The sequence below is a fragment of the Pelotalea chapellei genome, assembly GCF_018531195.1.
In the GTDB taxonomy this organism is placed as follows: Bacteria; Desulfobacterota; Desulfuromonadia; order Geobacterales; family Pseudopelobacteraceae; genus Pelotalea; species Pelotalea chapellei.
Genome location: NZ_JAHDYS010000006.1, coordinates 57672 through 115342 on the forward strand (window position 1 = coordinate 57672; position 57671 = coordinate 115342).

Sequence of the window (57671 nt, forward strand, 5' to 3'; positions counted from 1 at the left end):
TGCATCCAAAATAAGATGATAAATGCGTTCGATTTCAAGACAGCCGGCGATCGCCTGACTGGACTGACACAAACTCAGCATGTTCTTAAGCTGTTTAATTTCATTTCGCATTCTACGCTGTTCAAAAACACGAGCAACAGTATGAATAATTTCATCAGAATGTATCGTTTTCAGGATATAGCCAGAGGCACCATATTTAAGAACAGCAAGTGCTGATTCGAGGTGATCAATAGCAGTGGAGATAAGAACATTAGTACATGAATTAGATAGAGAAGGCTGGGAGAGGAATTGCGTGATTGCCACGTCCTCCATGTGAAAATCGGCTATCACCAATTCGTAGTGATTATTTTTCAAAACAGCTAGTGCATCAAGTCCACACAGTACGCAGTCTACTGCATAATTATGAGCTTTAAGTAATCCTGAAAGACTTTCTGAGTAAAAGGAGTCTTTTTCAATTATAAGAATGTGATTCATGTTGACTCATTTTGGAATAGCAAAAATGACTAAATTATCCATCTTTTTTACCGCATTTAGAAGATACCTGTCAAACAGCTTTATTATAAGTAGTAGTTGAAGATGGGTAAAATATCCCTTGAGAAACCGAAATTATAAAAGACGGTCCTCGCTTCGGAAAGGAGTAGCAACATTCCAGGTTTTTCCATCGCTTATGAATTCGATGGTCCCATCGCGATCGGTTCGGTAGGTTGCGATTCCCCTGCGATGCAGACGCTGAAGTGTTTCTAATGATGGCAGTGAAAAATTGTTGTTTAAACCTGCTGATATGATAGCCACGCTGGGGTTCACGTGGTCAAGGAATTTGTCGGAAGTAGAAAAACGACTACCATGGTGCCCCACTTTCAGCAGTGTTGATGCCACTTCGGCTGTATCTGTCAGTATCTTTGTTTCGGTAGAAAAACCGGCATCCGCAGTAAACAAAACCTTGATTTCTCCATATACAAGTTGAAACACGAGAGACTCTTCGTTTGCATCCGAATATTTCTGATCTGCAAAGCCTTGCTGAGCTGAAGGTGACAACACATTTATGACTATTTTGTCTCCTAATTGGAAAGAATCGCCCTTTACAAGCATACGTCGTGGTACCTGACGTTCGGCCAGATAATCACATAGCTTATTGTAATTAGCTCCTCTAGAAATTGTAGCAGGCTCCCAGAATTCTCCGACCGGCATCGATTTGATCAGAAATGGTAGACCGCCAGAATGGTCCGGATGATCATGGGTCATTATCAATCGATCAATGTGATTTACGCCAAGCTTTCGGAGTGCTGGTGCCAGAATTCTCTCTCCAAAATCCTGTTCAGTGTCATATAGGTAGCCGCCTCCGTCCACTAGCATAGTAGAACCCTCAGGAAAACGAATCAATATAGATTCTGCTTGTCCAACACTAAGCATGGTAACGTGCAGGCGTCCGTCAGCTAGAGCAGGTCCGGCTAGATGGATAACAACCGCTGCAACCGGCAACAATGCACATAAAATGTATTTCATTCGCGACGGGCGCAACAAAGTAAAAAGGGATAGGCAGGTAAGAAAAAAGAACATGTCCACTGTGGTGATTCCATGAAAATGAATCAAGGGCAGGCTCCCGAAGATAATTATCATGAAATTTGAGACTTCTACCATCTTTCCAGCAAATAAAAGCAGTAGATGAGCAATTGGCGTATAAATGTAGATCATGGGCAATGCACAGAAGCCAGTCAGTACAGCCCCGTATCCTAAAAGCGGTACTATCAGGAAGTTAGCCAAAATCCCATTGAGTGAGGCTTGGTTGAAAGCAAAAAGTACCGGGATGATTGTTGCAAAAGATGCAGCGCAGGAAGTCACCACAAACTGGAACAAGGTGCGCATCCAACTCCGACGAAAGTTACCAATCCTTTCCATTACAGGGGCAACAGTTATGACTATTCCCCACAGAGCAATAAATGAAAGTTGAAAAGAAATATCAAACAGGCTGGGAGGGTTCAGGGAAATCAGCACCAGAGCAGACAGGAGGAGTGTGTTAACAGCATCAACCTCTCGTTCTGCGTAAAGGGCCATGACAAAGGTAATCAGCATGATAACAGACCGGGTGGTGGCCGGAGCAGCTCCTGTTAACACCAGGTATAGCACCATGGCCGGTAGAGCCAGCAGTAAGATACATCGTCTGAGGTTAAAACTTAAAGCCAGGTATTCGATACGGCTCACCGCAACCATTGTCATTTGAACTACGAAGAAAGCAATTATTCCAATGTGGAAGCCAGAAATGGAGAGAATATGATTAACGCCAGCTCTGGTATAGGCTGAATTGAGCTGTTGAGGAATTCGCTTCTGATCCCCAATCAGTAGAGCTGTCATCACCGATGACACAGAATTGTCCGGCAGGTTCTCACGTATAGCATCACCAAAACGGTGTGCAGATAGATCAATTTTGCGCAGTAGTGAGTTTTGGACCGCTCCTCGAATGAGGACAATATCATCAGCCGAGGCAACTCTTCCTGTAGCGGCTATTCCATTTAACTCTAAATAGCGGGCATAGTCGAACTCGCCAGGCAGGCCAAGCTTATGAGGAATGTGGAGGCGTGTAGAAAGAAGGATTCGGTCCCCCCTCATCACATTTATGTCACCAGTTGTGACAAAAACCTGTAACTTTCCATCTGTTAAAGTCGTTGCTTTACCATTTCTAATTCGATCCACATGTACTACAAAGCTGCTGCCGGTAATGCTGGTAACCGGCCGCGAGCTTATGATTCCTTCGACTGCAACGGGGGTGCGGGATGAAAGCGATTGGATCAGAGAAGAGAATGGTGACGGTGTTTTCCAGGGAGTAAGGGCGTGAAGACCATATACAAAGAAAAAAAGAAAACTCAAAAGATGCAACGGAAAAGAATGTCGAATGTAACATGCAAGGAGCAGACAGCCAAAAACTGCTGCAATAGATTTTAAAGAAAGGAGCAGGCCCAACAAATCAGAAACATAAATCCCTGATGCAAATGCCACAAAAGGGATGAGCAGTGGGCGCTCATTGAACATCTAGTTATCTTCTTACCGGGTATTTTTTCCGAATCGTTTCCAGAAATCTTCTGGCCTCGTCTGCTGTTACTTGTCGATCCGTGGCCCCTTCTATTCCAGCCAGTGCACACAGTGTAGAGGGACTCTGCGCTTTAGGTGTCAGTTCAATAATATCAAGGCCCCCCATGGGAGCTAGATGAATTCGGATCATGTTGTCTCCGGCTTCAAGACGAAAAATACCCAGATTAACTATGTCCAAATACGGCTTACTGGGCACGGAAAAGGAAACATCATTAATACTCCCGCTCAGTATGTTTCCCATTGCTCTAATCCGGACAGCAAAAAAACCTGATTTAGATATTTTAATGGGAATTTCAACTAAGGCGCCCAAATAATTGGCGCGCAGCCACGCCCGTGAACTGAATGGGCCAAGAAAATCTATTGTTGATGGCGATACATTATTATTTTTTAGTGCGGCATCCACTGCGGTGATTCTTACTGCAGTTTCCTCCTTGCTATCCGGAAGTCGCTCATAAAGATCAATTAAGGCAATTCCGGTTTCAGCCATGCGTTGATTGGTCAAAGGTTCCTTGAAGCGCCATCCTCCAAAGGGTTGGATCGGTTTATGATCACCAGCTGTAAGAGTAAAGGAGTCAATAGCTCCTTCAGGAGGTATGGTTACCTCAAACGAAACCACTCCTGGTGCAAGCATCACTTTGCCAAAATCAACTTTTGTGAAAACACTGGACGAAGATCCTCCCGAAAATTTCTTATCGCCAAACTTCCATGTAAAACCCTCGCCCTTAACATTAGCTCTAATGCTGAACTCTCCTCCCAAAGGAAGCAGAGCTGTAAAGTGAACTGTTGTGGGCGCAGAGACGCCCATAAGCCATTGTTTACCTGTAAAAGACCCAAAAAGCTCATAGTTACGAGCCGTCACATTATCAGTCTGGGGGTTGTAAGCATTCTCAGCTTCAAAATGAAAATTCCTTTTGCCGCCGAGAATGATGAGATAATCCCTGTCTGAAGGTTCTTTGGGAAGTCCATCAAACCAGTTAAACTCAGAAATGATCATGCGGGCAAAATCTTTTTGGGTGAATGACATCAATGCTGTGTCTGATGTCCATCCTGGCAGAACAGTAATCAAAACGAGAACCAGTTGTATGAGAAAATTACGTGCCATCATACTGATCTTCACCTTTGAAAAGTTAGTGTTTAACGTGCTGCAAGTGGATTTATAGCATGATTAATGTTGCTTGAAAACAAAGCAATTGAATGGTAAATAGATAAGCCTAATTGTAAAGATAGCTTACTTCGGGAGTCTACATGAACGAACACATCCTGATTGTGGATGATGAAGAAATGATCAGGGAACTTCTTTCTGCTGCCCTCCAACAGGAAGGGTACCATTGCTATCTGGCGGAAAATGTAGATGCCGCATTCACCATATTGGCGGATCAGAATATTGATCTTGTGATTTCAGATATTATGATGCCTGGCAAAAGCGGCGTTGATTTGCTCAAGGATCTAAAACAAGTTAATACAGACATTGCGGTGCTGATGATTACCGGTTTATCAGATATGAACACAGCCATGGATTGCATTCACCTTGGAGCAGATGATTACATTGCCAAACCTTTCAGCATCACCCGAGTCATTCTGACCGTTAGGAACATGTTGGCCAAGCGCAGCCTGGCTATTGAAAAAAAGAATTATCAGATCAGCCTCGAATACAAAGTGATGGAACAAACCGAGCAAATCCGTCGAACAATGAACGATTTGCATGAGGCGTATGATAATACGTTGACTGCTTTGGTAAAGGCACTTGATGCTCGGGAGAAAGAAGTTGGTTCTCATTCTGAGAGGGTCATGAATTACACCTTACTCATGGCCAGCAAATTACGAATCACCGGAAGAGCACTGGAGATACTTGCAAAGGGAGCTCTGCTACATGATACGGGAAAAATAGGAATTTCCGACAACATTCTTCTGAAACCGGGAAAACTGAATGAGCATGAATGGTTGCTTATGCGCCGGCACCCCGAAATAGGATATGCCATACTTGCAGAAATTGACTTTTTGAAGGGACCTGCTGAAATTATACTTACTCACCACGAACGGTTTGATGGTACTGGTTATCCTAGAGGGCTCAAGGGCGAACAGATACCTATAGGGTCCCGCATTTTTGGTCTAGTTGATACATTGGATGCAATGACATCCGATCGTCCCTATCGGAAAGCTCTTCCTTTTGACTCTGTTACCAGTGAAATACGTAAATACCGCGGCAGCCAATTTGATCCTGAAATTTCAGACCTTTTCCTTTCAATTCCTCGCCATCAGTGGGAAGAATGCTCCGGAAAAAAGTTCTTCTAAAAAAACAGCCATCTACAAATAACTCGGGGGAAGCTACCTTGTTGGTTGCTTCCCCCGAGTCATTCATTGTAATTCGGACTTCATCTAATCTTCTTCCCATCCATCTTCAGAATCAATGCTGAAGCCATGTGTTTCCATAAAATCGCCTTCAACATCCGATTCCTGATCTTCATCGATCTCGTCTTTTAGATAATGTTTTGCAGAACCTTCTTCTTTCTCTGAAATACTTTCAAAGCGTGCTAGCAGTTCTGAATCAATACAGAAACGTCCATCCTTTTGATTACATTGATCCAAATCGCACAAATCAAAAAGCTGGATCTCGTTGCAAAGGCGTTGAGCTGGTTTCACCTGCTCGGTTTTTTCTATCTTTTCTTCCATCTTCTGGCCCTTAATTTGTTGTTTAGCTATTCAGCAGGTACCGTTCAAAAACTCTCCAGCCTTGCTAACATCTTCACGGCAACCGATATATACTGGACATCGCTGATCCAGCCCTTCGGGCTCAATATCCAGAATTGGGATTTCGCCATTGGTAGCAGCACCACCTGCTTGCTCCAATAGGAAAGCCATCGGATTCAATTCAAATAAAAGTCGTAGCTTTCCATTGGGACTGCCATCCAAGGCTGGGTACATAAACAGCCCCTTCCCTTTCATCAATATCTGGTTTATGTCCGGAACAAAACCACCTGAGTACCTGAGTTTGGATCCCTTCTCCTCCAGGTAACGGATGAATCTTTCATTACTTTCGTTATATTTCTTGCGCAAACCGCCTGGGGAATAAATGTCACCACAAGGTTTCATCTGGATCTGTTCGCGGGTCAAAGTATATTCCATCAACTGATTCATGGTGAATTCGTATACTCCTTTTCCGACAGAATATACAAGTGAGACACGTGGGCCATAAAGTATATACATGGCGCCGACCATTTTGCGGCCTGGTTGAAGCAGATCCTGTCCCTGATAGATTCCAACGATAGTCCCAACAGCAAGGTTTACATCCACCAGTGATGAGCCATCTAGTGGATCATAGGCTACGGAAAACATTCCTTGTGGATTGCTTGTAACTTGGAAAATTTCTTCCATTTCTTCAGAGGCAATATTACAGACCACGCCAGAGTGCTGCAGACGCTTGCGCATGATGCGGTCAGATAAGACGTCGAGCGCAAGTTGCTCTTCGCCATAAAGATTGGAAGTACCAGCCACACCAAGATCACCGGTACGAACTGCATTAATCACATATTTGCTGGCTTCTGCTACTTCGCAAATAAGATGAACCAGATTTCCGCTGATATTCTGGTCACGCAGGTGCTGACGCAGATCTACCTGGAATTTTGTCTTTCCCGGTTGGCTGAACATGTAACCTCCACTTTATTGAAATAAATTTGAATTAGTGAAACATACTGTAAACAATCAGTTTTTGCAAGACGAAAGCTTTTTTATTAATAATAAAACTATATATTTTTGCCTCTATAATGAAAAATATTTTTAATTTGATCCCAACTCATAGACATCTCCATCATGAAGAAGTGTAATATTTGATAGGCCAAGCAGTCTGATTTCTTCTTTTATTTCTTTGTAATACTGCGGCTTTGAATGAGTAATGTATATTTTACCAGGAAGTTGCGACATTTTAGCCAGTTCAGACTTTAATAGAGAACAGGTAAGGTGCTTGGTCAACAGAGCAAGTGACACCAAACTGTCAGGGAAAGAGACTTCAGCTATTAGTGCATTCGCACCAGATGCATTTTGCCAAAAATGATCGTTGGGACCGGTATCGCCAGTATAAGCAAATCGCACTCCGTTCTTGGAGATGAGGAAGCCAGCTGCCGGAACGCCATGATCGACAGCCAACGCTTGGACTGTATAATCTTCAATACAGTATTTTTTTGTAAGGACGAGACTTTTAAAAGCAAGCACTGGTGATTCTTTAGAAGGTATTTGTGTAAAATCAGGCCAAATGACGTTATTAAAAAGATGTTTACGAATTGATCTTATAACTGGAGCAATACCGTAAATCTGGATGGTATGTCTGAAAGGTGCGGTAATAGAATTGTCCGCAAGAGATGGAATGGCACGGATATGATCCAAGTGGGCGTGGGTAACGAGAATATGCTTAATAGCCTGTTGTTCTTGTGCGGTTAGAACTGAACCAACTGTCCCAGCATCCAGCAAAAGTTGATCATCTATTAAAAAAGCGGGAGACATGAAACCGGGAAATTCCGCACCAGCTCACCCCAGAACACGTAGCTTCATACTTCCTCTCTTATTTCAAAGTGCATTAATCACCCCTGTGTTGACAGACGGGACAAAAATGGGTTCCTCTCTGTCCTACCCTTATTCTGACAATGGTGCTTCCACAGACAAAACACTGCTCACCACCCCTGCCATATACCTTTACTGCAAAACTGCCAGCCTTGAATACTCCGTCGATATTAGCTCCTTTAGCCTCGACAGCCTCTTCCAGGACAGAATGAACAGAATCGTAAAGAGATTGGACTTCTTCCGATTCAAGATCACTGGAGTTAGTCAGAGGATGTAATCCGGCGCGAAAAAGTATTTCATCGGCATAGATATTTCCTATTCCGGCTACAAAAGATTGGTCGAGCAGGAGCGGTTTGAGTTGTCGTTTATAAAAGGCATAACGAGCTTTAAATTTCGCAGCCGTGACGGTAAGGGCATCTGGTCCAAGAGATTTTGTGACAATTGAGAGATCGTCAACCAACCATGCCCTTCCAAAAGTACGTGGATCATCAAAACGAAGTATCAGATCTTTGTCGAGAAGAAGAGATAGACGTGTATGCTGTGCTTTTATCTCTGAAGAACTCACTAGAGAAAGCCGACCGGTCATACGTAAATGAATCACCAAATAAAAAGATCGTTCCTTGCGATTATCCGCAGTATCTAGTTCAAAGAAAAGATATTTGCCATGACGGGTGACACTGTTGAAATATGCATGTCGCAGCCGATGCAAAAACTCATCTTTCGAACAACCGAAAATGACGTTATTTCCATAAATTACGCCTTCTTCGATTCTGCAACCAATAAGCGATGGAGAAGATGCAGAAAGTGCGCGGACAACGCTTTCAACTTCGGGCAATTCAGGCATTTTCTTCCTCTATTATCCTTTTAATATCGTATTTCAGATCTTTTATGACAGAACCTTGAACCTCATTTTTAGCGTCTGAGACGATGATCTCGCTGGGCATGATATTCTTATCGGGCAGTACTGATTGAATTATTATCTGTTGCTGCAGAAGTCTTAAAAGATTATTGCGCTTATGGCCAATGACATCAGATACACGAGAAGGATGGCACCTTATTTTGAGTGGTACGGATGAGTCCAGACCAGCCAGGAGTTGAACGAGGAGATCAAAATAGAGTTCTGAGTAGACAAGCTGACCGAAGGCGGGATGCCAGCAACCAGCAAGCACATTGTTCCAAGACAGACCTTCATCAGCCTGCAGGCCAATGCGAATAACCTCAACAGGTGCTTTCATGGCTGTCTGTAACATGATTTTACAGATGCTGGCGCCTTTCTCGACGCTCAAAGGAGTGTAATTACCCGTTTCATATCTCTGCGCCAGTTCGGTCCCACGCAACACTACTACTGGATATAGTCTGACAAAGGAAGCGCCAGCATTTATCACTTGTTCCAAAGAACTCAACGAAACGGATAACGAATCCCCAGGCAGTCCAGGCATAAGTTGAGCACCGGCAGTTAGACCTGCTGTGCGAATGCACTTCAGTGCAGCGACGGAAGTTGCGGCATCATGCCCCCGACCCGCCTCAGCTAGAACAATGTCATCCATTGACTGAACACCAAGTTCAATGGTGGTTATACCCTGTTCTGCCAACCAACCCACTTTTCCTGGATCAATGCCATCAGGACGAGTTGATACCCTGACAGAAGCAACAGCACCACTCTTGAGCAGCGGTTGAAGTGGATTCAGTAGTCTTTGCTGCTCATGGTGAGGTAATAAAGTGAAGGTACCACCGAAAAAAGCAACTTCAACTGGACGCCCACCAGAGGAGTGACTCCAGGTGGTTATTTTGTCTAAAATCTCAGAGGTACCTGGAAGTGAGCCGGAAGAACCTGAAATGATGCGTTGATCACAGAAGATACAGGTATGGGGGCATCCCTGGTGGCTGATATAAAAAGGCACCGTAATCTTCTTCATTACGAGCCAGCTTCCCTCAGGTGCTTGAGCGCCATGACAGCTGCTGCCTGTTGCGCACTTTTCTTGGAACGCCCCTCTCCTTCGCCCGCCACTCTGTCTCCCACCAAAACCTGAAAATGAAAATGTCGCTGGTGAGGAGGACCACTTTCTTCAACAAGATGATAGTAAGGAGGCGAAAGCCTCCGCATTGAAAGTAGTTCCTGTAATTCACTCTTTGCATCATTAATGGCAAAAAGCGACTCTGGTTTTTCCAGTATCTCGCCGTACAACCGGACAATAACTCTGCGAGCATTTTCCAATCCACCATCAAGGTAGACGGCGGCAATTAAGGCTTCTAATACATCAGCAAGTATGGAATCTTTCTCGCGCCCTGCTGTCTGCTCTTCACCACGTCCCAATAAAATGAATTGCCCCAGGCCAAAATTTCGTGCGACAGCGGCCAGTGTTGACTGGTCAGCCATTTGTGACCTGTAACGTGACAAGGTACCTTCATCACTTTGAGCAAAACGATTGAAAAGAGACTCTGCCAAAAGCATCCCCAGTACTGCATCTCCTAGAAATTCAAGACGCTGGTAGTCAGCTCCTGCCCCCCCTTTTTCATTGCCATAGGAAGGATGAATCAATGCATTGACAGCCAGATGACTTGAAACAAATTTGTAATCAAGACACTGTTCAAGATATTGGAGATCTGTTTCCATTTTCTTCCTTCACAAACGTAAAAAGTTAAAGCACAAAAGGCGGCCGAGGAGGCCGCCTTTTGTGCTTTACTCATACCATACGATCACACCTGGGATTTGAGAAACTCACGCCCAAATGGTGACATCTGCCGTAAACGCTGAATAATAGATGGAAGTTCTTTGATGACGAAATCGATTTCATCATCGGTTGTAAAACGTGAGAGTGAGAAACGTATGGAACCGTGGGCACAGGTAAAGGGGACACCCATTGCCCTCAGTACATGTGATGGCTCAAGTGATCCCGATGTGCAGGCACTGCCGGATGAGGCGCAGATGCCAAGCTCGGACAACAACAGAAGAATAGCTTCTCCCTCGACAAACTCAAATGCAATGGATGTTGTGTTAGGGAGGCGGTCGGCACCCTCTCCATTAATACGTGCGTTGGGTATGGACGCCATAAGTGCGTCTTGCAGACGGTCTCGCTGAGCTTTAACCTGGCTGTTTTCGATATCCATGTATGTGCCTGCAAGCTCACAGGCTTTTCCAAGGGCAATAATAGCTCCGGCATTTTCAGTTCCTGCACGGCGGCTTTTTTCCTGATGACCTCCTACCAGAAAAGGACGGAAAGGCGTTCCGCGTCGCAAGTACAAAACTCCGATTCCCTTTGGAGCGTGTAGTTTGTGTCCAGAAACAGAAAGCATATCAATGCAGGAACTGGCCATATCTATTTTGATTTTTCCTACAGCCTGAACTGCATCAGTATGAAAAAGTGCTCCCTTGGCCTTGGCAATGGCTGCCGCCTCTTCAACAGGGAAAATAACACCCGTCTCGTTATTTGCCCACATCAGTGAAACGATTGCCGTATCTTCATCAACTGCAGCTTTCAGTTCTTCCAGATCCAAGCGTCCAGCTGAATCAACTCCTATTTCGGTGACTCGATAGCCTTTCTGAGTCAAATTGCGGCACTGTGTCAAAACCGCCGGGTGCTCAACACGAGAGGTAATCACATGTCGGCGGTCTGGAAAAACCTCCAGGGCGGATCTGATGGCGGCATTATCACTTTCGGTACCACAGGCGGTGAAAATGATTTCATCAGTCGAAGCGCCTAATAGTGCAGCCACGCGTTGGCGTGCTTCATTAACCTTGCCCTGCACCTGTCCACCGAAAAAGTGCATGGAACTAGGATTGCCGTAAAGCTCGCAAAAATATGGCCGCATCTCCTCAAAGACAGCCTCATCCACTTTTGTAGTTGCATTATTGTCGAGGTAGATTTCTTTCATCCCGCTACCTCCTCGACAACAATATCTTCAGCTACAAACTCACGCAATTTTTGCTCAACCATGCGGGCGGTATAACCGGAAGAGGCACAACCGGCACAAGCTTTGCGGAAAGCAACCTGAACCTTTGATCCATCAATATCGAGTAACTCAAGATCACCTCCATCAGCCCATAATAATGGTCGGATATCTTTTTCCAGAACTTCCTGTATGAGTTGCATCTTTTTCAGATTAGAAAGCTTTTCCGGCCGTGTACGTGGTTGGTTGTTCTGACCAAGAACCTCTGCTATCAGCTCCTGGATTTTAGGTATACATCCTCCACATGCACCACCAGCCTTGGTGAAATGCGTCACCTGCTCGGCTGTAGTGAGTTTGTTGGTTTCAATAACTTTTTTTAAAAATGTATCAGTTATACCAAAACATTTACATACGATAGTGCCTTCATGATCAGGATAAGCCTGACCATGGTCATGTTCACTGTCATGTTCAGGGATAGGCTCACCACGGTATTTGGCAATAGCAACTTCAAGTGCCTCCTGTCCCATCACGGAACAGTGCATTTTTTCCTCAGGTAACCCCCCCAGAAATTCGGCGATCTCCTGATTGCTAATCGAGAGGGCCTCGTCAAGCGTTTTACCCTTGACCATTTCGGTAAGAGCGGAAGAGGAGGCAATGGCACTTGCACAGCCAAATGTCTGAAACTTTGCATCTACAATTTTGTCTTTGTTTTCATCCAACTTTAGATAGAGCTTAAGCGCATCACCACACGCCAGGCTACCAACTTCGCCAATTGCGTCTGCATCGGGTATATCGCCTACATTACGTGGATTGAGAAAATGATCTTTTACAGTTGGTGTATAATCCCACATGTTGTGCTTCCTCCGTATAAGTTCCCATGGCACCCTTGACACATTGGGCTGCACTTGAGCTATATAAAATGATATATGAAACGCATAATTTCCGCTTCTGGATATTATCCGAGTATAAACTTTCTACCTGCTTCCATGACTTTAGCAAGACGTTCGTTGGAAGAAGCTTCGCCATAAAGTCGTACGACAGGTTCTGTGCCGGACTTGCGAAACAGCATCCAGCTACCGTCTTCTAACAGCAATTTAGTCCCATCGATGCGTATAACCTCTTTGACTTTCGTATCAGCAACTTCAGCAGGCACTGCATTTACTTTAGCACTATAAGCAGCCTCGAGTTGAGGTGAGAGTGACAGATTATCACGGCGTGTGACGACTCGACCAACCTCATTATAAAGCTTATCTAACAACTCTCGAACCGTTTTCCCTTCACGTGCAACCATTTCAGCCACCAGAAAACAGGCAAGAATGCCATCTTTTTCGGGAACATGACCCTTAATAGTCAGGCCGGCACTCTCTTCTCCGCCAATAACAATCTTGTCTTGAGTAATCAATTCACCGATATATTTGAAGCCCACGGGTGTCTCATACACAGGAACACCATGTTTGCGAGCTACAGCATCAATCAAGTGGGAGGTAGCAACGCTACGTGCCACTCCCCCTTCAATTTTACGAGACCGGATCAAGTAATCCAACAACAAAGCTATAATATAATTTGGCTCAATGAAACTGCCGTCTGAATCAAGTATTCCGAAGCGATCCGCGTCTCCGTCAGTGGAAAGACCCAACTTGATCTCGGGATCTTGCTGTACCAGAGAAATGAAATCCGGTATATGGCTTTCAGAGGGTTCGGGTGGGTGACCACCAAAATAAGGATCAGGTCGATCATTAATCATGACAAAGGGAATGTTGCGGTGCCTCAACGGAGCATCTAAATATCCTCTGCCTGTACCATATAAGGGATTAAGAGCTATTTTTCCGAGCTTTGCAATAGCATCAAAATCAACTTTTGACTCAAGCGCTTTCAGGTATTCCTCTTTGGGATCTATATGCTCAAGAAGTCCTCGCAGACCAGCCTCTGCCACAGAAAGTTCCTTGTAGCAAATCCCGCCTTGCATCTCATTTGCACGCCTCTCTATGTCACGAGTTGTTTCAGGGAGGGCTGGTCCACCCCAGGAGGGAGAATACTTTACACCATTGTATTCAGGAGGATTGTGACTGGCAGTAAAATTAATGCCCCCCGCTGCGCCTCTCCGGAGGATTTCAAAAGAGATCACGGGAGTAGGAACATCTCGCTTACACAAGAAAGCTTTAATTCCAGCACCAGCTAATACCTGTGCAGCTTCCTGTGCGAACCGCCCCCCCATGAAGCGCGTGTCACAACCAATGACAACGCCTTTTCCCTGCTCACCATTCATAGCAATATGATCGGCAATAGCCTGAATCACAATCTTTACATTATCAAATGTGAAATCCTCACAGAGGATACCCCGCCAACCAGATGTGCCAAACGCAATGTGTGTCATTGCTTCCCCCTTAATAATAGGACATCTTTAATCGTGTTAGATTAATACACCAATGACAGTCAGTCAAGTCAAAGAGCCGCATAAATAAAGGATTTTTCTTATTGACATTATTTGCTCACAGTTGTTACATTTAAAACTCGCAACGAAACAAACACTAGGGAGGAAGAAGCATGCAGTGTCAGACCGTACTTTCAGGTACCGAGTGTACCTTTTGGGGAAAGCAGGGATGTATTTTTCCGGAAGGATCATGCCAGACGATTGTAGAAAACTGTGAAGGATGTGATCGTATTGTGACCGGGAGTATCGGTCAGGTATGTAATGCATACCCGGCACCTGAAAAGAAATGGAAAAATGGAATCTGCAACTTTGCATCTCACGTAAAAATTGAGCTCAAAGTGGAAGATACCAAAGTGAACCCCCTTAAAGCCTCTAAAAAGGCCTCTGGCGGCAGCAAGAAAAAGTAATGTACTGCATATAAATGCTTTAGTAAGGGGGGATAGTTTTTATCCCCCTTCTTTTTTTGCAGAGGAGCAGCCATGTCATTTTCAGCTCTCAACTGTCCTGCCTGTGGTGCCGAAGTTACCAGATATACCAATCCCTTTCCTACTGTTGATATAATCATAGAAATCAGGTATGGCATCATATTAATCGAACGGAAAAACCCTCCTTACGGCTGGGCTTTGCCAGGTGGGTTCGTTGATTACGGTGAAAGTGTGGAAACTGCTGCACGACGAGAAGCACTGGAGGAGACTTCCATTGTAATATCCAATTTGCGGCTTGTTGGGTGTTATTCAGACCCGGCGCGGGATGACCGTATGCACACAATTTCTACTGTCTTTGCAGCAGAAGGAAGCGGTAACCCTCTGGCGGCGGATGACGCGGCCAGCCTTCAAGTATTTTCTCTGGAAAATATGCCGAACAACCTCTGTTTCGACCATGAAAAAATTATTGTGGATTATATACGGATGAAGCAAAAAGGTCTTCTGTGAGAGGCGCAAGAAAAATGATGTCTATAAATCTATAAAAGACAATCGCGGTGCTGCTGTTATTAATTTCATTTCTTCTGCAAAATCAAAAAAAGTGCTAACCGCTTCAATATGTGCTGGTGTCAGTTCATAAGAAATATTTTTTCGCCAGTACTGCAGCAAATTATCACACCCCATCCACAAGGCATCCTGGGATGACTCAGCAATCTGGTCCAGGTGCCGAAGTGCATACTCTCGGGCTTTCCACACCCTGCGGACGAATTTTCTCAACTCCTCACTCTTCTGCTCATACGCATTTCTTGAAACCAGCCAGAGGGCGAAGACAAAAGGTGTTCCCGTCCATTGATACCACAATTCGCCAAGATCATATACATGCACATTATGAGCAGACTGAACTGCTCGCAATGCCGGATCACCTATCAACAGAACAGCAGGTGCTTCCAAAAGGGCGGCTGACAATCCTTTACTGGTGACCCTGAACATGCAGTCCAAGTTGTACCTTTTTTTAATCAGTATCTTGAGCAAGTTCACTGAGGTGGCTGATTCAGAACTAAGTAAAATTTCCTTGCCGCCTAATTCCTCAATAGGAATGGTCGCGAAAAGAAGTACACTTTGGACCGGGCCACAGCTACTTATTGAAAGTTCTGGGATGATCAGATGTTTATCAGGGTGAAAGGCAAATTCAATCGACGAGGATGGGCAGACATCAATTTCAGCAGCGGCGAGCATACGATTCAGACTTGATGGAACGCCACCCACGTATTCATACTCACCATGTACATCGAACAGTTCATGCAGAGCATGAAAGATCGGCGTGCAATTGGCATATTCTATACGTCCTATACGTAGCATCAGCGGATACGGGAGTAAAGTTTGTCCGCATCGTTTTCAACAACACGAACACCTTCACGGTCAAGAAGTTCACCGGTAACCAGCCAGTACTGGGTGATGGCATTGGCATAGGTAACAAGCGCTGCTATCTGATTATTCTTTGCAACAGCGAGATCATTTTCAACTTCCAGGACATCCTTGGTTGTAGCCAGTCCAACTTCATTTTTGCGGATAAAAGCTTTTAGTCGTTCTTCCGCATAGGCTCTGCCCCTATCAGTAACATCGATCTGCTTGTAACCGGTGGCAATGGCCCGAATTGCAACTCGAACATCTTTTACAGCTATTTCTTCAAGATTGCGCATTTGTAGTGCAGTCTGTTCTGTTTTGAGCCTGCTCTTACGATAGTCGTTTTTAGCGGCATCATTACCGAAGGGATACGAAAAATTCAGACCAATGCTCCAGGCTGGATAATCAAAACTGCCCAGCTTTTCAAGATCGCGGCTATATTTCCGATCATTGCCCACCAACGAACCGGAAGCTACCAAGGAAAGATCTGGTTTAATGTTACTGCTGAAAAAGCGTGTCTGAAGCTCATTTATATCGAGTAGACGCTTCTGAGTTTTGATATCAGGTCGATTTAAAGAGCGAGCGATAGCCTCGGCCTCATTGATCTGAAGAGGGGCACGCTGTGGCAGATCAACGACAACAATGTCACTACCACCCTCAATCTGCAACAGCAGGTGCAGGATATCTATCTGATCATTGACCGATTTTTCAGCTTCAATAACATCCCTCTCGCGTGAAGTAACACCAAATTCGGCATTCAGAATTTCCATTGCAGGCAATACCCCGGCAGTTACACGGGATTTAGTATCATTCAAAATTCTTCGAGCAAGATCCAGTGAAACTCTTCTTACTTCAAGTTGCTGCTGAAGACTATATAACCGAAAGTACTCATTGCGTACTTGAGCAATGGTGTTAATCAATTTATTATTAAACTGGTCCAATGACGCATATTTTGATAAACGAGAAATGTTAATATTAATTTCCGTAGACTCTCTGCCAAAATTCTTCAAAAGCGGCTGAGTGAATGTCAAACCTAATCCTGATTCCCAATAGTTCCTGCCAATCACAGAAGCGCCTGACTCCACATAGCTGTTGTCAAATGCAAGACTTACCACTCCCCCGGTCCACAATAATTGGCTTATAGATGTATCAACAAAAAAAGAGCGATTATTAAGGGAGGAGCCAACAAGTCCAGAAGTTATGGGAGATGTCGTATTGGTATACTTGGTTTGCAGGTTTAAAGTAGGATCGTAAATGGATCTATTTCTACGAACATCAGCTTCATACTGAGCTGGATTATATAGTTCTACACGTACGTCGAGATTGTTTTCAGCAGCCATGCGTATAGCTTCTTGTAGTGAAAGCTTCAACGGATCCGCTTCGGCTCTACCTCCAGTCATTGTAAAAGCGAGCGCCAGTAAAATATATGAAAAGAGTCTGTTCACGTTTATATATATCCTTTCAATAAAAGAGGGCGAGATAATTAAATCTCGCCCTTTATATCACAGAAGTGAAGAAACACTATTCTCTGTTCTCCACATAATCAGCGTAATCTTCAGCCGACATAAGACCCTTTAGTTCGTCAATATCATCCAGTGAAACCTCTACCAACCACCCACTATCATAGGGATCGTCGTTCAGCACCCCCGGATTATCAACTGCTTCATGGTTAACGGCGCGAACTGTACCACTGAAAGGAGCATATATTTCAGAAACGGTCTTTCTCGCCTCGACCGAGCCAAGAGAATCATCCTGTTCTACTTCATCTCCTTCTTCAGGAAGGTTCACCCCTGAAATAGCCCCAAGCTCCTCCTGAGCAAAATCAGTGATGCCAATAACGGCTGCATCATGTTCAACTCTAACCCAGATATGCTCCTTTGAATACTTTAACTCTTCTGGAAAATCCATACAGTTACTCCAAAACTATTCTTTCAAGAAAGGAAGTATCAATATTCCCCTCGATGAAGTCCTTGTTGTTCATAATTCTTTTGTGAAAGAAAATAGTAGTTTTGATACCTTCAATTATATATTCGTCCAAAGCTCTGGACATACGTTTTATGGCTTCCTCACGGGTATCTGCATGTACGATCAGCTTGGCAATCATGGAATCGTAATGAGGAACAACAGTATACTGATCATATACAAAGGAGTCAACCCGTACACCCAATCCACCTGGTGGGTGATAAGCGGTGATTTTACCGGGACAAGGAGTGAATTTAAGAGGATCTTCAGCATTAATGCGACACTCAATGGAGTGCCCCTTTATTTTGATGTCTTCCTGTTTATAGCGCAAGGGAAGTCCTGCAGCTGATCGAATTTGCTCTCGAACAATATCGACTCCAGTAACCATTTCAGTTACCGGATGTTCAACCTGAACGCGAGTGTTCATCTCCATGAAATAAAAATTATTCTGCTTATCTACCAAAAATTCAACGGTACCGACGCTGTTATAACCAACTGCAGCGGCGGCGTTGACAGCAGCAGCTCCCATTGCCGCACGGAGCTCGGGGGTACTTATAGTTGAAGGTGCTTCTTCAAGCAACTTCTGATGGCGACGCTGAATGGAACAATCACGTTCTCCCAGATGAATAACATTACCGTGCTTATCTGCCAAAATTTGAATTTCTACATGACGCGGTTGTTCACAATATTTTTCTATATAGACATCCGGATTACCAAAGCCTGCTTGGGCTTCAGCACGTGCGGTGGCAAATGCGTTAGGTAAAGTGGCTTGGGAGTGAACAATCTTCATACCTCGTCCACCACCACCGGCCGTTGCCTTGATTATCACCGGAAAACCAATTTCTTTGGCAACCCGTATGGCATCTTCAACTGAATTAACGCCCTCTTTTGTGCCTGGGAGAATGGGGACGTTTTGTTTGATAACCGCCTGACGAGCGCTGATCTTGTCACCCATGATCCGCATGCTTTCAGGACTGGGTCCAATAAAGGTAATGCCGCATCTCTCACAAACTTCGGCAAAATTGGCATTCTCTGAGAGAAAACCGTACCCTGGATGAATTGCCTGACAATCTGTCAGCTCAGCAGCACTAATGATGGCATTAATATTGAGATAACTTTGAGTGCTGGGAGCTGGCCCGATACATACACTCTCGTCTGCCAGCTTGACATGCAACGAGTTGCTATCAGCTTGCGAATAGACCGCAACCGTTTTAATACCCATTTCCTTACAGGCGCGGATAATGCGTATGGCAATTTCGCCTCGGTTGGCGATAAGTATTTTATGGAACATGGAGGTTAACCCCTTCTATTGTGACTCATGGCAAAGTTTGTGGTAACTAAAGCTTTTCAATAGCAAATAGTGGATCGCCATATTCGACTGCCTGGGCGTTATCCTTACAAATTTTTATAATTTTGCAACGGAACTCAGCTTCAATCTCATTCATAAGTTTCATTGCTTCCACGATACAAAGAACCTGCCCCTTTTCAACAACCTGACCGACCTCGACATATGGAGCGGCATCAGGAGCGGGAGAGCGATAAAAGGTACCTACAATGGGTGAGTTGATGGTTTCACCAAGCTCAACGGATACCTGAGGTACAGCGCCAGCCTGTGAAGAACTTGCAGCAGCCACAGGCGCAGCAGTCATTTGAGGCATGGCAAAGGTGGCAGGTGCGGATGGCATGGCGACGTACTCGGTCTTTGAACCACGGCGGATGACGATCTTTTCATCAGAATTGTCCATCTCAAATTCGGTGATATCTGTTTCGGTAATCATTTTGATAAGTACTTTCAAGTCTTTTACATCCATCATTATCTCCTTTTATTCAGATTGCAGGCACTAAGTGTTCAGGTATAAGTTAATTCTCTAAATAATAAACATATCCTTTGGTGCTGAGGTCAAAAGACGACAGCCATGGGAAGTGACCACTAGAGTATCTTCTATTCTGACCCCACCAAGCTCTGGTATGTAAATACCTGGTTCAACAGTAAAGACCATCCCTTCTTCAATAATAGTACGACTTCGTGGAGAAATAACCGGTTGTTCATGGATCTCAAGACCAACGCCATGTCCCAACCCATGCCCAAAATATTCTCCATATCCTTTTTCAGTGATGTAATCCCTTGCAATAGCATCAAGTTCACAACCTGATAAACCAGGTCTGACAGCTGCAATGGCTCTATCATGTGCTTCTTTAACAATATCATGAATTTCCTTGCTGCGACTATCAGGTTTACCTACGGCAACAGTAACTGTCTCATCAGAATGGTAGCCGTTTAAAGAAGCACCAAAATCAATTGTAACAAGTTCTCCTGAACCGATAAGCTTTTCACTTGCCCGACCATGGGGCATGGCACCGCGTACGCCAGAAGCAACTATGAAATCAAAAGAACGACCTTCAGCTCCCCTTCGGCGCATTTCAAATTCGAGTTCACGAGCAAAGGATACTTCACTCACGTTCGGCTTAAGGTATACAAGAGTAGCTTGAAGTGCTTCAGAGGCCAAACGAGCAACAGTCTCAAGTTTGCCGATTTCATCTACATCTTTACATGAACGAATCTGATCGAAGTCTTTACCAATCGAAACAAGCTCACAGCCTTGCAATTTGCTGGAGAGTTCCATAAAAATAGACACAGTTATATGAGCTGATTCGAAACCTATACGATGAAGCTTCTGTTCCTGGATCAGCGTTCCAATTGCATCCTGTCTTTCAGAAAATTGTCTGATTTCAGTGTCTGTCGTTTCCGCAGCAGCCTGTGTTGTATAACGGGAATCACAGAGAAGCCAGGCAGCATTCCTGGTCAAGAGCAATGCCCCTTCAGATCCACTGAAACCACAGAGATATCGTATGTTCAACAAATTTGATAGCAAAAGCGCATCAAGATTGTATTTATCGAAAAAATGTTCCAGTTTTTTGCGCCTGACTTTTAGCATAAGTGAATCCCTATGTACAAACAGTTTTTCGCCATTAAAGCGCGTTTGACGGGAACAGCAACAATGAGTCAGGTTATTTATTTTTAGTATGATTTAAAAGAGCCCGCAATCCAAGTAAGTAGCTGTCGAGACCAAAACCGGTTATCTGCCCTACAGCAACAGAGGCTACCAGACTTTTGTGACGGAACTTTTCACGCCGGTGGATATTTGAAAGATGTACTTCTATACATGGGAGTCCGACAGCAGCAATTGCATCGCGAATTGCCACACTGGTATGAGTATAAGCAGCAGGATTTATAACGATCCCGTCACACCCCGCTATGGCCTCCTGTATGGCATCGATCAAAGCCCCCTCAGTATTGGACTGAAAAAAAGAAACTGTGCAACCGAGTTCTGCAGCCAGAACAGAGATGGAATTGTTTATCTCTTCCAGCGTAAGTGTGCCATATACATCTGGCTCACGTGTTCCTAATAAATTAAGATTTGGGCCATGAAGAATGAGAAAATGCATAAACTACCCCAACTGCCGAAGCAACTCAAAAGATTTGAGTCTAAGCATGTATCTTGCTTTACCAAAATTGCCGTCTTTGGCCATAATTAATACGAGAAATAATTCGTCATTAAGAACGCGCATTATAACAATTAAAGAGCTGGTGGTGACGATAACTTCCTCCATCTGGCCAGCCTTGACCACCTCCACCGTGCGCTTGATGCCTCTTAAAACGGTTGCGTATTCCACTGAAAGAAGTTGCAAATCAAAACCGGAATCTGACTTGACTACCTCATCTATTGCAATACCGTCATAAGCCATGACATAGGCGGCCAGAGCTCCTTCCACATGGACAATCGTTCCATTCAGCGTATCCTTCAGCGACATGCTTTCACCCTCCTGACATTTTCAAGCCACCCTTCCAAGGTCACAAGTGCATTGTCAGCCAAGCCTGAAATGGGTACAGAGAATACATCTTCATGTATTTCTGTTGCAGGATGTTCCACTGAAACAGCTGTAACTGCTGAGGGTGCAGTCTCTTTAGCTTCAAGCTCTTCAATACGTGATTTAATACGTTCATCAGCCCTTGCTTCAGCAGACATGGCACGATAGATGGTCAGCGCCTTATCATGAAATCCCTGTTGTACATACAGCTCAGCCAGAGTTGCAGTTGAAAGGGGATCGTGATTAACCGTCGTTACTGATGAAGCCGGCACCTCATAATTTTCAAATTCACTCTCACCTAAAACATCGGATTCATCCATGTCGAGAATTTCTATATCTTCGATAATCTCGTCATCGTCATCCTCAAATTCATCTGCAAAGGTCACGGGTTGGGCACTTACGACCTGATTCGAAGCGTTGTTAGCACCGTATTCCAGAGTTTCAAGGTCCCGACGGCACTCATCATCAGGGTAAAAATCCAGAATAGTACGATAGACCTTTATTGCTTTATTGATCTGTCCAGTTGCCACCAAAAGTTTAGCAAATATCCTCTGGCTTTCCAATTCATCAGGAAGCGCAGCGGTGACTGCCTCAAGCGCAAGAAGACACTCATCCTCCATTCCTTTTGCATAACAGGCTAAAGCCAGCGCCCGTTGTCCTGCAACGTAGCGTGGATGCAGAGAGACCCCCTGACGGGCCGTGGTGAGTGCATTCTCGATTTGTCCAGCCGCAAGATATGCTTGTGAAAGAGGTGCAAAAACGTATGATTCCGGATCCCGTGTCAGCTGCTTCTCATACTTCTCGATGTCAGCCTGTGTCGATGACAATTCCTGCATTCTCACACCTCCAGTCCAGCCAGGGCGATCAATTGCTCCGGTAAAAACTTCTCAATAATGTGACCGCCTATACCGGAGTTACAGATAAAACTGATGGTTCCACCGGCTACCTTCTTATCAGTAGTCAATGCATTCAAAAGAAGGTGCCTTTCAACTGCTGGAGGCTCAAAAGAAAGCTTAAAGGCATTCAACAGTGCTTCAATTCTGGCAACATCATCTGAGGAACAATGGCCCAGGCTCATTGAAATATGTGCAGCCAGTGCAATGCCGATTGCAACCGCTTCACCATGAACAAGCGTTCCATAACCCGCCCCTGTCTCATATGCATGCCCCAACGTGTGCCCATAATTCAAAATAGCCCGTAATCCGGATTCCTTCTCATCCTGTTCCACGATCTGTGCCTTCAACTGACAGCAGCGAAGAATCACCTTCTGCAGAACATTTTGATCCATGGCCTGAATTGCGGAGCATTCTTTTTCAAGTATCTCAAAAAATGGGAGATCACAGATAACTCCATATTTCACTACTTCAGCCAGACCTGCACGATATTCCCTCTCCGGTAAGGTTTTCAACGTATCAGTGTCAATCAGCACCAGCTTCGGTTGATAAAAAGCACCTATCAGATTCTTGCCGCGGGGATGATCAATGGCTGTTTTGCCCCCCACGCTGCTGTCAACCTGGGCAAGCAGAGTAGTCGGCACTTGGACGAAGGGTATCCCTCGCAGGAAGGTGGCTGCCGCAAACCCGGCCAGATCACCCACTACGCCGCCCCCCAATGCTACAATAAAAGATTTTCTGTCAATGCCTGCTTCAATCAGCGCATCATACACACTGTTGAGTGTGGTGGCATTCTTGTATTCTTCGCCGTCAGGGATTTCAATTACCGTAACATTGTTACCTGCAGCTTTTAAGGAACTGGCAACGGTATCAGCATAGAAAGCAGCAACAGTAGGGTTGGTGATGACAGCAGCATTTCCAATTAACCTGATCTCGGCACATCGTTGTCCCAAGGCGGAAAGAGATCCATGGTCAATAAGAATATCGTAGCTATGATCAGCCAGATGTACATTCAGCACCCGCATGTCCGGCAACCCCTCCAAAAGGTTCTGAATCTCAGCGGCCACATCTTCCACAGATTTACAGTCCGTGTCAATTCTAATATCCGCTTCCTGATAGTAGGGTTCACGCTGTTTCATCAGCTCCAGAGCTCGATCTGAGGCATCTTCTCCGCAAAACAGCGGACGGTCTGTGGCATCTTTGAGTCGTGCCAGAATAGTTGTAAAGGAAGCGGTCAGATTGACTACAAAACCAAGTTCGCGCATGAGCCGGCGGTTGGCTGCGGAAATAACCACTCCACCTCCGCAGGCGATCACGACCCTGTCCTTCAGCAGTTCCCGCTCCAGGCACTCGCTTTCCAGGACACGAAAACCTGATTCTCCTCTTTCTGCGAATATCTCATGTATGGTTTTTCCAGCTTCTGCAACGATCTTTGCATCAAGGTCAACCAGTGAAAACCCAAGAGAAGCGGCCAGCACACGTCCGACACTGCTTTTACCGCACCCCATGAACCCGGTCAGCACGACAGGTCGCTCAAGCATTGCGGATCTGCTCACAATACCCGTTCAGATTACGTTTGATTTCTCCAACAGAGTCGCCACCAAACTTCTCAAGAAAGGCATTGGCGATTTCAATCGCTACGACTGCTTCGGCCACGACAAGGGCAGCAGGAACAGCACAGGTGTCGGAGCGTTCCACTGCAGCCTCAAAAGGTTCGTGAGTAAGCATGTCCACGGAACGAAGCGGCTTGTACAGGGTCGGAATCGGCTTCATGGCTGCACGCACCCTAATGGGTTCCCCATTGGACATACCTCCTTCAATGCCGCCGGCATGATTGGTGATACGGTAATAGGCGCTTTTTGCACCTTGATCGATACGGCCGGCATCCCTGAACAATTCGTCGTGTACCTGAGAACCGGGACGACGAGCGGACTCAAACCCCAGTCCAACCTCAACCCCCTTTATGGCTTGAATGCTCATCAAAGCCATTGTCAAACGAGCATCAAGCTTGCGATCCCACTGAACATAGCTGCCCAACCCCGGCGGCAGACCAACTACCTGAACCTCTACAACACCACCTAGAGTGTCACCGGCAGCCTTCGCTGTATCGATAGCATGTTTCATGCGCTGTTCTGCAAGATCATCGCAACAGAACATTTCGGATTGTGCAGCCAATGCCCAAAGATCTTCCAGAGGCAGGTCCGGTGGGCTGGCAAGAATACCACCGACCTCGCTGACAAAGCCTCCCACGCGAATATCAAATACCTGCAGCAGTGCTTTTGCAGCAGCACCGACTGCAACACGTACCGCCGTTTCACGAGCGCTGGAACGTTCAAGAATATTACGAACATCATGATGATCATACTTGAGGGCGCCACTTAAATCGGCATGACCGGGACGGGGTCTTGTTACGGCACTTGAGTCATCGCGATATTCTGACAATGGAGACATCTTTTCACTCCAGTTTTGCCAGTCGCGATTCCGTACCACCAGTGTCACCGGAGATGCGAGAGTTTCTCCCCAGCGAACGCCGGAAAGGATTTCAGCAGTATCTTTCTCGATAAGCATACGGCCGCCGCGCCCATACCCCTGCTGGCGGCGAGCAAGTTCATGGTTGATAGATTCTGTTGAGAGCGGAACAGATGACGGCATACCTTCAATAATGGCCGTTAGTTGCGGTCCGTGGGATTCACCCGCAGTCAGATAGCGGAGCATGAATAAGAAAACCTCCATCTGGTTAAAATGGAGGTCAAAGTAGCATCGATGCCGATTGACGGCAAGGCAAAAGACAATTAGACTGGGGGGTTTAGTGCATCAGCAGCAAGTAGCTCGTGGCTCAACGCTTGGTCTTCACCTTCTTTTTTTTCTGTTTAAGGGATTCTTTCAGACGTTTTGCAGTACGGGCAATCATCACGCGGTGACTTCCCGCAGCATTGCCATCATCCTGAGGAACCCTTTGAATATAGCTGCCATCAGGTAGCATGTCCCAAGCGGAACGCTGATCAGCGATATGAGTATCAAAAATCATCCTGAGTTCACGAGTCAGTTCAATTTGTTCTACCGGACAGAGCACCTCTACCCGTGCCTCCAGGTTGCGTTTCATGGCATCGGCCGAGGCAATGAAATACTCCTCGTCACCGCCGTTTCTGAAATAGTAAATCCGCGCATGCTCCAGAAAACGCCCTACAATGCTGATAACGCGTATATTTTCTGAAAGACCAGGAATTCCGGGACGCAGTCTGCAGGTATCCCGCACGACAAGGTCAATTTTGACCCCAGCAATAGAGGCTCGATAAAGTGCCCGAACGATATCTCCATCTTCAAGGGCATTGATTTTGAACTGAATGTGACCATTCCCTTGGGCAATCTGGATTGCGGTTTCCCGCTCAATCCGGGACAGAAGAGCTTTTTTAAGAAAACGTGGTGCTGGCGCAAGCTTGTTATAATTACGCTTGGCCATAAAGCCGGTGGTCAGATAATTGAAAAGTTCGGTTACATCCTGTCCCACAGTTTCGTCGCAGGTCAACATGCCAACATCACTGTAAATGCGGGCTGTATCGGCATGATAGTTACCGGTGCCGATATGCACGTAGCGCCGCAGACCGTTATAGTCCTGGCGCACGACCATAATCACCTTGCAATGGGTCTTGAGTCCGACAACTCCATAAGTAACATGAATGCCTGCTTCTTCCATGCGCTCTGCAAGACGAATATTTGCCGCTTCGTCAAAGCGTGCCTTAAGCTCCACCACCACAGCGACCTGTTTGCCATTCTGGGCTGCAAGCACCAGCGAATCAATGATGCGGCTTTTAACGGAGGTACGATAAAGAGTCATTTTTATACCGCGCACCTTGGGGTCTAGCGCCGATTCACGCAAGAAACGCTCCACCGAGGTCGAGAACGATTCATAAGGATGTTGCAGCAGAATTGAGCCAGCCTCGCGGATGATGTGAAACATATTGCGCTGGGTCTGCAACAGGGGATGATCGATGGGATGATGGGGAGAGTCGTGCAGACGGGGATACTCCAGTCTGACCAGTTCCCACAGGTCACGCATGGCCAACATGCCCTGGACATCAAAGACATCGCTCCCTTCATCCAATTCCAATTCTGCTGCCAGACGCCCACGATGAACCCGGTCCATTCCCTGTTCTACCTCAAGCCTGACAATGGGAGCAAACTTCCGTTCCTTGAGCTCCGACTCAATCATTGCCATCAGGTCGTCAGCTTCCTCCTCAACTTTTTCGGTATTTGCATTGCGAGTAACTCGAAAGAATTCACATTTCAGGATCTCCATGCCTGGAAAGAGCATGTCCAGATTATTCATCATTACATCTTCAACCCGAACGAAATGATCCCCCTTCCCCACTCGCAGGAAACGGGGGGTACCCAGTCCGACGGGCACCTTTACCCGTGCAAGTGATGTTTCCCTGGCCTTGGGATACCGCAGGGTAACCAGGAGGTTCAGGGACAGGTTCGAGATAAAGGGAAAAGGATGAGCAGGATCTATGGATTGGGGCGTTAACAATGGAAAGATGTTGTTATAGTAATGTTCGCGGAGCAGTTTGCGTTCCTTTGAGGTGAGCTGCTCGTACTGTTCAATGATTATATTTTTCTCTTCCAGTAGGACTCCGACAGCACGAAAAAGCTCCTCCTTGGCAACCTCCAGTTCGCGTACGACCTCGTAACATTCCGTCACCTGCTGGCGAGGTGTGCGACCGTCAAGAGAAGGCTCGCGCATCCCGGCACCTATCTGCTGTTTGAGTCCACCGATACGCTTCATGAAAAATTCATCCAGATTGGCACTGACAATGGCTATGAATTTAAGACGCTCAAGCAGCGGTGTACGTTCATCCGCGGCCTCATGAAGCACTCTCCGATTAAAGGAAAGCCAGGTAAGTTCGCGGTTAAGATACCACTGACTTTCTGAGAGGTCGAAAGCTGACTCAACAGTAGAGATGGCACCTTCTGAAACAGACGCTGCAACATTTTTTCCCGTCTTCCTGCCAGACTTTGAACGGATCTGCTTAGGCGGTTTGACAGTTCCAGGTTTGACTGTCTTTGGTTTGGCTTGCTTTTTGACAGTTTTATTTAGCGCGACCACAGCCAATTTGCCAGATTGCTCTGTAGTTGTCGTATTCGTTTCGGAAAGTGATAGAGCCGCCCACTCCACACTCGGTTGCGATACCTGTTCCTGTACTGTTTCTGATTCAGCCACGGTCAACTCCTGGATGAAAGGCATGGAAATCAGTTGAATCTTACACTTTTTTCATATTCCTGCAAACACCCTTGCTCCTGAAAACAGGTTTTGCACAGCATTGCGTGGCTGTGGTACATCTTATAGTATGAAAAAATTAAATCCACCGCAGCAGCAGGCGGTACAAAATACCGAGGGGCCTTTGTTGCTTCTTGCCGGCGCTGGCTCCGGCAAGACCCAGGTCATCACAACCCGCATCGTTCATCTGCTGAAAGACAAACGTATTCCTGCCGATAACATTCTGGCTGTTACCTTCACCAATAAAGCGGCACGCGAGATGAAAGAGCGTGTCAGCAATATGGCCGGCAAAATGGCGGGCGGTATCGTCATTTCCACTTTCCACTCACTGGGAGTGCGCATTCTGCGCCGCGACATCAGAGCCCTTGGATTTAAACCAAACTTCTCGATCTACTCCTCTTCAGACCAGGCCGGTGTCTTGCGCCAGGCCATGCGCGAAAAGGATATCGATCCCAAACAATGCAACCCTGATACGATTCTGTGGCGAATCTCCGGTGCAAAGAACCGACTGATTGGGCCACAAGAGTTCAAACCTCTTAGCGACGATCGTATAGAACTGGCAACTGCCGCCATTTATCCACGCTATCAGGAACTGCTCAAGGGTTTTAATGCCATAGATTTCGACGACATCATCATGCTGTCGGTCAAACTCCTGCAATCCAATACCGCCATTTTGAACCACTGGCAGGAACGCTTCCAGTACATCATGGTTGATGAATATCAGGACACCAATGCCTCCCAGTATCTGCTGATTTCGCTGCTGGCGAAAAAGCACGGCAACCTTTGCGTGGTTGGGGATGACGATCAGTCTATCTACGGCTGGCGCGGAGCAGAGGTTCAGAACATCCTGAATTTTGAAAACGATCATGCCAATTGTCGTGTGATCAAGCTGGAGCAGAACTACCGCTCCACCAGTGCCATCCTGGAAGCAGCCAATAGCGTAATAAAAAACAATCCAGTGCGCACTGACAAGGCGCTCTGGTCTGCTGTGGGCAAGGGACGCGAGATTGATCTGATCGTTGCAGCGAGCGAAGAGGATGAAGCGGAACAGGTGGTTGAAGGCATGTTGATGGAACAGTTCAAGGGAAATCTCTCCTGGTCCGACATGGCCGTTCTCTATCGTTCCAATGCCCAAAGCCGGGCTTTTGAAGAGCGTCTGCGTCAGGAACGAATTCCTTATGTTGTGATTGGAGGTCAGCAGTTTTATGAACGAAAGGAAGTCAAGGATGCCATCGCCTACCTGAAGGTAATCGACAACCCCAGTGATGAAGCTTCGCTGTTGCGCATCATCAACTTTCCCCGGCGAGGAATTGGCGACGGGACCTTGCTGCACCTGAACCAATGGTCCATGGAGCATGAGGTTCCGCTGTTCGAAGCTTTGGGACGTGTGCGAGAAATCGATGGCATATCGGAATCAAGCAAGAAGGCTGTGGCTGGATTTCATGAGATGATGGCCGGAGTGATAGAGGGATTTAATACGCGTTATGGAATGGGTGCCCAGGTCAACGCTCTTTTTAATCGACTGCGCATTGAAGACGAACTCTATCGCACCCTTAATGATGCAGCTCAGGCTCGCAAAAGAATCGAGAATATCGAGCAGGTGGTTAACTCTCTGGCCATATATGAAGAACAGAACCCACGCGGCACGCTATCTACCTTTCTGGAGCGTATTTCGCTGATGGATGAGGACAAACCTTCCGAAGACAGCAAGGAACATGGGCTGAACGCCGTCACGCTTATGTCGCTGCATTCCAGCAAGGGGCTCGAATTCAACCATGTCTGGCTGGTGGGCATGGAAGAAGACCTTCTGCCGCACAAACGTTCAATAGAAGAAGATCCGACCGTGGCAGAAGAGCGACGGCTCTGTTATGTGGGTATCACCAGGGCACGGCGACATCTGACCATCTCCCGCTGCCAGACCCGCAGGAAGTATGGTGCCACTGAGCAACGCACACCCAGCCGGTTTCTGGATGAGATACCGGAGCATCTGCTGATTACTATTTCAAGTGATACTGGAGACAAAGAGGATAAAGCAGTTGACCTGGCTGCTGATTTTTTCTCACGAATGCTGGGAGAGTGACGGGAAGCCAACGGCGGGAAGGACATTCACACAGGCTCTGCATCTGGTGAGCCGTAGTAACCGGCGTGATAGGAACTGCGCACATATGGTCCGCTCTCCACGTGACTGAATCCCAATGCAAGCGCAGATTCCTTCAGAGACTGAAACCGTTCAGGAGCAACGAATTCCTGGACCGGAAAGTGATTTTTACTGGGGGCCAGGTATTGGCCAATGCTGAGATACATACATCCTGCCTCACGCAGGCTTCTGAACACCTCAAGCACCTCATCTTCCCTTTCTCCCATACCCAGCATGATTCCGGATTTGGAAAAAATGCCTGAGCCTAGTACAGTTACCTGGCGCAGAATTTCCAGAGAGCGGGAGTAGTCTGCACCGCTGCGGATGTGGTACAGGCGGGGTACGGTCTCCACATTATGGGCAATGATGTCGGGATGCGCACCGACAACAGTTTCAAGGGCAGAGATGTTTCCCATGAAATCGGGAACCAACACTTCGATGCGGCATGCCGGAGCTATTCTGCGAATGGCCTCCACTGTTGCCGCATAAAGGCCGGCTCCACCATCAGATAAGTCATCGCGGGTCGGACTGGTCACAACCACATGGGAGAGATTAAGACGTTCAACAGCCTCTGCAACCCGGGTGGCTTCTCCGGGGTCAACAGCCAGAGGCGCTTTTTTATCGACATTGCAAAAACTGCATTGGCGTGTGCAGTTGTTTCCCAGGATCAAAAACGTTGCCTGCCGGCTTGCAAAACATTCCGAAATATTCGGACACAGGGCTTGCTGGCACACCGTATTCAACCTGAGCTCACCAAGCAGTTTTCGCATCTCGGTGTGATCACCAGGATGGATTTTCTTCCTCAACCACTCAGGTTTACGCTGTATTTTCATCATCTATCCCTTCCAGGTTCCATCTCTTCCGTGTGTATTTCGTGCTGTACAACCTCTCTGCTGCCGCTTGTTCCCTGGATGACAGATGATCCGGACTCAGAACAACTCCAAAGCTTGCTTCAAATGCAGCGATCAACTGAGCCTGCAACCTGTCTCTATCGATAGTAATGCCACATTCAGCAAGACAACCTGCTCCTTCAGCCAGTTCGGGGGAACGATCCCGCAGAAATGAAAGGCCAACCCTGGCCATGTTCAACAGGGGAATCGAGCCATGCTGAAATATGCAGTTTTTCAGGCGACGCTGGGCGTTTCCACCGATCTTTCTACCATTCACAACGATATCGAATGATTCTCGGCCGGCAAAACAGAAGGCAGTGCGCTCACCAAGACAGATACCTTCAGATGCTGCGTCTACGGCATAGCATGAATCAAGACCGAGCTGCCGATAAAATGCCAATAAAAACGATGTCAGCACCCGGAAGGAATCTTTTACGGATGTTGCGGGGGGAATCTGATCCGGGGCACAGACGATAGAGTAGGTTAACTCTTCGGCATGATAAATAACTCCACCACCAGTAATCCTTCGTACAATCACGGTTCCGGAAGCATTGCAACGTTCCAGTTCCAGCACCTCCCCTGCCTTTTGAAAACGTCCCAGAGACAAGGCGGGTGGAGACCAGCCGTACAACCGCAAAACCGGGGCTGATGAGACCGGATTAAAGGAGTTCAGCAGGGCCTCATCAATAGCCATGTTGCGTTCTCCGGGAAGAAGGCCATCTTCAATGAGACGCCAACCATGACATGGTGGTTTCACATGACTGATATCAGCAGGGACTGTAAACATGGTTGAATACTACCTTCTCTGTAAGGAGAGTTCAAAATTAAAATTCAAAACCCCCAGGGAGGCTTGCTCCAAGGGGGTTTCCTGTTCATGGCAGTAAACAGTGCCGTAGGGCTGTATCAAATGCCGCCGGGGTATGACAACTTACTTCCCGGGCAAGGCGGCGTTGCCCGGTGCTAGACCAGCACGCTGGGTCCGGATTGTTTCAGGTTCAAATCCAACAAAAACACGCAGGCCCAATCGGAATTCCGCCCAAAACTCTCCCCATTGTGAAGGAGTCTTATCTTCAGCGGTAGCCGGCTTGAGTTCAGCCAGGAAGACGGTCATGGCTGCCCCGACAAACAGAAGGATGCCCGCAAGCATGAATGACTTGCTTTGACCACCAGGCTGGGCATTGATCATTTCGGAGACTTTACCCATCACGAAGCCACCTACACCCCATGCTGTGAAAAGAATTCCGTAATTGATGCCGTAGTTTTTGATTCCCCAGTAGTCCTTGCTGAATGAAGGAAACAGAGCAAGGTTAGAGCCATAATTGAAGCCTATGAACGTAGCAAGCAGTACCAGCAATGCAGCACTGCCGGAACCTACAACAGGGATTGCCGCAAACATCAGCACAGCCTGAAAAGCGAGCATGATAAACAGGGTTGCACGGCGACCGATCTTGTCTGAAAGCACACCGGCAACTATCCTTCCGCCGGCATTACCGACAGCCATGATTGCCACAGCAAGAAAAGCCATGTCGCCCATACTTTTCTTGGCCAAACCAGCCACACTCCCGATTACCATCAGGCCAGCACCAGCACCGATGAAATAGGCAACCCACAGAACATAAAACTTGTAGTTGCGCAGCATTTCGCTGGCCGAAGCATTAACTGTCGGCTTGGCAGCGTTAAGCTTTGCTACCGGTCCGGGATCAGATGGTTCAGCAGGAACGTATCCGGCCGGAGGATTGACAACCAGGAACGAAAGCCCGCACACAACAATCGTAAAGCCTGCTGCCAGGAAAAGCATTGATTTCTGGATGCCGAAGTTTGCCAGCAGGAACGAGGAGAGCGGAGCGATGTAGACAGGGGCCAGACCGAAGCCACCTACAACGATTCCTGCGATAAGACCGGTCTTGGCAGGTGAAAACCATTTCAGTGAAGGGGGTGTAGCAGCCGAGTAGCCGAATCCGAAACCGGCACCGGCAAGAATTCCAAATCCGATAACCCAGGCAGCATAGCTGTTGTTAAATGCCATTACCGAGAAACCGCTTCCTACAAGGATGCCGCCGATCAGGGCAGTTTTAGCAGGCCCGATTTTATCCTGGCATTTTCCGGCAATGATCATGGCAAATGCAAAGGTCAGACAGCAGACAGCGTAAGGATCATTGACTGATTTGATATCCCACTGGAAGGCACCGGGCCCTCCTTTTTCGATGGAGGCCTTGATGGCTCCCTTAAAGATGCTCCAGGCATACAGCACGCCCAGTGCCAGGTTGATACCGGTGGCTGCTATTACTACTTGCCACCCTTTATTTTTGACGTCGCTCGACATGACTTCCTCCTTTATCAACCCTTGCGGGCCGTGGCCTTCTTCATCGGGCCATTCATGCGGATCGCGGCAGCAAATTCCATCCAGAAGACAAGGTAGATGGAGATCATCAGTGACAGTCCAATATTCTGGTTCTCGGCACCAAGCGCTTTTGCCAGAATCGGTGAAGCAAAACCAGCTCCATGGGTGCCTGTCACGCGCTCCAGCATGTAAAATACCGGCAACGTCAGCAACGTACCTACTACCATGATGGCAATGCCTGTCGGACGCTTGATCCAGTATTTCGGGGAGAAACCGTACATGCGCATGAAGATCACGACCCAGATGATCCAGACTGAGTAATCAACGGCTGCATCAGGCAAAGCGAGTTTATTGTTGACGAGTGCTATTTCCAGCACGGTCACGAACCCCAAAAGGGTAAACATCCAATTGAACTTTTCATTTGCCTGAGTCTGCCATTTACGGCTGTCAGGAGCCTGCACTTCGGCAGAGGAGTGGTTGTGTGTGCCAAGGGCAGAAAAGAGAATGGCAAACCAGATTCCGGCATTGTGAAAGAGCAGCGAGGCATGATTGCCTGCAACATTTGCAATACGGGACATGGGATCACGGGCAAAGTCACCTGCAATTCTCATCAGGAACAGGTTGGCAATTATAGAACAGCAGACTATGACCGTAAGAGTGAAGATCTTGCGGGGCAATAGATAGGGATCGACTTTGTCTGGGAATCCAATGATGAAGGCAAACCAGATCAGGTACATGATCAGCGGAATGCCAAAGCAGATTCCATAGACAGATTTACCAGCAAAATCGCCGTTCTGGGCATAAATGACATATTTTTCTTTGGCGGCTGGATCTGTGTTGACAGCTTTGACCACATCCTTGGGTACTTTTTTGACGTGGGGTAACAGACCCATTGCATACCAGCCATGATCGCCCCGGGTCTGGTCAACAACCCAATATTGATCACCCATCATGTCGTCAAGACCGGCAAAAAGCTGCATATTGAAGGCGGCACATACTACACAGACTACAAGCAGCAAAATGGCGTTGGAAATTTTCATTGGCATGGCTGTTCTCCTTATTCCTTATGTGTAGTCCAGAACATGGACACAGCGTTGGCAGCAAAAAGACCGTAGAGCCACATGGTATTCCATGCCGGTCCAGACCAGTGACTACCGCGACCACCGCCAACAACTCCGGAGGCAATCACTATTCCAATCATTGCCGTGAAAGCTACCATGGCAACTGCCCGTAGAATTGCGCTGTTCCGCCAGGTATGACGCTCCAGCTCCTCAAGCCTCGACAACAGTTCAAGCTCTCTTTCGCTCATCTCTCTTCTCCTTTGCCATTGTAGTAACTATGAACACCATAGCGATAGCCAGTGCTAAAACAACATGAAAACCAGTACTTTGCAGGGCCAGATAATAAAACATGACAGTCACCTCTTTTTCACGATATTGAATATATTAAAATTGCGGCGCCAATACAGATTCGGGCAAACGATCCATCAATTCCTGATACTTGATGCATCCCTCATAACGTCCGTTGCAGAAGCGGATGATCATAGTCACATCATGGAGTGAGATGTAATCGCACCCGACATCACAGTAGTCATCTTTTTTCCCGAAAAATGGACATACTTTTATTTTTGTCATTTTCGTTACCTCTAACAGCGTTTGTCTTCGTATACAGCACATGGCGTGCCAAAATGTAAATTCATAAAAAACGCAACAATATCGAATAACTACGTGTCACACACATACATTGCTGTCTTCTTTTTCGCATCCATGCAATTAATCCAGAGGATTAAAAGGGACTCAAAATAAAATCAAAGAAAGAAGACAAGTAAATTTGACCACGATAAAATCATTGCAAACCAATTACTTACACGTGTAAAAAGAAGTGGAAAATCGTTTTGCACAAATGCAAAGCCGTTTTATTGGCAGTTTTGCAAATTTGCAAAACCGAAAAAGAAAGGATGGACAATGGAAGCTGACAGAATCAAATGGAATAAACGTTTTCTTTCTGAAGATTCTTTTCTCGGAATGGCCCCCTCTCCTTTTCTGCAAAGGAAGATCGAGGACATCAAGCTCCTGACACCGGGGTTGCATGCCCTGGATATTGCCTGCGGAGAAGGACGTAACAGCATCTTCCTGGCTCAGCATGGTTTTAATGTGACAGGACTGGATATATCTGATGTGGCTCTTGGCAAAGCGGGTGAGCGGTCAGCGACTGCGGGAATTTCAGCTGATTTCAGGCTGGTTGATCTGGAAAGCTACCGGTTTGAAGGGGAGAGATACGATCTTGTAATCAATTTCAATTTCCTGCTGCGGGAGTTGATCCCGGAGGCCTACTCGGCACTGGTGCCGGGAGGTATCTTTCTGCTCGATACAATTCTCGAATCTCCGGAAGCCCTTGCCAATCACACCCCCGCCTATCTGCTACGGCGGGGGGAACTTGCTTCCATATTCGATAAACTGGATGGAAAAATACTTTTCATTGAAGAAGTAACAGAGGGGCAGATGCCCACTGCAAGAGTACTGTTCAAAAAGGTGTAGGACCTGCAACCTTATCTATCTTAACGAACGCATCGGGGCCGGAAATAGTCGCTATAAGTTCTTGCACAACAACGGTCTAGGGGTTCAGAATAAATCCATGGCTCCTTGATTTAAATCAATAGAAAAATGGTATTGTTATAGCGGTTACGGAGGAATCGATCATGCTTTTTAAGAGAACCGTTCTGACAAAGATTCTATCCACCGGCATGAAAGCGGAATTCGCCATCGTCAAGGAAGCAGGGATTTATCATGCCGCGCTGTATGTCAGTGGACGCTTTATTCCGGGCCCTCCCCTGCCTGAACCGCTCAATCCTCCAAAGGATGATCTTACCCACTGGATGGGCAACCGCCCTGGCGTTGGATTGACCGACGAAGAGGCGGAAAGGATACTACGCGAAGTTGAGCTGGAAAATTCCGTGTTGCAGCATATTAGAAAGCTTGATGAATCATCATAGCTGGGATGAAAAACCTTCCCGGATCAACCGTTTCAGTCTGCAGAGTTCACTGCTGGTGAATTGACGGTCCCGATACACCGCGCCGGCATAGATACGTACGAACTCCCTCACCTTTTCATTTCCGCTTTCAGCTGCTATTTCGAACAGACCCTGCCGATTCCCTCTGTTAACCGTAATTACTGTATCCCGCTTCATCCTGCGGTAAAATCTGCGCAAGAGACGCTCTTGGGGCGACAACAGCAATCGGTGACGGTTTTTGATCAGCAGCCAGACAACGACCATCATGCATGAGAACAACGCTGGTTTGATTGATGCCCTAAGAATTTGTTTCCAAGAAACCAACTGCAGCCTTTTTCCTGCAGACTGGGCAACATTCACCTGACGTTCGAAATCATAGGTGATTACCGAGCGATTCCAGGCATGATCAAAAGAGTCGATTGCCAGGCGCAGGCGCAGGCCGAGACTCCGCTTCCGTGAATCGTTCCAAACTCCCCCTGCATTGACCGCCAAACTGCTTGGATCGACGCGCACCCAGCCTCTGCCTGTCAGAAAAACCTCAACCCATGCGTGGGCCATCTGTTCAGTAACCAGGTAATACCCGCCCAACTCGTTATATTCTCCACCGAGGTAGCCGCCAACAAGTCGTGTCGGGATACCGGCAGCACGGGCAACGATGGCAAAGGAAGAGGCAAAGAACTCGCAGTGCCCCTGTCGTGTCTCGAACAGGAACTGTTCAATGGCATGGTCACCGGTAGGCAGTCCTTGCAATGAATAGCGAAAATTGCCTTTGCGAAAATAATCTTCAAGCAGCTGAACCCTCTCCGCATCACTGCCGCCGCGCTGACGTATGCCTTCTCCTAACGATCTGAGACGAGCAGGAATGGTTTCAGGCAGTCGAAGGTAAAAAGAGCGGTCCACCTTTGTGACCACAGGCAGAATTCCTGCGGTTGAAGACTCTGCAGAATAACTCTGGCGTCGTCCGCTGAGGCCTGGCATTTCAAATATTCCATCAGGATAACGCCTGGACCTGAGAAAGGTGATATCAGCCGGTGAATCCAACGCGAGCAGAAATCGTGAACGCCCCGGCTCTGGAAAAATAATTTGAGAGATGCGCGGGGAGCCGTACCTGATCACTTCCGCCGGCACAGCAGGATCGCGTACCCAACGATTGCCGACCAGCTGATTGAAAACCGTGCCACGCCAGTACAGCTGTTGCTGGGGCTGCCGTGGCAGTTCTGCACGGAATGCAAGGGTGGCAGATTCTCCGACTGAACTGCTACCTCCAGGTTCGACCTTATCAGTAAAACCGCTGCTGCGGCTGATCGGTACGGACATAACATTCCATAACGGGATCTGGGTGCGCGGAAGTATTGGGAAAAAGAAGACCAGCAAGGGGAGTGAGACCAGCGGCATGATCACCCCGGCGGCGAGCACACGGCGCAGGTCCTGCCGGGCCAGCACCATCTGGCTGTCATGGGCGTGGAAAGTCAGCATCACCAGGGAAAGGGCAATCAGCAACAGCAGCGAAGCCAGGTACACGAGAAAAAGCGGGCTAAGATCAAAAAGCGAGGAAGATGCCAGGCAGAATAGGGAAAGTGCATACATCTGCAGATAGTTACGCCCGTTTTTCTCCCCCACCAGCCGTACTGTCAGCATTACTGCCAGCATGCTGACAACTGGTTGCACCGCATTGGATCGATTGAACTGAAAGGCATAGTAAAGAAACAGCGGGATCGTGGATGAAGTCAGGATCCAGTTTTTCAGCGACCAGGCACCCCGACGGTCCTGCCAAAAAGCAGCAAGCAAACCACCAACAAGCAGCAGGCGCGGCAGAGTAGCGAGCCAGGGAAAGAGCGGTAGTATGCCGCACAGCGCAATGGCATAGGAAAGAATGGCAATTATGCCGGAAATGGAACGGATCATCGGCTCTGCTCACCATAGAGTGCCAATGCCGTCAGCAGGCGCAGACCGTAATGGTGTCCGGCTTCAGCAGGGAATATATCCGTTTCCAGCCGGAGACCTACCGGGCGCATTGAACACCAGTGTTTAATCAGCCAGGCCGCATGGGATATGCGCTCCTCCAGCGTCTGACCAGGCATGTCTGCAAGACTGATGACCACTGGAGAAGCCGCCTGCCGGCCGAATTCCTTGACCAGCAACTCATCTCCACGTGCGGATAGTTTCCAGTGAATCATGCGCAGCGGCTCGCGTCCGGAATAATCTGCAATACCCTCAATTTCTCCATCAAGGCCGCGCGACTGACGAAAAGCTGACCCTGAACGCACTGGCTCACTCCCCTCTCCCCGGGCTCCACATCTGATCAGTTGCGGAAAAACCAAAAACTCAGTATCGAGGTCATAGCTCAAGTAACGATTGAAGAAATTTACCGGAAATACAGAACTGACCATTACTTTACCGACTTTAGTTCGCCCTCGAGCATCAAAGACGGCACGAATGACACATTCCACTGTTTTTGATGATGGTATGACCGGGAACGTAATGCCCTTGCTGCCTTCACAACGGACACTGATGAGAAAAGAAGGCAGGAGACGCTTGGCGTTATGCAGCCGCAACCGGAGAAGGACCGGCGTGCCGGCGTATATTTCGGAGGGTGGAATAACTTCAGGGGACAGTTTCTGGAGGTTGTACATGCCCGCAAGGCCCGTGACGCACATGAAGGCCAGAAGCCCAGAGACAACAAGAAAAAGAAGATTGTTTCCAGTATTGACGGCTGAGAAGCCGAGCAGCAGGGTAATCAGAATATAGAACGTCCCGGCCTTGCTGATTCTCAGACCAAAGGCAGCGTTATTTCGGCGATTATTTCGCGTAACACGTCTCCCTTGCCGGCAGCTTCATATTCCGGCCGCATACCAAGGCGGTGAGCACAGACCGCCACTGCAACTCCTTTAATGTCATCTGGCGCCACATAATCACGCCCTTCCAGAAAAGCAGCGGCCCTTGCCGCTTGAGCTAGGCTGATAGCAGCACGTGTGGAAAGGCCAGTCTGGACCAGAGGGTGGCATCTTGTTGCAAGTACTATGCTGTGCAGGTAATCCACCACCTTTGGGGAAAGATAGATCTGCCCGGCAACCTGACGCCGGGCTGCCTGTATATCCGCAGCGGTAGCAATGGTGGCCATCTCGCCGATGCGTTCACGTATCCCGCCTCCGGCAATGATTCCTTTTTCAAGATGTTCGGGAGGATATCCTATACCGGTGGAGATCAGGAAACGGTCGAGCTGTGATTCGGGCAAGGGAAAGGTTCCACTCTGGTCCGAAGGATTCTGGGTGGCAAAAACCATGAAAGGATCGGGCAGCAGATGGGTTACCCCTTCCACCGTTACCCGGCCTTCTTCCATCGCCTCCAGCAGGGCACTCTGGGTACGAGGCATGGCCCGGTTGATCTCATCCACCAGAACTATATTGTTGAATACAGGGCCTGCAAGGAATGTAAAATGACCTTCTTCACGATTGAAAACCGAAAGTCCGGTAATGTCCGAAGGAAGCAGATCGCTGGTACATTGCACTCGACCAAACGAAAGACCGGTGCTTCCGGCAAGAGCAAGGGCAATAGTTGTCTTGCCAAGTCCAGGCAGATCTTCAATCAGAATATGTCCACCAGCCAGAAGCGCGACCAGTGCCAGCCTGAGTACCTCTTCCTTTCCCTGCAGGTACTCATGGGACAAGGTGGTCAACAGCGATGTCATGGCACCATGTGAAGAAGAGAGATTCATTATTGCCTCGATGTGACAAGTTTTGAGCAGGATTGAGTTGGATAATATACCACAGGCACTGCCATTGCCCGCAACAATGAAAAAAGGGGAGCCTTAAAAGCCCCCCTTTCCCGGAATCCCGAATCTGCTTCAAGAATCATTACAACTTGAACAGCCCCACCAGCCTTTTCAAATCATTGGCGAGAACTGCCAGTTCATCTGCGGCAATCGAGGATTCCCTGGCTCCGCAGGCAGCTTCCTGAACAACTGCCGTGACCTTATGAATATTACCGCTGATCTCGTTAGTGGTGGCTGTTTGTTCCTCCGCAGCTGTCGCAATTTGGTTAACCTGCATCACCACTGCGCTTATCTCGTCTATTATATCCTGCAGCGCCCTTCCGGATTTGGCAGCTTCGGCTGTGCCAAGTTCAACTTCCTGAACGCCTTCTTCCATACTGGTCACGGCACTTTTGGTCTCACTCTGGATCATTTTAATCATGTCCCCGATTTCCCTAGTGGCTCGGGTAGTTCGTTCAGCAAGAGCGCGTACTTCATCGGCAACAACAGCAAACCCCCTTCCCTGTTCGCCGGCTCGTGCAGCTTCAATGGCAGCGTTAAGTGCGAGAAGATTGGTCTGATCAGCTATTTCTTCAATGGTCCCGATAATCTCTCCTATCTGCTCAGACCTGTTTCCCAATGACTCGATGGTACCTGCAGACTGGCGTACCTTGCTGGCAATCCGTGCCATTACCTCCACTGTTGCTTCGACAACTTTGGCACCAGTGGCGGAAGAATTATTGGCTCGAGTAGATTCTTCGGCAGCGCCGACGCAATTTCGGGCAATGTCTGTTGATGTTGCAGCCATTTCTTCACTGGCTGCTGCAACCATATCTGTCTGTGCAACAGCTTCATCGATGCCTGCAGACATCTTGACGGAATTGGTCAACAGACGATCGGCCGCAGTGGAAAGGGCACCGGCATTATGTGCTATTTGTGAGATTATTCCGTGAATTTTGGAAATGAGGGCATTTATTCCAGCAGCAAGATCACCAAGTTCATCTTCGGTGGTCACAGGAATGATTTTGGTGAGATCTCCCTCTCCGCTGCCTAACTCATGAACCTTGCTGGAACATTCGATGATTGGAGTTATGATGATTTTTTTCAAAAAGAAATAAAGGCTGCCAAGCAAAATCAGGAAAAAAGAAAGGCTTAAAACAAGCAAAGTCAAAGAAGTCTTCCTTGAAAGTTCATGCCCCTTTTGCAGCGAAGTTTTGATCAAGATTCCACCAAGGAATTTGGGTTCCTTGTCATGGCATTGTTTGCACTTTTCTTCATTAGGCATTGGTACAGCCATGTTGAGATTTTTTATGCCGTTATCTGTAGTAATAAATTCTATAGTCTTGCCGCTTTTCAACGCCTGGGCGATAGAAGCATTTTCAGCGCTATTTTGAGCGCCGATTTCCTTGGCATTTTCGTTGTAGATCGTCAAATCGGTGACAAAATTACGTTGTTTGGCTTCGTGAATATAGGTGACGACCTCTTTAGAGGCGTCTTTCATCATGTATTCATCGATATCCTTGATAATGACAGCCGCCAGATTATGGGTGTTATGCAGCTGTAATTGGTTGCTTGAATCAGCTTGAAGATAGATTGAAATACCTACGAGCGTCAAAAGGCCTATTCCAAGAGTTACACCGAGAATCAACAGAACCTTGAATGCTATTTTCTTCACTGCCGCCTCCTTAAAAAACTACACTTTACCTTCAACAAGCCGTACTTGGTGTAGCTAAGTGTTTTGACACATTAACTAATTAATCTACGACAAGTCAATATTTATAAAGAATTTTAAATGATTATGCCCGCATATCATCATAATGACCCTTGCCTTGTCGCAAAATCCTCAAAGCCCCTCCTCCCTTGCTTTGCGCACCTGAAACAGTGTATACATATTCCACTTGATACTGAATGGAACCCTTATGATTCGCCTTCTCAACAACCTGAAGCTCCGCTGGAAACTTCTCGCCCTGGTCCTGCCGCTGGTAATAATTCCTATCATCGTTGTCGCCGGGGTAATCGGCTATATAGCCAACCATCAGGCCTATCTGGGAGTTACCCAGGCCAGCAAGGACGACCTGCAACACATGGCCTCATTTGCCATCGACCTGCTTGACTCACATGACCGGCAATTTCGCGACTATCAGCAGGATTCACCAATCAACCTCTCAACCGAGCTCGCTTCCCAGTCCTTTGCGGCACTGAAGCAGAAGATAAAGAACAAGAAAGTTGGAGCAACCGGATACATTTTCTGCATGAACAGCAAGGGCACCCTTACCCTTCACCCCGATGCAGAAGGCAAAAATATCATTGATGCCAGCGATTCCAGCGGCAACCCCTTTATCCGCGAGATGTGTGAAAAAAAGAGCGGCTGGATCCGGTACCCTTGGAAAAATTTTGGTGAAAAATATCCCCGCATGAAGATAGTCCGATACGACTACTTTCCTGCCTGGGACTGGATTGTTGCCGTTGGTTCCTATGAGGATGAATTCTACCGCCAGACGGATACGATCAAGAAGCACATCATGCTCAACACCATTTTTATTATTCTAATAGTGGGAATTATAGCGGTTTTGCTCGTTTTTAAAGCTGCAACGGTAGTATCCAGGCCGATTACCCATATGATAGACACTATCAGGTTGGTCAAACGAGGTAACTTTGATGAGAGGATGAAGGTTACGGGACAGGATGAACTGGCGGAAATGGCCATGGCTTTTAATCGCATGACCGACATCATCAGACGTAACCGGACCATGGAAGCCAATCTGGCCCAGCAAGGGAAAATGGCCTCCCTTGGTGTGCTCTCCTCGGGAGTTGCCCATGAGATCAACAACCCCCTGGGTGTAATACTTGGTTATGCCGGTTATCTTGAAGGGAAAATGACCCAGGACGACCCAAACTACAATTACATCCATGAGATTAAACGCGAGAGCAAACGCTGCAAAAAAATCGTCCAGGACCTGCTCTCTTATTCCAGAACCCCGCGTCCAGCATTGGAAGCAGTCGACTTGAATGATCTATTAACTCAGATAGTCGATTTTGCGGCAAATCACACTGACATGCGTGGTGTGGCCATTAAAACGGAATTCGAACCGGGATTGCGCCTTGTTGAGCTTGATGGTGATCAAATGCGCCAGGTGGCAATCAACATGATTCTGAATGCCGGAGGTGCCATGCCTGAAGGGGGAACTCTGACGATCCGCACTGAAACAGATGAATCGGGACATGTACGAATGATTTTTCATGACACTGGCTGCGGGATTCCCGAAGAAAATCTGGAAAAGATCTTTGAGCCTTTCTACACAACCAGAGAACGTGGTACTGGTCTGGGCCTTGCCATTACAAAACAGATTATCGAGATGCATCACGGAGAAATTGAAATCAAAAGTATGATCGGGATCGGCACGACTGTAGTAGTCATCCTTCCCTTTGAGCATGAGGAACTGTAGATGACGGACAAGAAACGCATTCTTCTGATAGACAATGAAGCCGGTCTGTGCCGCATGATGGAACAGATTCTGATTGACCACGGGTATCTGGCACGTGCCTATACATCACCACAGAAAGCAGTGGAAGAGTTCAAGCCCAGCGCATGGGACCTGGTGATAACGGATATAAAAATGCCAGGCATGAGTGGACTGGAAGTATTGCAAAATATAAAAGAACAATCCAGGGACATGCCGGTCATCATGATCACTGCCTATGCCACGGTGGACATGTCCATCCAGGCCCTGCGCAAAGGTGCTTATGACATGCTCACAAAACCCTTTGAGCCGGAGGAACTGATCTATCGGGTAAAAAATGCCCTGCAGCAGTCACACCTGCTGGAGGAAAACCGTGAACTGCGCAAGGAACTGCAGGGAAAATTTCACTTCGACAACATAATCGGCGCTTCGGATGCGCTCAAAAACATCCTTGGAAAAGTCGAGAAAGTGGCGGTGCGTGATACCTCGGTGCTGATTACCGGAGAATCAGGCTCCGGAAAAGAAATCATCGCTCAGGCTATCCACTACAATTCACCACGACATGAAAAGAAATTCGTTGCCATAAATTGCGGTGCTCTTCCCGAAACCTTGCTGGAGAGTGAACTGTTCGGATTCAAGAAAGGCGCTTTTACCGGTGCCAAAGAGAGTCGTCACGGACTTCTGGAAGCAGCCGACGGAGGTACCCTTTTCCTGGATGAAGTGGGCAACCTCCCCATGAACGTACAGAAGACATTACTTCGCTTTTTGCAGGAAAAGGAATTCCTTCGCCTGGGCGACACCACGCCGACTCGGGTGGATGTACGGGTGCTTTCCGCCACCAATACAGATCTGAAGCAGGCAGTCAAGAACGGGGAATTTCGCGAGGATCTTTTCTACCGATTGAATGTCGTCAACATTCATCTTCCCTCGCTGCGCGAACGCAGAGACGATATCCCGCTGCTGGCTGCACACTTCATTCATCTTCAGAACCAGAAATTCAACACAACGGTCAAGGGTTTTGAAAAAGATGCCCTGCAGATGCTGAGCGATTTCGACTGGCCCGGCAACATCCGCCAGCTGAGAAATGTCATCGAAGCCTGCATGGCCATGGTCGGAGAAGACTATATCTGCCGCGAGACTCTGGAGCAGTTTATCGAGATAGAACATTCCGGTGAGCGTTCACCTGAAGTCAGCGCAGATGCAGGCGAACTTCCCTTTAATGCTGCTCTGGAACAGTTTGAAGCCGACTTGCTCAAACGGCTCCTCAGGAAACATGGTGGCGCTATTGATCTCGCCGCCCGGGAAGCGGGGATGAACCTGGCGACCATGTATCGCAAGATCAAACGTTACGGCATCCGCAAAGAAGACTACTGCTAGTAAGGCTCTAAGCACTCACTCCGTGAATGCCAGGTACACCTTACGCTCACGCGGTCCGTCAAATTCACAAAAATAGATTCCCTGCCAGGTACCCAGCCACAGCTTCCCGTTACGCACTATCACCTGCAGCGAAGAGCCATAAAAACTGGCCTTGATATGAGAGTCCGAGTTACCTTCGGTATGGCGAAAAGAATGCTGCTGCGGGATCAGCTCATTGCTGAACCACTCCATGTCATGGGCCACATCAGGATCAGCATTTTCATTAATAGTAACACCCGCGGTGGTATGCGGCACAAAGATCGTCAAAATTCCATCCTGCCACCCATTGTCTTTTACCGTCTCAGTCACCTGACGCGTAATTGCCAAAAAGTGAGTCCTTCTCGAAGTTGATACCTTTATTTCAGCTGTCTTCATCATTCCCCCCCGTGATAACTGCTGCCTCTGTTCATTCTGCATCGAAGGTTGTCATTGCATTTTTGTGGCTCTTGGTCCATAAAAATAGACTTTTTTTCCGCATTAACTTCAAGGAGTTTTTTCGTGTCAGATAAGCGCTATACAAACCGCCTGTTTTCAATCGTCGCTAGTCATCCAAAACTTATTCTGGTCTTTGCCTTGGTTTTATCATTGCTATCGGTTCTGTACACGAAGCAAAAAATGGAATTTCTAACAGGCCGGGATGACCTGATGCCCAAGAACGCTTCTTTCCAGGTTGATTATCGCGCCTATCGGGAGGAATTCGGCGACCAGGAAGAGATTGTAGCGGTGCTTGAGTCTGATGATGCTGAAAAATCAACCCGTGCCGCTGATGCACTTTATCTGCGACTGGCAAGGGACAAGGGACTCTATCGCGAAATCTTCTACCCCGGGGGGCTTCCCTATTTCCGAAAAAACGGTCTTCTGTTCATGCCGTTGGAAGATATAAAAAGGTTGCGCAGTACCTTGACCATGGCCGCTCCTGTCCTGAAGGATCTGGCTGTCGCACCTTCAGTGCAGACCCTGTTTACCAGCCTCACCGCCCAGATTGATGGTTACCTCGCCAAACCCGATGCAGATTCCCTCAAAAGTCTGACATTTATGCTATCAACCCTGGACAAAGGCTTTAAGGGTTTCGATGGAAAAACATCTGCTCTCTCAATGGATTCCTTTCTCAAGGGCAGCGGCGAAGGGGAACCTTCCCTGCTGGAAAGTGCAGGAAAACAGCAGGTAATCACCCTGCGGCCGATCAAGGAAGAAGGAAGTTTCGTCGCCTCTGAAAAATCGATCAAAGCAGCGAGGGGCGCTTTAAAGGAGATTCTTGCACGATCTGAATTCAAAGGAGTGAGCGGAGGGCTGACCGGTGTACCTGTGCTGGAATACGAGGAAATGGTTACAGGCCAGCGGGATATCGAGCTTGCCACCATCCTATCCCTATCCCTGACCGTACTCCTGCTGCTGTTCGCCTTTCGAGGCATCCTTAATGTCGTTGCAGCCATGGTTTCACTGATCGTCGGTATCTGTCTCTCCTTCGGCTTTGCCACTCTTGCCGTAGGCCACCTCAATATTCTTTCGATGGTCTTTGCAATCATGCTGATCGGACTGGGAATCGAGTACGGTATTCAGGTAGTACTTCGTTATCAAGAAGAGCTTGGCAAAGGCAGCGAAGGGATGCAAGCCATTGAGACCGGACTCAGCGCCAATATTCGCTCCATAATCATGGCGGCTGCCACAGTAGCGCTGGCCTTTGCCACGTTTGCCTTTACAGATTTCAAGGGAATTGCTGAACTTGGAATTATCGCAGCAGGCGGAGTTGTTATCTGCGTCATCTCTACCTTTACCGTATTGCCGGCAATGCTGATACTGCTCGAACGCTTCCGTTCCAGATCCCGAATCAGAACATCTAAAGTTGTCAAAGGCGCCCCCCTGGGTCTTCTCTTCGATAAACCACGCGCAGTCATCACCTTTACCCTGCTGCTCTCACTTCTCTGTATCTACCCCACTCTGCAGATGCGCTTCGATTACAACCTGATGAACCTGCAGGCCAAAGGGCTCCAATCGGTGGAGTATGCTTATAAATTAATGCGCAGCAAGGAGAACTCCGGATACTTCGCTGCAGTGACTGCCAGAGACAAGCAAGAGGCGCAACAATTGACCCAACGCCTGGAGAAGTTGCCGGCTGTTGATCATGTTGTCAGCGTTGCCAGCCTGGTGCCTGACCAGCAGGAGGCAAAACTGGCTGAACTTGCTGCTCTGCGCCAGATCATGGATCAAGTCAGGCCCGTGCCATATGAGGAAAACCTGCGGGTCATGGAACTCCCCACAGTTTTCGAGAATTTTCGTGATCGGGTGAACAAACTGAAAATGGATTTGGAAAAAGACAATAAGCCTGAAGCGAAGACGGTGAGCGCTTTCCTGGGCACTTTGGACAATTTTTTTGCATCATTGGAAAAAGAGAAAGACAAAAATGCACTTGGTATGCTGAGGGAGTTTCAAGGAAGCATGTTTGCGGAGCTGCCTGCCAAATTGACCATGATGAAAGAAAGCTTGAACGCTTCAGCAGTTTCTGAAGCTGAAGTTCCGGCACAACTGAAAGAGCGCTTCATCAGCAAAAACGGTAAACTGCTGCTGCAGGTGGCACCCAAAAAAGAAATTTTCGAACGTGAACCACTGGCCGAGTTTGTCAGCCAGGTAAAAAGCATTGTCCCTGCAGCAACCGGTGAACCGGTTATGGTGTACGAGTCACTGACCATCCTGCGGAACTCCTATCTGAGGGCGTTCGCTTATGCTTTCATCGGCATTGCCGTCATCCTGCTGATCAACTTCAAAAGTATTCGTTATGCCCTGCTCGGATCGCTGCCCCTGGCGGCAGGTTTGCTGCTGATGGTAGGGGGCATGTGGGTGGCCGGCGTCAGCTTCAACTCTGCAAACATCATTGTCCTGCCTCTCATCCTGGGTGTCGGCATCGATTCAGCCATCTATGTCATCAACCGCTATCGTCAGGGAGAGGAAACTCCTGCCCAGGTTGTAATGAGCAGCGCAGGCATCGGCGTGTTCCTCAATGCCCTGACAATTCTGTTCAGCTTCGGTGCCTTGATGGTTGCTCATCATCAGGGTGTTTTCAGCATCGGTGCCGTCATGTCCTTTGGCATGGTCGCCAGCGTGGCGGTCTTTCTGGCTTTTCTGCCGGCTCTGCTCAAGATATGGGGTAAACGGTAAAAAGGTTATTTACCCCTGTTGTACTGGTCCGGCCAGGGCACGTTAGCCCTCAGGCGAGGAGCGACATGCAAGGGCCAGTAGGGATCTCTCAGCATCTCCCGTCCCAGCAGTACTGCATCTGCTTGCCCGGTAGCCAGGATCGTCTCCGCCTGAGCGGGGTCAGTAATATATCCCACTGCACCGGTAGCAATTCCCGCTTCGCTGCGTACCCTTGCAGCAAACGGCACCTGAAAACCGGGGCCATAGGGAACAGGTTCATCGGGCACCACGAAACCCGATGAGCAGTCAATCAGATCAACCCCCAACTTCTTCAGTTCCCTGGACAGAATCACAGACTGTTCGATATCCCAGCCCCCTTCGACCCAATCAGTTGCAGAAATACGTACAAACAACGGCAATTCTTCCGGCCACTCCTTACGGACGGCTCGGGTGATCTGTAGCGGAAAACGCATGCGGTTTTCGAGGCTGCCTCCATATTCATCGCTACGATGATTAACAAGCGGAGAAAGAAATTCATGGAGCAGATATCCATGGGCCATGTGGATTTCCACTACCTGGAAACCGGCTTTCAGCGAACGCCTGGTAGCCAGACGAAACTGTTCTTCAATCTCTTCCAGATCACTGATCGAGAGAGAGCGCGGTATTGGGTGGCGCTGGGTGAATGGCAGTGAACTGGGAGCCAACGGCTGCCAGCCGCATTCTTCCGCCCCAAGCGGGCCGCCCCCACGCCAGGGAAGCTCGCAGGAGCCTTTACGGCCGGCATGGGCCAGCTGGATAGCAGCGACCGCACCATTTTCCCGCATGAAGCGCGTAATCGGCAGGAATGCTTCGGCATGTGCATCACTCCAGAGCCCGCTGTCATCAGGGCTGATACGCCCCTCGGGACTGACAGCCGTCGCTTCGACCATAACCAGTCCGGCGCCCCCAACAGCCCTGCTTCCAAGATGAACCATATGCCAGTCGGTAGGCATTCCGTCCCGACTGGAATACATGCACATGGGGGAGACGAAAATGCGATTGCGACAGGTAACAGAGCGAAGTGTCAGTGGGGAAAAGAGTCGAGACATTGAATCCTCCTGGTTTCTTGTTGAATGCAAATTATATCAATCCATGGCTGAAAAACTATCGTTGAAGGTTAACAGGAAGACATAACCTGCATCAATTTTTCTGGTTATTTCTACCACACATTTTAATCATATGCTGTTTTAGGTGATACCGTAATAATTAAAATTATTGCTTGAATCTTCCGGACTATGTGCTTATATCAACTAGATACTGACCATAGATCACACAAGGAGACCCCACTTATGCAGAAAACCGAGCTCTGGTATCGCTTTGCATCCTGCCTTTGTACCGCCCCGGAGATCGGAATATCACTGGATATCAGTCGCATGCGCTTCGATGACCGGTTTTTTGAACAGATGGAACCGGCCATGCAAAAGGCTTTTGCCGCCATGGCAGACCTTGAGAAAGGCGCCATCGCCAATCCCGACGAACAGCGCATGGTAGGCCATTACTGGCTTCGTAACCCGGCACTTGCACCCTCAAACGATCTGCGAAATGAAATTGAAAAAACTATTTCTCAGGTTGAAGAGTTTGCAAAGAAGATTCACAGTGGCACCATTACCCCCCCTGGCGGTAACCTTTTCAAGAATGTGCTTGTTGTCGGTATCGGTGGTTCTGCTCTCGGCCCACAGTTCGTGGCCGATGCCCTTGCCTCACCCAACGATAAGATGCGGTCGTATTTTCTGGATAATACTGATCCGGATGGTATGGACCGTGTTTTTGCAGAACTGGGGAACCAGCTTAAGCAGACTCTGGTTATCGTCATATCCAAAAGCGGTTCCACCAAAGAAACGCGAAATGGCATGCTGGAAACCCAGGCAGCGTATGAACGGGCAGGACTTGATTTCTCACGCCATGCAGTTGCCGTGACTGGTGAGGGCAGTGAGCTTGACCGCCTTGCCGGTTCACAGGGATGGCTGGAGCGCTTTCCCATGTGGGATTGGGTCGGTGGACGCACGTCCGTAACCTCTGCTGTGGGCCTCTTGCCTGCCGCCCTGCAGGGAATCGATATCCGCGCTCTGCTGGAAGGTGCAAAAGTCTGCGACGAGAGTACCCGCCGACCTGTGACCATGCAGAATCAGGCCGCATTGATGGCGCTCATGTGGCACTATGCCACCAACGGCCGGGGCGAAAAAGATATGGTCATGCTCCCCTACAAGGACCGCCTGCTGCTCTTCTCACGTTATCTGCAGCAGTTGATCATGGAATCGCTTGGCAAGGAGCTCGATCTTGACGGAAAGCAGGCCAGCCAGGGTCTGACGGTGTACGGCAACAAGGGTTCCACCGATCAACACGCCTATGTACAGCAACTGCGCGAAGGTGTGGCCAACTTTTTTGTTACCTTCATAGAAGTTCTTCAAGACCGGGAAAGTTCTTCAATGCAGGTGGAAAAAGGGATTACAAGCGGCGATTTCCTGTTCGGGTTTCTGCAAGGCACCCGCACCGCCTTGTACGAGAAGGGAAGAGAGTCAATGACCCTTACAGTGGAGCGGATCGACAGCCGCACTATCGGTGCATTGATCGCCTTGTTTGAACGCTGTGTGGGATTATATGCCAGCCTGATCAACATCAATGCCTATCACCAGCCGGGCGTTGAAGCGGGTAAAAAAGCCGCCGGGGTGGTAATAGCCTTGCAGTTGGAGGTTGTTGACCTGCTTGAAAGACGCCGGCAGCTTTTGACTGCAGACGAGATAGCGGCGATGCTCGGCAGGCCGGAGGAAGCTGAAACTCTATTCACGATTCTGCGACATCTGGCGGCAAATCAGGATCGAGGGGTTGAGGCGATACGCGGTACAAAACCAACTGAATGGCAATTCAGGATACGCGCGGCTGCTCAGCCATAGGAGAGTTACAAGCAGTTACATCTTGGATTTAACTTTCTTCGTGGGGGGCGCACTCCAGGGATCATCCGGCCAGGGATGTTTGGGATAGCGCCCCTTCATTTCCTTTTTCACCTGATGATACGATCCATTCCAGAACCCTTTAAGATCTTTGGTCACCTGTAACGGCCTTCCGGCAGGCGACAGCAAATGCAGCAGCACCTGCACCCTCCCTCCGGCTACAGTCGGCGAATCGGCCAGTCCGAACAACTCCTGCAGTTTTACGGCCAATACCGGCAGATCCCCACTGCTGTAATCAATCCTGATGTGTGAGCCGCTGGGTACCACAAGATGTGTCGGCGCCAGTTGCTCAAGGGACTGTCTTTGACGGTAATCCAGCAGACCGAAGAGTGCGGTCGTGCTGTCAACAGCCGCAAGCTGCTGTGCTGTGCGGCGACCAGTGAGGTGCGGTGCCAGCCATTCTTCCAGCGTATCCAGCAGAACTGCATCGCTCACGTCAGGCCAGCCGTCAGTCGGATAAGCAATACCGACCAGACGAACCCGTGCCTGAAGCTGATAAAAGCTGTCCTGGCGGTCCAGCAGAGTCATACATGAAATACGAACCGCTTCAACGACAATTGGCAGCACCGTCTCCGGCTGTGGTACGAAGAAAGCGCACGACAAACGCAATGCACCAAAGCATTCCTCCCTCACCGCAGTTACTCGACCCTCGCGTTCATCCCAGGTTATGCCATCCCTTTGGTAAATGTGTTCGGCCGCTTCGCTTCTCAACACTTTCTCCGAAAGTGAAGCTGCCATATGAATGATTCCTTCTCCCTGCCCTCCCCCGTCCACTGAGGTGGCTATCAGCAGAGGTGCTACACCACCTTTCGCTTCTCTGGCCAGGCAGGCGCCCCGACCATTGGAAAGCAGATAATGGCCCCTTTCTCCGTCACGGTGTTGAGCAACACGGTCAGGATAGGCGGTCAGCAGCAGACGGCTAAGATCATCATCCTCAAATTGTAATGAAGCGGGCCGCATACTGCCAGTCAACCTCTGCAACTGACGGGAAACCCGGTCAACAGATCTGATGGCATTACTGTCGATCCCGTTTCCCGTGCGTCCGGTTGATCGCCACTCACGCAATATTTCTACTCGATCACCGACATCAAAGTTGAACTCCCTGCCAGTTCCATGAGCCTTGCGCCTGAAAATATCGCGCTCGGAAAGCAAGGCTGCCAGATCACACCCCAGGTCGACGACTTTCAATTCTCGGGCCCGCAGCAACAGACGGGACAGACGCGGATGCAGCGGCAGTGCCGCCATTTGTCTGCCACAAGCAGTAATCCTGAAGTTGTGGTCAAGGGCACCCAACTGCTGCAGCAGGTTACGTGCTGCTGCAATGCCAGCCTCAGGTGGTGGGTCGAGCCAGGCAAGTGCCGTTGGATCCAGATTTCCCCACGCCGCTAATTCCAGCACAAGCGGAGAGAGATCGGCCTCAAAAATCTCTGGAGGAGTGTGAGGAGTCATTGCACTGAAAGAATGCCTGCTATACAGCCGATAACAGGCACCAGGAGCAACGCGCCCTGCCCTGCCTCTGCGTTGCAGTGCCGAGGCCCGGGAGGCACGCACCGTCACCATCCTGTTCATGCCGTTGGACTGATCGTGCTTTACCCTCCGCGAAAGACCGCTATCAATCACCACCCTCACCCCTTGAATGGTCAGGCTGGTCTCGGCAATGCTGGTTGCAAGCACAACTTTTCGCTGGGGACCTGGTTGGATGGCTTTCTGCTGCGAATCGAAAGGAAGATCGCCATAGAGCTGATGAACCGTGATACCTTGCGCTTCAACTCCAATATCGGCTAGTTGCTGGGCACAGGCTCCGATTTCTCCGGCCCCTGGCAGAAACACCAGAATGTCACCTTCTCGTTCAATCAATGCCCGTTGCACCGCTGCAGTCATGCGACGGGGCAGGTATTCTGAACTGCGCTCTTCCAGATACACATCCTCGACAGGAAAAGAAACCCCCTCCGAACTGATGATTGGTGCGTTCATCAACCGGGATAGGGGCTGACATTCTAGGGTAGCTGACATGACCAGAATACGCAGATCGTCTCGTACCTGACTCTGCACATCAAGACACAGGGCCAGCCCCAGATCGGCATGGATGCTCCGTTCATGGAACTCGTCAAAGATAACCATGTCAACCCCTTCAAGGAGCGGGTCACTTTGCAAACGGCGGGTCAGTATTCCTTCAGTGACAACTTCGATACGAGTGTCAGTTGAAACACAACTTTCAAACCGAATCGAATAGCCAACTGTCTTGCCTACCTCTTCTCCGAGGCTGGCAGCCATCCAGCGTGCAGCGGAAACCGCAGCCAACCGGCGCGGCTCAAGCATGATGATGCGCCCGGCTTCGGGAGGAAGCAGTTCGAGCAGTGCCAGGGGAACACGGGTGGTTTTGCCCGCTCCGGGAGGAGCATGCAGGATCACGTTCTGCCCGGCCGTAATGGCGGCGGTCAGTTCGGGAAGCACCTGATCTATGGGAAGCTGTTGTTCCATGATTCCTGCCGATGAAAGTGAATGAATCAAACGACCTATGCTGCTGCTTTAAGTGCCTCTGTTGAGGCCACTGTAATTTCTCCGTGTTCTTCGACGATGATATGGGCGGAGTGGGCGATCAGGTCATACATGCGCTGCAATTTTTCCACATTGTAAGCATCTGAAGTCTTGCAGCCAAAATAGGTACCAAGTTGTGGCAATACCTCAGCAGCGGTATGACCATCAAAAATCGCAAAATCATAGGAACTCGTGGCATCCCGGCTGCCCATGCCGTTGCCAGCCGGGAGTTCATCGCGAAAGGCGATGCGCACCGAAATCCCGTCATGAAGTTGGCACAGGAGCACCTTCTGCACGTCTGGATGGCTGAGTTCATCACGGTTCATGATAAAAATGCGCGAGATTTCCACCCCCCGCTTAACAGCCCGCAGGTTAGCCTGGTAAAAATTGACAAGGGCTCCCCGGGAATTCCAGCCGCTGGTCATGGGGTCAACCGCCAGAATTTTTTTTATCACAAAATCCGCGCATTTGGCTCCTTCCATATAGAATTCCGTCTCCAGCAGCGGAATGCATCCCTGCTGGAGCTGAGTGATGGTTCGGATCGTCCCTGCCAGCAGGTCCTGAGCTTTGAGAAAACATTCGGGCTCTGAGATCCGGGCCATGGCAAACGTTATTTCATGGGCATGATGGTACTGCTCTATCAATCCACGCCGTGTTCTTTCTAAATCCTCACGCAGTAGATAAGTCCCAAGTGCGAGTAGAATACCTATTCCGAATATGCTGTAGGCTGCATCCGGCTTGTGTAGTACCAGATGAAAGAGAATTGCCAATCCTGATCCTGCAAGAAATTCAATGAATACCGCATTTTCCTGAATTTTTCCACTTAGAGTCATAATAGTGCCTCCTGTTGCCGTCCTGACAGCTTGTACTGAAAAAATAGCCGGTCGCTCGCGTCATTGATGGACGTGCGAACCGGCTCCTTTTCAGCCGCGACTTCATACAATTGATGAAGTACAGTATTTCCACAGAGTAAGCTTTTAAGCTTACCCCTACTCGTGGAAATGTCAAACTGCAGCAAGCAGTTTACAGTCGTATCAGATCCTCATGTTCCTCCTCATGGGGGTTTATATGAATCATCACGTCACCGACATTCGGGAATCCCTCAAAGATCAATTCCTTAACCTTGGTGGCAACACCATGGGATGTCTTGACTGTCATGTCAGGATCCATTTCCAGCTTCAGGTCTATGATCACGTACTGACCCGAGCGACGACCGCGTATTTCATGTACATGCTCCACCCCTTCCACATTTTCTGCAAGACGTGTCACCTCTTCGATGAAATCGGTAGGAGCAGCACCATCCATCAAATCATGGGAAGCCTCGCGAAATGTGTGCCACCCGATATGTAGAATAAAAAAGGACGTTAGACCGGCAGCCAAGGGGTCTAGAATGGAAAAACCAAAGAAAGCACCGCATACTCCGAACAAAGTCGCGACGGAGGTGATAGCATCCTTACGGTGATCTTTGGCCATGGCCAGAAGAGCAGGACTGTTTAATCTGGTAGCGGTTTTATTAGTAAAACGATAAAGCCATTCCTTTATGATGATAGTTAGAAATGACGCAATAACTGCAATTATGGCAGGGGATTTAAAAGATCGGTTTAATATCGCATGCACCGAATCTCCTAGAATCCACAAACCACTAAGGATAATTACAAGAGAAACAAGCAATGCTGCAAGATTTTCAGCCCTTCCATGGCCGTAGGGGTGCTGCTTGTCAAAGGGCAATCGACCGAGCTTGAAAGCCAGTAAAGTGGCGAAGATCGCGATAAAATCGCAAGCACTTTCAATACCGTCAGCAAACACGGCGTCCGAGTGTCCCCAATAACCGGCTCCCAATTTAAAAATCATCAAAAAAGCATTTATCCAGAAACCAATCCGGATGATTCGTTCAGCGCTGTCAAATCGCTCGCTACGCTGCATGTTGGTGCTCCGATGGACGTAGATCCTTTATTCTCAGCTGGAGAGAAGAACTGCCGTTCCACTCATTGATTTCCGGATAAAAAGCAATGTCCATCATTCCAGCAGTTTCACGCTCTGCCATCCGAAAAGCAATAGCGTAAAAGATGTATCCATCTCTGCTTAGCCGCAATCGCAAATGATTTTCCCCTACTACCCGACGCTCAATGATCGTCAACCCGCGCATCATCAGCACCGGCTCCGGATTACCGGCACCGAATGGCTCAAGCCGTTTCAGTTCCCGTGCTAGTTCAATTGTAACATTTTCCGGATGGGCTTCTGCATCGATGATCAGAGTGGGAATAAGGTCTTCAGGATTCAGCAAGCGTGAGGATTCAGCCTCAAAGGCAGCGGCAAACGTATCTACCAATTCCTCTTTCAGCCCTATACCGGCTGCATAGCTATGACCGCCAAAGCGTGCTAAATGGTCTGAGCAGGAAGTAAGTGCGTTCAACAAATGAAAACCGGGAATGCTCCGCCCTGACCCCTTTGCTATTCCGTCACCGGTTAGAGCAATCAGGATGGTCGGGCGGTGATAACGTTCGACCAGGCGAGAAGCAACAATACCCACAACACCTTGATGCCACGAATCAGAGGCAAGCACAATACTGCGACATGCCGGATAGCAGCGAGAGGCCTCCACCATCTCAACAGCTTCCTCAAAGATGCGTCGTTCCACAGCTTGACGTTCAGAATTAGCGGCATCAAGGTCAGTGGCAATCTCAAATGTTTCTTTCTCTCCAGCACCCAATAACAGCTCGACACCAGGCACTGCACTTTCCATACGTCCAGCAGCATTCAGTCGCGGAGCCAGCAGAAAACCAACTTGACCACAACTGACAATACCACCGATTCCGGCAACTCGTTTAAGCGATTGGATACCAACTTTAGCAGAACTTGATAGGTGCCTCAGACCATGAAAGGCGTAGATACGGTTCTGGCCGATCAACGGAACCACATCTGCAATCGTACCTAGGGCTACAAGATCAAGCCATTGACGTAAGTCAGGACCGTTGGCGGCACCAAAAAACCCTTCTTCGCGGAGAATTGCACGCAGAGCAATCAGCAGATTGAAGGCAACACCTACTCCTGCCAGTGATTTGAACGGATAGGTACATCCCGGCTGCAGCGGGTTGATCACTGCCACCGCATCAGGAATGGCTTCACGGGGAGTATGATGATCAGTAATAATAAGGTCGACACCCTTTTGCCGGCAGAACAGTGCCTCATCAATAGAAGTAATGCCGCAGTCTACAGAGATGATCAATGTGGCACTATATTTTTCTATAATGTGCCCAAGTGCATCCCGATTAAGACCATAACCGTCATCAAACCGGTTAGGAATAAAATAGTGGCAGCAAAAACCAACCTCGCGCAGGAATGATACCAAGAGAGCAGTACCGGTGATGCCGTCCACGTCATAGTCACCATAAATGCAAACGGTTTCTCCTGCTTGCCGGGCTGACAAAAGACGCCTGACAGCTGGCTCTATCCCCTTGAGAAGGAGGGGATCGAGCATATCTCTGAGACCAGGCGATAAATATTTCAATGCATCTTCATATGAACTGATCGACCGTCTCAACAGTACTTTTAAAAGTATAGGATGAAAAGCAGCACCCCAGGACGGAACGGTGTCGTGCTTACATATTTTTTTGATTATCCAGTTTCTCTGCATCAATTTCCTTTATGTTTACATGGAGCCTCAAGCGTGCTCCTGCCAAACAATTGCACAAAAAAAATCCCCCGTCTAAGCGGGGGATTCTATACCATTATTTTTTTTGCTGCCAACCGCCGGAGCCTGATTGCATCATTTCCTTAATCTGCATGGCTGTGGGGCTATTGGAATCAAGTTGAAGATACTTTTTCCAAACCACTGCCGCCTTGTCGGGCTGCTTCAAATCGATCGCATACACTACCCCAAGATTGTACAGACTCTGCAGATGCCTCGGGTCAAGCTGCTGAGCTTTTTCGAAGTTGGCCAATGCCTTGTCAAACCATCCTACCTTACGATACATCACACCTTGATCAGTGAGGACATTCGCATTATTAGGATCGAGTTCAAGAACCTTATTGTAAGCATTGATTGCCTTCTGTGGTTGATCAGTATCGAAGTAATCATTCCCCAAGGAGAGCCATGCGTTCATGTTCTTCGGTTCAGCAGCAACGATTTTTTCAGCTTCAGTAATACGGCGTGAATAGTCAGTTGGCGAGCCAGACCCTGTAGGGATGGCTTGGGGCGTTTGTTGTGTCTTGCCAGCATTACTGATGG

General features: G+C 48.2%; 51 protein-coding genes and 1 pseudogene (2 of these 52 cut by a window edge). 10 read left to right on the plus strand and 42 right to left on the minus strand.

Going from position 1 to position 57671, the window contains the following annotated elements:
- From KJB30_RS07790 to KJB30_RS07800, 3 genes are all read right to left on the minus strand, one after another.
- On the minus strand, positions 1 to 474 hold the 5' portion of the coding sequence (locus KJB30_RS07790) for a GGDEF domain-containing response regulator (protein ID WP_214297713.1). Its footprint begins 906 nt before the window's first position; only the first 474 of its 1380 coding nucleotides appear in the window; its start codon is at positions 472 to 474; its stop codon lies off the left edge, out of view.
- Between the two features lie 132 nt (positions 475 to 606).
- Entirely contained in the window at positions 607 to 3024 is a 2418-nt protein-coding gene (locus KJB30_RS07795) for a DNA internalization-related competence protein ComEC/Rec2 (RefSeq protein ID WP_214297715.1), read from the minus strand.
- A gap of 4 nt (positions 3025 to 3028) precedes the next feature.
- Positions 3029 to 4189: a hypothetical protein gene (locus KJB30_RS07800; RefSeq protein ID WP_214297717.1), complete on the minus strand. Its 1161-nt coding sequence runs from the start codon at positions 4187 to 4189 to the stop codon at positions 3029 to 3031.
- A 161-nt stretch (positions 4190 to 4350) separates the two neighbouring features.
- On the opposite strand from KJB30_RS07800, the gene KJB30_RS07805 reads away from it, so the two are divergent.
- Entirely contained in the window at positions 4351 to 5376 is a 1026-nt protein-coding gene (locus tag KJB30_RS07805; protein WP_496198530.1) for an HD-GYP domain-containing protein, read from the plus strand.
- Between the two features lie 84 nt (positions 5377 to 5460).
- On the opposite strand, the gene KJB30_RS07810 is transcribed toward KJB30_RS07805, so the two are convergent.
- From KJB30_RS07810 to KJB30_RS07850, 9 genes are all read right to left on the minus strand, one after another.
- The gene (locus tag KJB30_RS07810) at positions 5461 to 5754 is read right to left on the minus strand and encodes a hypothetical protein (protein ID WP_214297721.1); all 294 of its coding nucleotides are present in this window, start codon (positions 5752 to 5754) and stop codon (positions 5461 to 5463) included.
- A gap of 30 nt (positions 5755 to 5784) precedes the next feature.
- Complete coding sequence (locus KJB30_RS07815; RefSeq protein ID WP_214297723.1) at positions 5785 to 6729, minus strand: class 1 fructose-bisphosphatase; 945 nt, start codon at positions 6727 to 6729, stop codon at positions 5785 to 5787.
- A 129-nt stretch (positions 6730 to 6858) separates the two neighbouring features.
- A complete protein-coding gene (locus KJB30_RS07820; RefSeq protein ID WP_246545574.1) occupies positions 6859 to 7578 on the minus strand; it encodes a 3',5'-cyclic-nucleotide phosphodiesterase in 720 nt (239 codons plus the stop codon).
- A 73-nt stretch (positions 7579 to 7651) separates the two neighbouring features.
- Positions 7652 to 8479, minus strand: a complete 828-nt coding sequence (gene mutM, locus KJB30_RS07825) for a DNA-formamidopyrimidine glycosylase (RefSeq protein WP_214297725.1) — start codon at positions 8477 to 8479, stop codon at positions 7652 to 7654.
- The gene (locus KJB30_RS07830; protein ID WP_214297727.1) at positions 8472 to 9551 is read right to left on the minus strand and encodes an elongator complex protein 3; all 1080 of its coding nucleotides are present in this window, start codon (positions 9549 to 9551) and stop codon (positions 8472 to 8474) included. The genes mutM and KJB30_RS07830 overlap by 8 nt, the downstream gene beginning before the upstream one ends.
- The gene (rnc, locus tag KJB30_RS07835; protein WP_214297729.1) at positions 9551 to 10249 is read right to left on the minus strand and encodes a ribonuclease III; all 699 of its coding nucleotides are present in this window, start codon (positions 10247 to 10249) and stop codon (positions 9551 to 9553) included. Before rnc ends, KJB30_RS07830 begins: the two co-directional genes overlap by 1 nt.
- Before the next feature lie 83 nt (positions 10250 to 10332).
- Complete coding sequence (gene nifS / locus KJB30_RS07840; protein WP_214297731.1) at positions 10333 to 11508, minus strand: cysteine desulfurase NifS; 1176 nt, start codon at positions 11506 to 11508, stop codon at positions 10333 to 10335.
- Positions 11505 to 12374 (minus strand): Fe-S cluster assembly protein NifU, encoded by an 870-nt coding sequence (gene nifU, locus KJB30_RS07845; protein ID WP_214297733.1) that lies wholly within the window; start codon positions 12372 to 12374, stop codon positions 11505 to 11507. The genes nifS and nifU overlap by 4 nt, the downstream gene beginning before the upstream one ends.
- A gap of 104 nt (positions 12375 to 12478) precedes the next feature.
- A complete protein-coding gene (locus tag KJB30_RS07850) occupies positions 12479 to 13897 on the minus strand; it encodes a phosphoglucomutase/phosphomannomutase family protein (protein WP_214297736.1) in 1419 nt (472 codons plus the stop codon).
- Between the two features lie 170 nt (positions 13898 to 14067).
- Between KJB30_RS07850 and KJB30_RS07855 the strand changes: the two genes are divergently transcribed.
- Both KJB30_RS07855 and KJB30_RS07860 read left to right on the plus strand, forming a co-directional pair.
- Positions 14068 to 14361, plus strand: a complete 294-nt coding sequence (locus KJB30_RS07855; protein ID WP_214297738.1) for a PxxKW family cysteine-rich protein — start codon at positions 14068 to 14070, stop codon at positions 14359 to 14361.
- A 72-nt stretch (positions 14362 to 14433) separates the two neighbouring features.
- Complete coding sequence (locus KJB30_RS07860) at positions 14434 to 14886, plus strand: NUDIX domain-containing protein (RefSeq protein ID WP_214297739.1); 453 nt, start codon at positions 14434 to 14436, stop codon at positions 14884 to 14886.
- Between the two features lie 21 nt (positions 14887 to 14907).
- Here the strand turns inward: KJB30_RS07860 and KJB30_RS07865 are convergent, their stop codons facing one another.
- The 13 genes and pseudogenes from KJB30_RS07865 to ppk1 all read right to left on the minus strand — a co-directional run bounded on the left by KJB30_RS07865 (position 14908) and on the right by ppk1 (position 27465).
- Positions 14908 to 15735: a menaquinone biosynthetic enzyme MqnA/MqnD family protein gene (locus KJB30_RS07865; protein WP_214297741.1), complete on the minus strand. Its 828-nt coding sequence runs from the start codon at positions 15733 to 15735 to the stop codon at positions 14908 to 14910.
- Positions 15735 to 17225 carry a TolC family protein gene (locus KJB30_RS07870; protein WP_367618946.1) on the minus strand — a complete coding sequence of 497 codons (1491 nt, stop codon included), beginning with the start codon at positions 17223 to 17225 and terminating at the stop codon, positions 15735 to 15737. Before KJB30_RS07870 ends, KJB30_RS07865 begins: the two co-directional genes overlap by 1 nt.
- Before the next feature lie 76 nt (positions 17226 to 17301).
- Positions 17302 to 17688 (minus strand): glycine cleavage system protein GcvH, encoded by a 387-nt coding sequence (gcvH, locus tag KJB30_RS07875; protein WP_214297743.1) that lies wholly within the window; start codon positions 17686 to 17688, stop codon positions 17302 to 17304.
- A gap of 4 nt (positions 17689 to 17692) precedes the next feature.
- The gene (gene accC, locus KJB30_RS07880) at positions 17693 to 19033 is read right to left on the minus strand and encodes an acetyl-CoA carboxylase biotin carboxylase subunit (RefSeq protein ID WP_214297745.1); all 1341 of its coding nucleotides are present in this window, start codon (positions 19031 to 19033) and stop codon (positions 17693 to 17695) included.
- A gap of 46 nt (positions 19034 to 19079) precedes the next feature.
- Entirely contained in the window at positions 19080 to 19553 is a 474-nt protein-coding gene (gene accB, locus KJB30_RS07885) for an acetyl-CoA carboxylase biotin carboxyl carrier protein (RefSeq protein WP_214297747.1), read from the minus strand.
- A 57-nt stretch (positions 19554 to 19610) separates the two neighbouring features.
- Positions 19611 to 20678 (minus strand): aminopeptidase P family protein, encoded by a 1068-nt coding sequence (locus KJB30_RS07890; RefSeq protein WP_214297749.1) that lies wholly within the window; start codon positions 20676 to 20678, stop codon positions 19611 to 19613.
- 73 nt (positions 20679 to 20751) lie between these two features.
- Positions 20752 to 21189: a type II 3-dehydroquinate dehydratase gene (gene aroQ / locus KJB30_RS07895; RefSeq protein WP_214297751.1), complete on the minus strand. Its 438-nt coding sequence runs from the start codon at positions 21187 to 21189 to the stop codon at positions 20752 to 20754.
- Between the two features lie 3 nt (positions 21190 to 21192).
- Positions 21193 to 21555, minus strand: a complete 363-nt coding sequence (locus KJB30_RS07900; protein ID WP_214297758.1) for a roadblock/LC7 domain-containing protein — start codon at positions 21553 to 21555, stop codon at positions 21193 to 21195.
- A complete protein-coding gene (locus tag KJB30_RS07905) occupies positions 21546 to 22448 on the minus strand; it encodes a tetratricopeptide repeat protein (protein WP_214297760.1) in 903 nt (300 codons plus the stop codon). Before KJB30_RS07905 ends, KJB30_RS07900 begins: the two co-directional genes overlap by 10 nt.
- A gap of 2 nt (positions 22449 to 22450) precedes the next feature.
- Positions 22451 to 23530, minus strand: coding sequence for a 3-dehydroquinate synthase (gene aroB, locus KJB30_RS07910; RefSeq protein ID WP_214298022.1), 1080 nt, complete (start codon positions 23528 to 23530; stop codon positions 22451 to 22453).
- Positions 23531 to 23560: 30 nt separating this feature from the next.
- A pseudogene (locus tag KJB30_RS18640) lies at positions 23561 to 24046 on the minus strand (shikimate kinase); the annotation flags it as partial.
- Positions 24039 to 25220, minus strand: coding sequence for a chorismate synthase (aroC, locus tag KJB30_RS07920; RefSeq protein ID WP_214297762.1), 1182 nt, complete (start codon positions 25218 to 25220; stop codon positions 24039 to 24041). The pseudogene KJB30_RS18640 and the gene aroC, both read right to left, overlap by 8 nt.
- A gap of 121 nt (positions 25221 to 25341) precedes the next feature.
- Positions 25342 to 27465, minus strand: coding sequence for a polyphosphate kinase 1 (gene ppk1 / locus KJB30_RS07925; protein WP_367618955.1), 2124 nt, complete (start codon positions 27463 to 27465; stop codon positions 25342 to 25344).
- Between the two features lie 385 nt (positions 27466 to 27850).
- Between ppk1 and KJB30_RS07930 the strand changes: the two genes are divergently transcribed.
- Positions 27851 to 29860, plus strand: coding sequence for an ATP-dependent helicase (locus tag KJB30_RS07930; protein ID WP_214297771.1), 2010 nt, complete (start codon positions 27851 to 27853; stop codon positions 29858 to 29860).
- A 26-nt stretch (positions 29861 to 29886) separates the two neighbouring features.
- Here the strand turns inward: KJB30_RS07930 and lipA are convergent, their stop codons facing one another.
- From lipA to KJB30_RS07960, 6 genes are all read right to left on the minus strand, one after another.
- Complete coding sequence (gene lipA / locus KJB30_RS07935) at positions 29887 to 30750, minus strand: lipoyl synthase (protein WP_214298024.1); 864 nt, start codon at positions 30748 to 30750, stop codon at positions 29887 to 29889.
- Positions 30734 to 31501 (minus strand): lipoate--protein ligase family protein, encoded by a 768-nt coding sequence (locus KJB30_RS07940; protein ID WP_246545575.1) that lies wholly within the window; start codon positions 31499 to 31501, stop codon positions 30734 to 30736. Before KJB30_RS07940 ends, lipA begins: the two co-directional genes overlap by 17 nt.
- Before the next feature lie 234 nt (positions 31502 to 31735).
- Positions 31736 to 33130 carry an L-lactate MFS transporter gene (locus KJB30_RS07945; RefSeq protein WP_214297775.1) on the minus strand — a complete coding sequence of 465 codons (1395 nt, stop codon included), beginning with the start codon at positions 33128 to 33130 and terminating at the stop codon, positions 31736 to 31738.
- Between the two features lie 14 nt (positions 33131 to 33144).
- The gene (locus tag KJB30_RS07950; protein ID WP_214297783.1) at positions 33145 to 34194 is read right to left on the minus strand and encodes a hypothetical protein; all 1050 of its coding nucleotides are present in this window, start codon (positions 34192 to 34194) and stop codon (positions 33145 to 33147) included.
- 11 nt (positions 34195 to 34205) lie between these two features.
- Complete coding sequence (locus tag KJB30_RS07955; protein ID WP_214297785.1) at positions 34206 to 34457, minus strand: hypothetical protein; 252 nt, start codon at positions 34455 to 34457, stop codon at positions 34206 to 34208.
- 136 nt (positions 34458 to 34593) lie between these two features.
- A complete protein-coding gene (locus KJB30_RS07960) occupies positions 34594 to 34782 on the minus strand; it encodes a hypothetical protein (RefSeq protein ID WP_214297787.1) in 189 nt (62 codons plus the stop codon).
- Positions 34783 to 35112: 330 nt separating this feature from the next.
- Between KJB30_RS07960 and KJB30_RS07965 the strand changes: the two genes are divergently transcribed.
- Positions 35113 to 35685, plus strand: coding sequence for a class I SAM-dependent methyltransferase (locus KJB30_RS07965; protein WP_214297789.1), 573 nt, complete (start codon positions 35113 to 35115; stop codon positions 35683 to 35685).
- 161 nt (positions 35686 to 35846) lie between these two features.
- A complete protein-coding gene (locus KJB30_RS07970) occupies positions 35847 to 36140 on the plus strand; it encodes a hypothetical protein (protein ID WP_214297790.1) in 294 nt (97 codons plus the stop codon).
- Here the strand turns inward: KJB30_RS07970 and KJB30_RS07975 are convergent.
- The 4 genes from KJB30_RS07975 to KJB30_RS07990 all read right to left on the minus strand — a co-directional run bounded on the left by KJB30_RS07975 (position 36135) and on the right by KJB30_RS07990 (position 41584).
- Positions 36135 to 38063 carry a transglutaminase TgpA family protein gene (locus KJB30_RS07975; RefSeq protein WP_214297792.1) on the minus strand — a complete coding sequence of 643 codons (1929 nt, stop codon included), beginning with the start codon at positions 38061 to 38063 and terminating at the stop codon, positions 36135 to 36137. The genes KJB30_RS07970 and KJB30_RS07975 overlap by 6 nt on opposite strands.
- Positions 38060 to 38815 (minus strand): DUF58 domain-containing protein, encoded by a 756-nt coding sequence (locus tag KJB30_RS07980; RefSeq protein WP_246545576.1) that lies wholly within the window; start codon positions 38813 to 38815, stop codon positions 38060 to 38062. The genes KJB30_RS07975 and KJB30_RS07980 overlap by 4 nt, the downstream gene beginning before the upstream one ends.
- Before the next feature lie 113 nt (positions 38816 to 38928).
- Entirely contained in the window at positions 38929 to 39873 is a 945-nt protein-coding gene (locus KJB30_RS07985; protein WP_214297794.1) for an AAA family ATPase, read from the minus strand.
- Positions 39874 to 40012: 139 nt separating this feature from the next.
- Positions 40013 to 41584, minus strand: a complete 1572-nt coding sequence (locus tag KJB30_RS07990; RefSeq protein ID WP_367618948.1) for a methyl-accepting chemotaxis protein — start codon at positions 41582 to 41584, stop codon at positions 40013 to 40015.
- Positions 41585 to 41828: 244 nt separating this feature from the next.
- Between KJB30_RS07990 and KJB30_RS07995 the strand changes: the two genes are divergently transcribed.
- Together KJB30_RS07995 and KJB30_RS08000 are read left to right on the plus strand one after the other, a co-directional pair.
- Positions 41829 to 43355, plus strand: coding sequence for a Cache 3/Cache 2 fusion domain-containing protein (locus KJB30_RS07995; protein WP_214297796.1), 1527 nt, complete (start codon positions 41829 to 41831; stop codon positions 43353 to 43355).
- Positions 43356 to 44747, plus strand: coding sequence for a sigma-54-dependent transcriptional regulator (locus KJB30_RS08000; RefSeq protein WP_214297798.1), 1392 nt, complete (start codon positions 43356 to 43358; stop codon positions 44745 to 44747). It abuts the gene before it with no gap.
- A 15-nt stretch (positions 44748 to 44762) separates the two neighbouring features.
- Here KJB30_RS08000 and KJB30_RS08005 read toward each other — a convergent pair whose 3' ends face one another.
- Positions 44763 to 45164 carry a secondary thiamine-phosphate synthase enzyme YjbQ gene (locus KJB30_RS08005; protein ID WP_281415550.1) on the minus strand — a complete coding sequence of 134 codons (402 nt, stop codon included), beginning with the start codon at positions 45162 to 45164 and terminating at the stop codon, positions 44763 to 44765.
- Positions 45165 to 45284: 120 nt separating this feature from the next.
- Between KJB30_RS08005 and KJB30_RS08010 the strand changes: the two genes are divergently transcribed.
- Positions 45285 to 47939, plus strand: coding sequence for an MMPL family transporter (locus KJB30_RS08010; protein ID WP_214297800.1), 2655 nt, complete (start codon positions 45285 to 45287; stop codon positions 47937 to 47939).
- A 5-nt stretch (positions 47940 to 47944) separates the two neighbouring features.
- Here the strand turns inward: KJB30_RS08010 and KJB30_RS08015 are convergent, their stop codons facing one another.
- Entirely contained in the window at positions 47945 to 49006 is a 1062-nt protein-coding gene (locus tag KJB30_RS08015; protein WP_214297802.1) for an NADH:flavin oxidoreductase/NADH oxidase, read from the minus strand.
- 240 nt (positions 49007 to 49246) lie between these two features.
- On the opposite strand from KJB30_RS08015, the gene KJB30_RS08020 reads away from it, so the two are divergent.
- Positions 49247 to 50848, plus strand: coding sequence for a glucose-6-phosphate isomerase (locus KJB30_RS08020; RefSeq protein ID WP_214297804.1), 1602 nt, complete (start codon positions 49247 to 49249; stop codon positions 50846 to 50848).
- Positions 50849 to 50863: 15 nt separating this feature from the next.
- Here the strand turns inward: KJB30_RS08020 and hrpB are convergent, their stop codons facing one another.
- The 5 genes from hrpB to KJB30_RS08045 all read right to left on the minus strand — a co-directional run.
- Positions 50864 to 53386: an ATP-dependent helicase HrpB gene (gene hrpB / locus KJB30_RS08025; protein WP_214297806.1), complete on the minus strand. Its 2523-nt coding sequence runs from the start codon at positions 53384 to 53386 to the stop codon at positions 50864 to 50866.
- A 35-nt stretch (positions 53387 to 53421) separates the two neighbouring features.
- The gene (locus KJB30_RS08030; protein ID WP_214297808.1) at positions 53422 to 54276 is read right to left on the minus strand and encodes a hypothetical protein; all 855 of its coding nucleotides are present in this window, start codon (positions 54274 to 54276) and stop codon (positions 53422 to 53424) included.
- Between the two features lie 190 nt (positions 54277 to 54466).
- Positions 54467 to 55366, minus strand: a complete 900-nt coding sequence (locus KJB30_RS08035; protein WP_214297810.1) for a cation diffusion facilitator family transporter — start codon at positions 55364 to 55366, stop codon at positions 54467 to 54469.
- Positions 55356 to 57077 carry a single-stranded-DNA-specific exonuclease RecJ gene (recJ, locus tag KJB30_RS08040; RefSeq protein ID WP_214297812.1) on the minus strand — a complete coding sequence of 574 codons (1722 nt, stop codon included), beginning with the start codon at positions 57075 to 57077 and terminating at the stop codon, positions 55356 to 55358. Before recJ ends, KJB30_RS08035 begins: the two co-directional genes overlap by 11 nt.
- 94 nt (positions 57078 to 57171) lie before the next feature.
- Positions 57172 to 57671, minus strand: the 3' portion of a protein-coding gene (locus KJB30_RS08045) for a tetratricopeptide repeat protein (protein ID WP_214297814.1). It continues 73 nt past the right edge of the window; the window shows 500 of its 573 coding nt (coding positions 74-573); its start codon lies beyond the right edge, outside the window; the stop codon is at positions 57172 to 57174.

Excerpts from the sequence above, each read along its gene's own strand:
- KJB30_RS08030 (WP_214297808.1), bottom strand. The coding sequence starts at position 54,276 with ATGACTCTAAGTGGAAAAATTCAGGAAAATGCGGTATTCATTGAATTT.
- lipA (WP_214298024.1), bottom strand. The coding sequence starts at position 30,750 with ATGAAAATACAGCGTAAACCTGAGTGGTTGAGGAAGAAAATCCATCCT.
- KJB30_RS08035 (WP_214297810.1), bottom strand. The coding sequence starts at position 55,366 with ATGCAGCGTAGCGAGCGATTTGACAGCGCTGAACGAATCATCCGGATT.
- KJB30_RS07815 (WP_214297723.1), bottom strand. The coding sequence starts at position 6,729 with ATGTTCAGCCAACCGGGAAAGACAAAATTCCAGGTAGATCTGCGTCAG.
- KJB30_RS07850 (WP_214297736.1), bottom strand. The coding sequence starts at position 13,897 with ATGACACACATTGCGTTTGGCACATCTGGTTGGCGGGGTATCCTCTGT.
- aroQ (WP_214297751.1), bottom strand. The coding sequence starts at position 21,189 with ATGCATTTTCTCATTCTTCATGGCCCAAATCTTAATTTATTAGGAACA.
- KJB30_RS08020 (WP_214297804.1), top strand. The coding sequence starts at position 49,247 with ATGCAGAAAACCGAGCTCTGGTATCGCTTTGCATCCTGCCTTTGTACC.
- KJB30_RS07905 (WP_214297760.1), bottom strand. The coding sequence starts at position 22,448 with ATGCAGGAATTGTCATCGACACAGGCTGACATCGAGAAGTATGAGAAG.
- KJB30_RS07980 (WP_246545576.1), bottom strand. The coding sequence starts at position 38,815 with ATGTGCGTCACGGGCCTTGCGGGCATGTACAACCTCCAGAAACTGTCC.
- KJB30_RS07795 (WP_214297715.1), bottom strand. The coding sequence starts at position 3,024 with ATGTTCAATGAGCGCCCACTGCTCATCCCTTTTGTGGCATTTGCATCA.
- KJB30_RS07965 (WP_214297789.1), top strand. The coding sequence starts at position 35,113 with ATGGAAGCTGACAGAATCAAATGGAATAAACGTTTTCTTTCTGAAGAT.
- KJB30_RS07890 (WP_214297749.1), bottom strand. The coding sequence starts at position 20,678 with ATGCTAAAAGTCAGGCGCAAAAAACTGGAACATTTTTTCGATAAATAC.
- rnc (WP_214297729.1), bottom strand. The coding sequence starts at position 10,249 with ATGGAAACAGATCTCCAATATCTTGAACAGTGTCTTGATTACAAATTT.
- KJB30_RS07820 (WP_246545574.1), bottom strand. The coding sequence starts at position 7,578 with ATGTCTCCCGCTTTTTTAATAGATGATCAACTTTTGCTGGATGCTGGG.
- KJB30_RS08005 (WP_281415550.1), bottom strand. The coding sequence starts at position 45,164 with ATGATGAAGACAGCTGAAATAAAGGTATCAACTTCGAGAAGGACTCAC.
- recJ (WP_214297812.1), bottom strand. The coding sequence starts at position 57,077 with ATGCAGAGAAACTGGATAATCAAAAAAATATGTAAGCACGACACCGTT.
- KJB30_RS07970 (WP_214297790.1), top strand. The coding sequence starts at position 35,847 with ATGCTTTTTAAGAGAACCGTTCTGACAAAGATTCTATCCACCGGCATG.
- mutM (WP_214297725.1), bottom strand. The coding sequence starts at position 8,479 with ATGCCTGAATTGCCCGAAGTTGAAAGCGTTGTCCGCGCACTTTCTGCA.
- KJB30_RS07945 (WP_214297775.1), bottom strand. The coding sequence starts at position 33,130 with ATGTCGAGCGACGTCAAAAATAAAGGGTGGCAAGTAGTAATAGCAGCC.
- KJB30_RS07950 (WP_214297783.1), bottom strand. The coding sequence starts at position 34,194 with ATGCCAATGAAAATTTCCAACGCCATTTTGCTGCTTGTAGTCTGTGTA.
- KJB30_RS07800 (WP_214297717.1), bottom strand. The coding sequence starts at position 4,189 with ATGATGGCACGTAATTTTCTCATACAACTGGTTCTCGTTTTGATTACT.
- aroC (WP_214297762.1), bottom strand. The coding sequence starts at position 25,220 with ATGCTCCGCTATCTGACTGCGGGTGAATCCCACGGACCGCAACTAACG.
- KJB30_RS07985 (WP_214297794.1), bottom strand. The coding sequence starts at position 39,873 with ATGAATCTCTCTTCTTCACATGGTGCCATGACATCGCTGTTGACCACC.
- nifU (WP_214297733.1), bottom strand. The coding sequence starts at position 12,374 with ATGTGGGATTATACACCAACTGTAAAAGATCATTTTCTCAATCCACGT.
- KJB30_RS08000 (WP_214297798.1), top strand. The coding sequence starts at position 43,356 with ATGACGGACAAGAAACGCATTCTTCTGATAGACAATGAAGCCGGTCTG.
- KJB30_RS07860 (WP_214297739.1), top strand. The coding sequence starts at position 14,434 with ATGTCATTTTCAGCTCTCAACTGTCCTGCCTGTGGTGCCGAAGTTACC.
- KJB30_RS07940 (WP_246545575.1), bottom strand. The coding sequence starts at position 31,501 with ATGGCTATTGATGAGGCCCTGCTGAACTCCTTTAATCCGGTCTCATCA.
- hrpB (WP_214297806.1), bottom strand. The coding sequence starts at position 53,386 with ATGGAACAACAGCTTCCCATAGATCAGGTGCTTCCCGAACTGACCGCC.
- KJB30_RS07855 (WP_214297738.1), top strand. The coding sequence starts at position 14,068 with ATGCAGTGTCAGACCGTACTTTCAGGTACCGAGTGTACCTTTTGGGGA.
- KJB30_RS07995 (WP_214297796.1), top strand. The coding sequence starts at position 41,829 with ATGATTCGCCTTCTCAACAACCTGAAGCTCCGCTGGAAACTTCTCGCC.
- KJB30_RS07830 (WP_214297727.1), bottom strand. The coding sequence starts at position 9,551 with ATGAAGAAGATTACGGTGCCTTTTTATATCAGCCACCAGGGATGCCCC.
- accB (WP_214297747.1), bottom strand. The coding sequence starts at position 19,553 with ATGGATGTAAAAGACTTGAAAGTACTTATCAAAATGATTACCGAAACA.
- KJB30_RS07955 (WP_214297785.1), bottom strand. The coding sequence starts at position 34,457 with ATGAGCGAAAGAGAGCTTGAACTGTTGTCGAGGCTTGAGGAGCTGGAG.
- aroB (WP_214298022.1), bottom strand. The coding sequence starts at position 23,530 with ATGCGGGTGCTGAATGTACATCTGGCTGATCATAGCTACGATATTCTT.
- gcvH (WP_214297743.1), bottom strand. The coding sequence starts at position 17,688 with ATGGATTTTCCAGAAGAGTTAAAGTATTCAAAGGAGCATATCTGGGTT.
- KJB30_RS07930 (WP_214297771.1), top strand. The coding sequence starts at position 27,851 with ATGAAAAAATTAAATCCACCGCAGCAGCAGGCGGTACAAAATACCGAG.
- KJB30_RS07810 (WP_214297721.1), bottom strand. The coding sequence starts at position 5,754 with ATGGAAGAAAAGATAGAAAAAACCGAGCAGGTGAAACCAGCTCAACGC.
- KJB30_RS07960 (WP_214297787.1), bottom strand. The coding sequence starts at position 34,782 with ATGACAAAAATAAAAGTATGTCCATTTTTCGGGAAAAAAGATGACTAC.
- accC (WP_214297745.1), bottom strand. The coding sequence starts at position 19,033 with ATGTTCCATAAAATACTTATCGCCAACCGAGGCGAAATTGCCATACGC.
- KJB30_RS07865 (WP_214297741.1), bottom strand. The coding sequence starts at position 15,735 with ATGCTACGTATAGGACGTATAGAATATGCCAATTGCACGCCGATCTTT.
- KJB30_RS08015 (WP_214297802.1), bottom strand. The coding sequence starts at position 49,006 with ATGTCTCGACTCTTTTCCCCACTGACACTTCGCTCTGTTACCTGTCGC.
- KJB30_RS07900 (WP_214297758.1), bottom strand. The coding sequence starts at position 21,555 with ATGTCGCTGAAGGATACGCTGAATGGAACGATTGTCCATGTGGAAGGA.
- KJB30_RS07975 (WP_214297792.1), bottom strand. The coding sequence starts at position 38,063 with ATGATCCGTTCCATTTCCGGCATAATTGCCATTCTTTCCTATGCCATT.
- nifS (WP_214297731.1), bottom strand. The coding sequence starts at position 11,508 with ATGAAAGAAATCTACCTCGACAATAATGCAACTACAAAAGTGGATGAG.